General features: G+C 51.9%; 45 protein-coding genes, 3 tRNA genes and 6 pseudogenes. 44 read left to right on the plus strand and 10 right to left on the minus strand.

Annotation, left to right across the window (positions count from 1 at the left end; genetic code table 11):
- The first annotated feature begins 212 nt into the window (after positions 1 to 212).
- The 22 genes from ETR37_RS16765 (at position 213) to ETR37_RS16880 (ending at position 15,796) form a co-directional block, all read left to right on the plus strand.
- Positions 213 to 286: transfer RNA gene (locus ETR37_RS16765), tRNA-Pro, on the plus strand.
- A gap of 10 nt (positions 287 to 296) precedes the next feature.
- Positions 297 to 369, plus strand: a tRNA-Ala gene (locus ETR37_RS16770).
- A 9-nt stretch (positions 370 to 378) separates the two neighbouring features.
- Positions 379 to 468: transfer RNA gene (locus ETR37_RS16775), tRNA-Ser, on the plus strand.
- Between the two features lie 237 nt (positions 469 to 705).
- Positions 706 to 975: an AbrB/MazE/SpoVT family DNA-binding domain-containing protein gene (locus tag ETR37_RS16785; RefSeq protein WP_011231142.1), complete on the plus strand. Its 270-nt coding sequence runs from the start codon at positions 706 to 708 to the stop codon at positions 973 to 975.
- Entirely contained in the window at positions 975 to 1,304 is a 330-nt protein-coding gene (locus tag ETR37_RS16790; protein WP_011231143.1) for a type II toxin-antitoxin system PemK/MazF family toxin, read from the plus strand. Before ETR37_RS16785 ends, ETR37_RS16790 begins: the two co-directional genes overlap by 1 nt.
- Positions 1,305 to 1,759: 455 nt before the next feature.
- Positions 1,760 to 2,593, plus strand: coding sequence for a pirin family protein (locus ETR37_RS16800; RefSeq protein ID WP_129447552.1), 834 nt, complete (start codon positions 1,760 to 1,762; stop codon positions 2,591 to 2,593).
- 95 nt (positions 2,594 to 2,688) lie between these two features.
- Complete coding sequence (nfsA, locus tag ETR37_RS16805; RefSeq protein ID WP_021321363.1) at positions 2,689 to 3,438, plus strand: oxygen-insensitive NADPH nitroreductase; 750 nt, start codon at positions 2,689 to 2,691, stop codon at positions 3,436 to 3,438.
- A 189-nt stretch (positions 3,439 to 3,627) separates the two neighbouring features.
- Positions 3,628 to 4,371, plus strand: a complete 744-nt coding sequence (locus ETR37_RS16810; RefSeq protein ID WP_011231148.1) for an NAD-dependent protein deacylase — start codon at positions 3,628 to 3,630, stop codon at positions 4,369 to 4,371.
- Between the two features lie 179 nt (positions 4,372 to 4,550).
- Positions 4,551 to 5,729: an acyl-CoA dehydrogenase family protein gene (locus ETR37_RS16815; protein ID WP_013523725.1), complete on the plus strand. Its 1,179-nt coding sequence runs from the start codon at positions 4,551 to 4,553 to the stop codon at positions 5,727 to 5,729.
- A 36-nt stretch (positions 5,730 to 5,765) separates the two neighbouring features.
- Complete coding sequence (locus tag ETR37_RS16820) at positions 5,766 to 6,530, plus strand: beta-ketoacyl-ACP reductase (protein ID WP_129447553.1); 765 nt, start codon at positions 5,766 to 5,768, stop codon at positions 6,528 to 6,530.
- Between the two features lie 18 nt (positions 6,531 to 6,548).
- Positions 6,549 to 6,998, plus strand: a complete 450-nt coding sequence (locus tag ETR37_RS16825) for a MaoC family dehydratase N-terminal domain-containing protein (RefSeq protein WP_129447554.1) — start codon at positions 6,549 to 6,551, stop codon at positions 6,996 to 6,998.
- Positions 6,995 to 7,399, plus strand: coding sequence for a MaoC family dehydratase (locus ETR37_RS16830; protein WP_015374784.1), 405 nt, complete (start codon positions 6,995 to 6,997; stop codon positions 7,397 to 7,399). The genes ETR37_RS16825 and ETR37_RS16830 overlap by 4 nt, the downstream gene beginning before the upstream one ends.
- Before the next feature lie 94 nt (positions 7,400 to 7,493).
- On the plus strand, positions 7,494 to 8,663 hold the full coding sequence (locus ETR37_RS16835; protein ID WP_015374785.1) for a thiolase family protein: 1,170 nt from the start codon (positions 7,494 to 7,496) through the stop codon (positions 8,661 to 8,663).
- 20 nt (positions 8,664 to 8,683) lie between these two features.
- Entirely contained in the window at positions 8,684 to 9,310 is a 627-nt protein-coding gene (locus tag ETR37_RS16840) for a TetR/AcrR family transcriptional regulator (protein ID WP_129447555.1), read from the plus strand.
- 59 nt (positions 9,311 to 9,369) lie between these two features.
- Positions 9,370 to 10,233: a branched-chain amino acid ABC transporter permease gene (locus tag ETR37_RS16845; protein WP_020279658.1), complete on the plus strand. Its 864-nt coding sequence runs from the start codon at positions 9,370 to 9,372 to the stop codon at positions 10,231 to 10,233.
- Positions 10,233 to 11,273 (plus strand): branched-chain amino acid ABC transporter permease, encoded by a 1,041-nt coding sequence (locus ETR37_RS16850; RefSeq protein ID WP_129447556.1) that lies wholly within the window; start codon positions 10,233 to 10,235, stop codon positions 11,271 to 11,273. The genes ETR37_RS16845 and ETR37_RS16850 overlap by 1 nt, the downstream gene beginning before the upstream one ends.
- Positions 11,273 to 12,037, plus strand: a complete 765-nt coding sequence (locus ETR37_RS16855) for an ABC transporter ATP-binding protein (RefSeq protein WP_013145367.1) — start codon at positions 11,273 to 11,275, stop codon at positions 12,035 to 12,037. The genes ETR37_RS16850 and ETR37_RS16855 overlap by 1 nt, the downstream gene beginning before the upstream one ends.
- On the plus strand, positions 12,030 to 12,737 hold the full coding sequence (locus ETR37_RS16860; protein ID WP_129447557.1) for an ABC transporter ATP-binding protein: 708 nt from the start codon (positions 12,030 to 12,032) through the stop codon (positions 12,735 to 12,737). The genes ETR37_RS16855 and ETR37_RS16860 overlap by 8 nt, the downstream gene beginning before the upstream one ends.
- Before the next feature lie 131 nt (positions 12,738 to 12,868).
- Positions 12,869 to 14,068, plus strand: a complete 1,200-nt coding sequence (locus tag ETR37_RS16865) for an ABC transporter substrate-binding protein (RefSeq protein ID WP_014195769.1) — start codon at positions 12,869 to 12,871, stop codon at positions 14,066 to 14,068.
- 41 nt (positions 14,069 to 14,109) lie between these two features.
- A complete protein-coding gene (locus ETR37_RS16870) occupies positions 14,110 to 14,457 on the plus strand; it encodes a hypothetical protein (RefSeq protein ID WP_129447558.1) in 348 nt (115 codons plus the stop codon).
- Between the two features lie 83 nt (positions 14,458 to 14,540).
- On the plus strand, positions 14,541 to 15,542 hold the full coding sequence (locus ETR37_RS16875; protein ID WP_014195771.1) for a DMT family transporter: 1,002 nt from the start codon (positions 14,541 to 14,543) through the stop codon (positions 15,540 to 15,542).
- Positions 15,539 to 15,796: a hypothetical protein gene (locus ETR37_RS16880; protein WP_014195772.1), complete on the plus strand. Its 258-nt coding sequence runs from the start codon at positions 15,539 to 15,541 to the stop codon at positions 15,794 to 15,796. Before ETR37_RS16875 ends, ETR37_RS16880 begins: the two co-directional genes overlap by 4 nt.
- 112 nt (positions 15,797 to 15,908) lie before the next feature.
- Here the strand turns inward: ETR37_RS16880 and ETR37_RS16885 are convergent, their stop codons facing one another.
- Entirely contained in the window at positions 15,909 to 16,412 is a 504-nt protein-coding gene (locus ETR37_RS16885) for a QueT transporter family protein (protein ID WP_129447559.1), read from the minus strand.
- Between the two features lie 74 nt (positions 16,413 to 16,486).
- Between ETR37_RS16885 and chrA the strand changes: the two genes are divergently transcribed.
- From chrA to ETR37_RS16910, 7 genes and pseudogenes are all read left to right on the plus strand, one after another.
- The gene (chrA, locus tag ETR37_RS16890; RefSeq protein ID WP_081133223.1) at positions 16,487 to 17,695 is read left to right on the plus strand and encodes a chromate efflux transporter; all 1,209 of its coding nucleotides are present in this window, start codon (positions 16,487 to 16,489) and stop codon (positions 17,693 to 17,695) included.
- Positions 17,696 to 17,941: 246 nt separating this feature from the next.
- The gene (locus ETR37_RS16895; protein WP_081133222.1) at positions 17,942 to 18,376 is read left to right on the plus strand and encodes a DMT family transporter; all 435 of its coding nucleotides are present in this window, start codon (positions 17,942 to 17,944) and stop codon (positions 18,374 to 18,376) included.
- Between the two features lie 87 nt (positions 18,377 to 18,463).
- Positions 18,464 to 20,581: a YhgE/Pip domain-containing protein gene (locus tag ETR37_RS16900; protein ID WP_129447560.1), complete on the plus strand. Its 2,118-nt coding sequence runs from the start codon at positions 18,464 to 18,466 to the stop codon at positions 20,579 to 20,581.
- A 140-nt stretch (positions 20,582 to 20,721) separates the two neighbouring features.
- Positions 20,722 to 20,886: a hypothetical protein gene (locus ETR37_RS19875; protein ID WP_227456637.1), complete on the plus strand. Its 165-nt coding sequence runs from the start codon at positions 20,722 to 20,724 to the stop codon at positions 20,884 to 20,886.
- Positions 20,887 to 20,900: 14 nt separating this feature from the next.
- A pseudogene (locus tag ETR37_RS20825) lies at positions 20,901 to 21,164 on the plus strand (nitric oxide synthase oxygenase); the annotation flags it as partial.
- 15 nt (positions 21,165 to 21,179) lie between these two features.
- Positions 21,180 to 21,338 (plus strand): annotated as a pseudogene (locus tag ETR37_RS20830) (nitric oxide synthase oxygenase); the annotation flags it as partial.
- On the plus strand, positions 21,335 to 22,117 hold the full coding sequence (locus tag ETR37_RS16910; protein WP_129447562.1) for an ABC transporter ATP-binding protein: 783 nt from the start codon (positions 21,335 to 21,337) through the stop codon (positions 22,115 to 22,117). The pseudogene ETR37_RS20830 and the gene ETR37_RS16910, both read left to right, overlap by 4 nt.
- Before the next feature lie 90 nt (positions 22,118 to 22,207).
- Here the strand turns inward: ETR37_RS16910 and ETR37_RS16915 are convergent.
- Both ETR37_RS16915 and ETR37_RS16920 read right to left on the minus strand, forming a co-directional pair.
- Positions 22,208 to 23,358, minus strand: a pseudogene (locus ETR37_RS16915) (Ger(x)C family spore germination protein).
- Positions 23,359 to 23,645: 287 nt separating this feature from the next.
- Positions 23,646 to 23,852: a hypothetical protein gene (locus ETR37_RS16920; RefSeq protein WP_129447563.1), complete on the minus strand. Its 207-nt coding sequence runs from the start codon at positions 23,850 to 23,852 to the stop codon at positions 23,646 to 23,648.
- 335 nt (positions 23,853 to 24,187) lie between these two features.
- Between ETR37_RS16920 and ETR37_RS16925 the strand changes: the two genes are divergently transcribed.
- The 3 genes from ETR37_RS16925 (at position 24,188) to ETR37_RS16935 (ending at position 26,604) form a co-directional block, all read left to right on the plus strand.
- A complete protein-coding gene (locus ETR37_RS16925; protein WP_020753945.1) occupies positions 24,188 to 24,940 on the plus strand; it encodes an SDR family NAD(P)-dependent oxidoreductase in 753 nt (250 codons plus the stop codon).
- 74 nt (positions 24,941 to 25,014) lie between these two features.
- A complete protein-coding gene (locus ETR37_RS16930; RefSeq protein WP_013145353.1) occupies positions 25,015 to 25,785 on the plus strand; it encodes an SDR family NAD(P)-dependent oxidoreductase in 771 nt (256 codons plus the stop codon).
- 39 nt (positions 25,786 to 25,824) lie between these two features.
- On the plus strand, positions 25,825 to 26,604 hold the full coding sequence (locus tag ETR37_RS16935; RefSeq protein WP_025950586.1) for an enoyl-CoA hydratase/isomerase family protein: 780 nt from the start codon (positions 25,825 to 25,827) through the stop codon (positions 26,602 to 26,604).
- 149 nt (positions 26,605 to 26,753) lie between these two features.
- Here ETR37_RS16935 and ETR37_RS16940 read toward each other — a convergent pair whose 3' ends face one another.
- From ETR37_RS16940 to ETR37_RS16950, 3 genes are all read right to left on the minus strand, one after another.
- A complete protein-coding gene (locus tag ETR37_RS16940) occupies positions 26,754 to 27,581 on the minus strand; it encodes a serine/threonine protein kinase (RefSeq protein WP_033004772.1) in 828 nt (275 codons plus the stop codon).
- On the minus strand, positions 27,581 to 27,778 hold the full coding sequence (locus ETR37_RS16945; protein WP_011231182.1) for a hypothetical protein: 198 nt from the start codon (positions 27,776 to 27,778) through the stop codon (positions 27,581 to 27,583). The genes ETR37_RS16940 and ETR37_RS16945 overlap by 1 nt, the downstream gene beginning before the upstream one ends.
- 120 nt (positions 27,779 to 27,898) lie before the next feature.
- Positions 27,899 to 29,992, minus strand: a complete 2,094-nt coding sequence (locus tag ETR37_RS16950) for a DNA topoisomerase III (RefSeq protein ID WP_129447564.1) — start codon at positions 29,990 to 29,992, stop codon at positions 27,899 to 27,901.
- A 216-nt stretch (positions 29,993 to 30,208) separates the two neighbouring features.
- Between ETR37_RS16950 and ETR37_RS16955 the strand changes: the two are divergent.
- The 3 genes and pseudogenes from ETR37_RS16955 to ETR37_RS16965 form a co-directional block, all read left to right on the plus strand.
- Positions 30,209 to 30,421: pseudogene (locus tag ETR37_RS16955) on the plus strand (two-component sensor histidine kinase); the annotation flags it as partial.
- Positions 30,422 to 30,720: 299 nt separating this feature from the next.
- Entirely contained in the window at positions 30,721 to 31,287 is a 567-nt protein-coding gene (locus ETR37_RS16960) for a YdhK family protein (RefSeq protein WP_011231187.1), read from the plus strand.
- A 228-nt stretch (positions 31,288 to 31,515) separates the two neighbouring features.
- Entirely contained in the window at positions 31,516 to 31,704 is a 189-nt protein-coding gene (locus ETR37_RS16965) for a hypothetical protein (protein WP_231847818.1), read from the plus strand.
- Between the two features lie 51 nt (positions 31,705 to 31,755).
- Here ETR37_RS16965 and ETR37_RS16970 read toward each other — a convergent pair whose 3' ends face one another.
- Entirely contained in the window at positions 31,756 to 33,120 is a 1,365-nt protein-coding gene (locus ETR37_RS16970) for an amino acid permease (protein WP_129447565.1), read from the minus strand.
- Between the two features lie 197 nt (positions 33,121 to 33,317).
- On the opposite strand from ETR37_RS16970, the gene ETR37_RS16975 reads away from it, so the two are divergent.
- The 4 genes and pseudogenes from ETR37_RS16975 (at position 33,318) to ETR37_RS16990 (ending at position 36,706) form a co-directional block, all read left to right on the plus strand.
- Positions 33,318 to 33,800 carry a PH domain-containing protein gene (locus tag ETR37_RS16975; protein WP_129447566.1) on the plus strand — a complete coding sequence of 161 codons (483 nt, stop codon included), beginning with the start codon at positions 33,318 to 33,320 and terminating at the stop codon, positions 33,798 to 33,800.
- Complete coding sequence (locus tag ETR37_RS16980; RefSeq protein ID WP_129447567.1) at positions 33,790 to 35,232, plus strand: PH domain-containing protein; 1,443 nt, start codon at positions 33,790 to 33,792, stop codon at positions 35,230 to 35,232. The genes ETR37_RS16975 and ETR37_RS16980 overlap by 11 nt, the downstream gene beginning before the upstream one ends.
- Positions 35,232 to 35,303, plus strand: a pseudogene (locus ETR37_RS19885) (LysE/ArgO family amino acid transporter); the annotation flags it as partial. The gene ETR37_RS16980 and the pseudogene ETR37_RS19885, both read left to right, overlap by 1 nt.
- 173 nt (positions 35,304 to 35,476) lie before the next feature.
- A complete protein-coding gene (locus ETR37_RS16990) occupies positions 35,477 to 36,706 on the plus strand; it encodes a DNA polymerase IV (protein ID WP_060787755.1) in 1,230 nt (409 codons plus the stop codon).
- A 38-nt stretch (positions 36,707 to 36,744) separates the two neighbouring features.
- On the opposite strand, the gene ETR37_RS16995 is transcribed toward ETR37_RS16990, so the two are convergent.
- Positions 36,745 to 38,406 (minus strand): coiled-coil domain-containing protein, encoded by a 1,662-nt coding sequence (locus ETR37_RS16995; RefSeq protein ID WP_060787754.1) that lies wholly within the window; start codon positions 38,404 to 38,406, stop codon positions 36,745 to 36,747.
- Positions 38,407 to 38,598: 192 nt separating this feature from the next.
- Here ETR37_RS16995 and ETR37_RS17000 point away from each other — a divergent pair, with 192 nt between their 5' ends.
- Together ETR37_RS17000 and ETR37_RS17005 are read left to right on the plus strand one after the other, a co-directional pair.
- Entirely contained in the window at positions 38,599 to 39,234 is a 636-nt protein-coding gene (locus tag ETR37_RS17000) for a BMQ_0737 family morphogenetic spore coat protein (RefSeq protein WP_081133029.1), read from the plus strand.
- 106 nt (positions 39,235 to 39,340) lie between these two features.
- Entirely contained in the window at positions 39,341 to 39,916 is a 576-nt protein-coding gene (locus tag ETR37_RS17005; protein WP_081133028.1) for a hypothetical protein, read from the plus strand.
- 81 nt (positions 39,917 to 39,997) lie between these two features.
- Here ETR37_RS17005 and ETR37_RS17010 read toward each other — a convergent pair whose 3' ends face one another.
- Together ETR37_RS17010 and ETR37_RS17015 are read right to left on the minus strand one after the other, a co-directional pair.
- Positions 39,998 to 40,480, minus strand: a complete 483-nt coding sequence (locus ETR37_RS17010; protein WP_081133027.1) for a hypothetical protein — start codon at positions 40,478 to 40,480, stop codon at positions 39,998 to 40,000.
- A 516-nt stretch (positions 40,481 to 40,996) separates the two neighbouring features.
- Positions 40,997 to 41,917 (minus strand): ArsB/NhaD family transporter, encoded by a 921-nt coding sequence (locus ETR37_RS17015; protein WP_306418283.1) that lies wholly within the window; start codon positions 41,915 to 41,917, stop codon positions 40,997 to 40,999.
- A gap of 589 nt (positions 41,918 to 42,506) precedes the next feature.
- On the opposite strand from ETR37_RS17015, the pseudogene ETR37_RS19895 reads away from it, so the two are divergent.
- From ETR37_RS19895 to ETR37_RS17030, 3 genes and pseudogenes are all read left to right on the plus strand, one after another.
- Positions 42,507 to 42,707: pseudogene (locus ETR37_RS19895) on the plus strand (short chain dehydrogenase); the annotation flags it as partial.
- A 369-nt stretch (positions 42,708 to 43,076) separates the two neighbouring features.
- Complete coding sequence (katG, locus tag ETR37_RS17025) at positions 43,077 to 45,287, plus strand: catalase/peroxidase HPI (protein WP_081133024.1); 2,211 nt, start codon at positions 43,077 to 43,079, stop codon at positions 45,285 to 45,287.
- A 614-nt stretch (positions 45,288 to 45,901) separates the two neighbouring features.
- A complete protein-coding gene (locus tag ETR37_RS17030; protein WP_011231306.1) occupies positions 45,902 to 47,080 on the plus strand; it encodes an RNA-guided endonuclease InsQ/TnpB family protein in 1,179 nt (392 codons plus the stop codon).
- Positions 47,081 to 47,261 lie beyond the last annotated feature (181 nt).

The following is a 47,261-nucleotide window of genomic DNA, read 5'->3' on the forward strand; positions in this document are numbered from 1 at the left end:
AACGACCCAAGAATCCCACGCCCTTTAGGCGTGTGGAGTGTCAAACGGTTGCTGTGTTTTTAGTATAGGAAAAAAGGAGCGGCAGCTACGCAGGTCGTTTCAGAAAAAAGATAAATTTTCATCCGTTATGGCGAAAAAAGATAAAAAAACTATTGACTTTCCTTTGAGGTTCATATAGAATATAAATTGTCGCAAGGTAAACCAGCTTATGTCGGGAAGTAGCTCAGCTTGGTAGAGCACACGGTTCGGGTCCGTGAGGTCGCAGGTTCAAATCCTGTCTTCCCGATCATTAATTTGGGGCCTTAGCTCAGCTGGGAGAGCGCCTGCCCCGCACGCAGGAGGTCATCGGTTCGAATCCGATAGGCTCCATTTTCATACGGAGGAATACCCAAGTCTGGCTGAAGGGGGCGGTTTCGAAAACCGCTAGGGGTGTCACAGCCCGCGGGGGTTCGAATCCCTCTTCCTCCATTTCTAATATCCGATCCTGTCAAATTGTAAATCATGAAACCCTTGATACGACTGCGTTGGCAGTCGTTTTTCATTTTTTGGGAATCCTTTTGACTTTTCTTCAAATCCTTTAACATGTTCAGCGTCTTATCATCAATCGTAATCGTTCGTTTCGAATCGAAAACACCGTCTCGATGGCATCTTTTTTTGAATTTATGTATATACTATGTATATACGAAATGAAAGGAGAGAGGTATAATGGAATTAAACAAACAGAAAGGAGTGTCAATCATGACAATAACCGTTCAAAAATGGGGAAACAGCCTTGCGGTTCGTATCCCAAGCGTGATTGCTGAACGTTTAGCGCTTCATCAAGGATCAGAAGTGGAGATGATCGTTGAGAACCAAGCGATCAAGTTGATCCCGAAAAAGAAGAAGCCGACATTGGAGGAACTTTTGGCTAAAATCACGCCGGAAAATCGCCATGCTGAAATTGATTTTGGAACAGAAGGGAATGAATTGTTCTGATGCAAGCGCCGGATCGTGGGGATCTTGTTTACGTCAATTTCAATCCACAAGCAGGGCATGAGCAGGCAGGAAAAAGGCCCGGCATCGTTCTATCACCAAAGCGGTTCAATCAATTGACAGGGTTTGCGGTGCTTTGCCCGATCACTCGGCAACAAAAAGGATATCCATTTGAAGTGGAATTGCCATCAGGCTTGGCCGTTGAAGGCGTGATTTTAACCGATCAGGTCAAAAGTTTAGATTGGCGCGCCCGACAGCTTCAAATAGTAGGACGGGCGCCCAATGAAGTTGTTTCGGATTGCTTGGATCTGATTCATACTTTTCTTTCGTGAAAGGCCATTTATGTTGGCCTTTTGTTCACTTTTAGCATACTTTTTGCGTACATTTTTGCCCTTCACGCTCCTTGAGGCGGGAGACTTCCTTCGGATATTTTGTGAAAAAGGCAGAATTGAGCAACGAAAAGAAGGCGGATCGTCCCGCTTTTTTGCATGGATTGACACACTGGAGATTATTTTGCACAAATTTTGCACGTGATGAACGAGCATGTCCATTCATCCTTGAAATATCAATCGTTTTATGGTGGGATTGGAATCCCTCTTCCAACGTCCACCTGCCGAGTGCCGGCAGGTTTTTTGTTTTTTGCGAGCGGTATGGCCGCCATTTTTCAGGCGGATGGCTTGCCTGTTTTTCGTTGAATCCGGTACGATGAAGGGGGGAGCGGTTTGCCGATTGAGCTGCACTCCTTCCGGCAACGGCCGGGATTGCGCAACATAAGGGAGGAGAGGTTATGGCGATTCAACGCCGCATTCGTCGCGTGAAAACCGTGCAAATGACGACCAACAGCCCGATTCATCAGAGCGGTTCGGTGCTTGAGCCCGGGAACTGGCAAGAGTATGATCCGTTTTTGTTGCTGATGGAAGACATTTTTGAGCGAGGAACGTTTGACGTCCATCCGCACCGCGGCATTGAGACGGTCACGTATGTGATCAGCGGCGAGCTTGAACATTTCGACAGCAAAGCCGGCCACAGCACGCTCGGGCCTGGAGATGTGCAATGGATGACGGCCGGCCGCGGCGTCGTCCATAAGGAAGACCCGGCGTCCGGTTCAACCGTGCACAGCCTTCAGCTATGGGTCAACTTGCCGAGCGCGTACAAAATGACCGAGCCGCGCTACCAAAACTTGCGCTCCAAAGACATGCCCGTGCGCAAGGAAGAGGGAGCGACGATCCGGGTCTTTTCCGGGTCATCGAAAGGCGTCAAAGCGCCGACGAAAAACATCGTTCCCGTCACGATGGTGGAAATGATTGTCGAACCGGGAACAACGGTCGTGCAAGATTTGCCGGGGCATTACAATGGGTTTTTGTACATTCTTGAGGGGAGTGGCGTGTTCGGTGCCGACAACATCGAAGGAAAAGCCGGGCAAGCGCTGTTTTTCAGCCGCCACAACCGCAGCGAGGAAACGGAGCTAAACGTGACCGCCCGCGAAAAACTCCGCCTTCTTCTTTATGCCGGCGAGCCGGTGAACGAACCGGTCGTCGCCTACGGGCCGTTCGTCATGAACACGCCGGAACAAATCCGCGAGGCGATTCGCGATTACCAGGAAGGGCGGTTTGGGCGATAATGGAAGGGAAAGAGCCGATTCGTTGTATGGCTCTTTCTTTTTTGTTATCATGTTCACAAAAAGAAGCCGTTGGGCTGTTCAAGGAGGACATAGTCATGAACCAAGTCATCGAAACGATTCTCCAGCACCGTTCGATCCGCCGGTTTGAAGACAGGCCGCTCACGGATGAACAAATCCGCACGATCGTCGAATGCGCCCAGGCGGCATCGACTTCAAGCTATGTTCAAGCGTACTCGATCATCGGGGTGAAAGATCCGGAGAAAAAACGGAAGCTCGCCGAGCTGGCGGGAAATCAATCCTATGTCGAGCATAACGGCCATTTCTTTGTCTTTTGCGCTGATTTTCACCGCCATGAGCTCATTGGCGAGCTAGAAGGAAAAGACGTGCTTCCATCGCTTGAGAGTACGGAAAAGTTTATGGTTGCGCTGATTGACACGGCGCTTGCGGCGCAAAACGCCGCCATTGCCGCGGAGTCGATGGGGCTTGGCATCTGCTACATTGGCGGGCTGCGCAACAACCTGCCGGAAGTATGCCAACTGCTTAACATACCGAAACGGGTCATTCCGCTGTTCGGGCTTGCCGTCGGCTATCCTGCGCAAACGCCGGATCCAAAGCCGCGGCTGCCGTTTGAACACGTTTATCATGAGGACGAATACAACCAAGACCGCGCCCGATTCCTCGAACAATTGCAACGCTACAACGAAACGGTTTCGGCGTATTATGAGCAGCGGACAAACGGCCGCCGCCGCGACACATGGACCGGGCAGATGGCCGATACGCTCAGCCGCCAAGTCCGGATGTACATGAAGGAGTTTGTGGAAGGGAAAGGGTTCAATTTACGGTAGCCTCTCTTCGTTCGGAAGAGGGGTTTTTCTTGCAGGCGATTCCATTTGTGAGAAAACTATGCCAGCCCGTTGGACATTGGTTTTGGTGATTGATTTTGTCTGGAGTTTCAGCTATACGTTATGGCCTCGAAAAGAACCGAAGGCGAGACTGGCAAAACCAAGAGGTTCGTAGGAAAGGAGAGAACGAGGATGGACCAAATCCGGCAACTGGCGCAATGGATCAAAGAGGCGAATACGATCGCCGTCCTGACCGGGGCGGGGATGAGCACGGAATCCGGCATTCCTGATTTTCGCAGCGAAAACGGCCTTTACGCCCAAGAGGACAATGTCGAATATTATTTGTCAGAGTATTATTACAAAAAAGATCCGGTTGATTTTTGGCGTCGATTCAAGCGGATGTTTTCATTAAAAATGATGGGCGGCTTTGCCCCGAATGACGGGCATCGGTTTCTCCGCTGGCTTGAGGAGATGGGCAAGACGGTGACGATTTTGACGCAAAATATTGACGGGCTGCATACGAAAGCAGGAAGCACGAATGTCATTGAGCTGCACGGCACGCTGCAGACGGCGACATGCCCGTCATGCGGCAACAAGTATGATCTGTCGTTTATCAACCGTCACGAGGTGCCGCGCTGTGAAAAGTGCCAGACGATTGTCAAACCGGATGTCGTTTTGTTTGGCGGGCTCGTGCCGCGCATGGAAGAAGCGTTTGCTGCGGCGGCCGCCAGCGACTTGCTTCTGGCGATGGGAACAAGTTTGGAAGTGGCGCCCGTGAATCAAATCCCGTTTTATGTCGCCGCCGAATCGCCGGCAACAAGGAAAGTATTGATCAACAAAACAGCGACAAGAATGGACGGGATGTTTGACCTTGTCATTTATGGCGGAATCGGGAAAACGGTCGCTAGCGTGCGCAAGCAAATACAGGCGGAATAGATCGATAGATTCCATGCCAACGGGAGAACGCATATGGCGTTTTCCCGTTGGACGAAAATCAAAAAAGGTATTGTACTTTTCAGAACATTCGAATATAATAAAGATAACATACCAACCGGTTGGTATTTTGATGAGTGGAGTCGAGCATAAAGGCGTAACGGAAAAGGGAGGGGACCATCATGTATTTGCGCTTAACGGACGAGCAGCGCATGGTGCAAAAAGCGATCCGCAAGTTTGTCGAAAAAGAATTGATGCCGCTCGAAAATGAAGTATTGCGCAATGAGCGCGAAGGGAAGCCTGGGCTCCCGCCCGAAAAATTAAAAGAGCTGCAGCTCAAAGCGAAGGAAGCGGGGTTTTGGGGGATCAACACGCCGGAGGAATACGGCGGCGCGAATTTGGGCCATGTCATGCAGGCGATTGTGTTGATGGAAGTGTCGAAAACGCTTGTTCCGTTCCAGTTTGGCGGATCGGCGGACAACATTTTGTATTACGCGAATGAAGAGCAAAAGAAAAAATATTTGATCCCGACGATCAACGGCGAGAAAAAATCGTGCTTTGCCATGACCGAGCCGGGAGCAGGATCAGATACGCGCAACATTAAAATGACGGCGGTGAAAGACGGCGACGAGTGGGTGTTAAACGGGGAGAAGACATTCATTACCGGCGGCAACGACGCTGATTTTGTCATGGTGATCGCCATCACCGACAAAGAGCGTCACCAAGCCTCGAACGGGCGTGAAGGGGTGACGTGTTTTATCGTCGACCGCGAGATGGGCTGGCGTTCGGAACCGATACATACGATGGGACCTTCCACTCCAGCCAGCTTAATTTTCGAAAACGTGCGCGTGCCGGAAGAAAACATTTTAGGCGAGCTGCATCACGGCTATAAGCTTGGGCTTGAGTGGATCGGCTACGCCCGCTGGGTCGTAGGCGCTCGTGCGGTCGGAGCGGCCGAGCGGCTTTTGCAAATGGCCATTGACTATGCGAAGGAGCGTGTCACATTCGGCAAACCGATCGCCGAGCGGCAGGCGATCCAATGGATGATTGCCGATTCGGCGGTAGAAATCGAAGCGGCGAAATGGCTTGTGTTAAACGCGGCCTTTACGCTTGACCAAGGGGAGGACAACCGCCATTTAGCCTCGATGGCGAAGCTGTTTGGCGCGAACATGGGCAACCGCGTCGTCGACCGCGTCATGCAAATCCACGGCGGCATGGGCTACACGAAAGAAATGCCGATCGAGCGCTGGTATCGTGAAGCGAGATTGTGGCGCATTTACGACGGCACGGATGAAATTCAGCGCCTCATTATCGCCCGCAATTTGATCAAAGGGCACGTCAAGCTTGGACAGTTCATCTAAAAAAATGAAAGCGTTATCGAAAGGGAGGAGAACACGATGAGCCAACGGTTTGCAGGAAGAGTGGCGTTTGTGACCGGAGGAAGCCGCGGCATTGGCAAGGCGATTGTCACCCGCTTCGCGGAAGAAGGAGCGAAAGTGGCGTTCATTGATTTAAACGCAGAAGCCCTTGAAGCGACGGCTGCGGAGCTGCGGGAAAAAGGGTATGACGTTTACGCCAAGGTGGCGAGCGTCACCGACCGCGAACAAGTAGAAGCGACGATCAAAGAAGTGGTCGATCGGTTCGGTTCGCTCGATATTCTCGTCAACAACGCCGGCGTCATCCGCGACAATTTGCTGTTTAAAATGACCGATGACGACTGGCAAACGGTGATGGACGTCCATTTAAAAGGCGCGTTTTACTGCGCCCGCGCCGCGCAAAAATATATGGTCGAAAAAGGGTACGGGCGCATCATCAACATTTCGTCGACATCCGCGCTCGGCAACCGCGGCCAGGCGAACTATTCGGCGGCGAAAGCCGGCATCCAAGGATTTACGAAAACGCTGGCGATTGAGCTTGGCAAATTCGGCATCACGACGAATGCCGTCGCCCCTGGGTTTATTGAAACCGATATGACGAAAGCGACGGCCGAGCGGCTTGGCATTTCGTTTGAGCAGCTCATCCAAGCGAGCGTCGCCAACATCCCGGTCGGGCGCAGCGGCCGTCCGGAAGACATCGCTCATGCGGTCGCCTTTTTCGCCGATGAGCGGTCGTCGTTTGTCAACGGCCAAGTGCTGTATGTCGCCGGCGGTCCGAAATGCTGAAAACGAGGAGGACGGGGCATGTACCAACATGACATCGGGAAACGGTCAGCGAAAGTGAAAAATGTCGTTGAGCGCGGAGCGGTGAAAAAGTTTGCGGAGGCGATCGGCGATCCAAACCCGATTTATTGGGACGAAGAGACGGGGAAACGGTCGCGCTACGGGCGCAACATTGCGCCGCCGACGTTTCCGCGCGTGTTTGACTACGGCGTCATTGAAGGGCTGAAGCTGCCAGCCAAAGGGCTCATCCATGGCGAACAGCACTTCCATTATGAGCGCCCGCTGTTTGTCGGCGAAGAGCTGTACTGCTATGCGGAAGTGAAAGATTACTTCGAAAAGCAAAGCAGCATGGGCCTGCTCGGTTTTTTAGTAATCGCCAACAACGGCGAGGACGCTGACGGAAATCTCATTTTCACTTCCACCTCGACGATCATTATCAACGAGGCGGTTAGAAAGGCGATGAGCGTATGACGAGCATCCGCAAATGGCAAGTCGGAGAGTCGCTTCCTGAAGTAACGCTCGCACCGGTGTCCCGGCTCGATTTAATCAAATACGCCGGCGCATCAGGCGACTACAACCCGATTCATACGATCGACGACGAGGCGAAAAAGGCAGGGCTTCCAGGCATTATCGCCCACGGCATGTGGACGATGGGGAACTTGGCCAAGCTGTTTACGCCGTATTACGAAGAAGGGTTCGTACAGGACTATTTTGTCCGCTTTCAATCGATGGTGTTTTTAAATGATATCATCACCTTAAAGGCAACGGTGAAGGAAAAAGGCGACAAGACGATTCGGTTTGACGTCGCGGCCGTCAATCAGCATGGCAAAGAAGTCGTCAAAGGTGAAGCGGTCTTTGCGCTTTACGAGTGAAAAAGACGGGCGGCCCCAAAGCTGAAGCCGTAAGCGGGGCGAGGGGCCAGCCCGTTTGCGGGGATGTGTTCACAACGAACAAGGGGGAATGACGATGAAACGGGATGCCGTCATTGTGTCGGCCGTACGAACAGCCATCGCCCGCCAAGGAGGCGCTTTGGCGACGATGCCGGCGCATATTTACGGCGCGGAAGTGATCAAAGAAGCGATGCGGCGGGCGAATATCGGCCCGGAGCATGTCGATGATGTCATTATGGGCAACGTCCTAAGCGGCGGCGGCAACATCGCCCGACTGACGGCGCTGCAAACCGGCTTATCTCTAGAGTTGACAGGTTTGACCGTTGACCGCCAATGCGGTTCGGGCATTAACGCCGTCAATTTAGCGGCGCAAGCCATTTGGGCCGGCGACGGAGACGTGTATATCGCCGGCGGCGTGGAAAGCATGAGCCGCGCGCCGTATTTGATGGACCGCCCGGAAAAACCGTACAGCTCAACACCGCCAAGCTTCCGCAAATCGCAGCTATCGCCGAAAGAAATCGGCGATCCGCCGATGGGGATTACGGCGGAAAACTTGGCGAAAAAGTATGGCATCAGCCGTGAAGAACAAGACGCATTCGCCTTGCGCAGCCAGCAGCGCATGGCGCGCGCCATGCAGGAAGGGCGGTTTGACGAACAAATCGTGCCGATCACCGTCCCGGTGAAAAAAGGCGAGCCGTTCGTCTTCGATACGGATGAACATCCGCGCCCGAATACGACGATGGAAGCGCTGTCGAAGCTGCCGCCGGCGTTTTTGGAAGGGGGAACGGTGACGGCCGGAAACAGCTCAGGGCTGAACGATGCCGCTTCTGCGCTCGTCATCATGTCGCGGGAAAAAGCAGAGGAGCTTGGCGTAAAGCCGCTTGCCGTCATCCGCGCCCATGCGGTTGCCGGGGTCGACCCGAACATCATGGGCATCGGCCCGGTGCCGGCGACAAGAAAAGTGCTCGAAAAAGTCGGGCTTACGCTCGATGATATGGACATCATCGAAATCAATGAAGCTTTCGCCGCCCAGGTGATCGCCTGCGACCGCGAGCTCGAGATGGACCCGGAAAAAGTGAATGTCAACGGCGGCGCCATTGCCCACGGCCATCCGCTTGGCGCGACGGGAGCGATTTTGATCACAAAAGCGGTGTATGAACTGAAGCGCCGTGGAGGGAAATACGCGCTCATTACCGCGTGCATCGGCGGCGGCCAAGGCATTGCGACGATTATTGAACGAGAATGAGGCAACGGAGACTATAGGGAATGAAAGACAAGCTAAGAGAAGCCGCCATTGAGTTGTTCGAACGGAAAGGGTTCAAAGAAACGTCGGTGCAGGAAATCGTCGAAGCGGTTGGGGCAACGAAGGGGGCCTTTTACTACTATTACAAAAGCAAAGAGGAGTTGCTATGTGATATTTGTGTTTCCTATCTGGACGATTTGCTTCGGCAGCAAGCCTGCATTGTCCAAGAGCCCGAGAAAAGCTGCACGGAGAAATTGCGGGCCATCGTCCATATGGTCATCTGCAATATCCGCACACGGAAGAAAAGCGCCCGCATTTTCTTCCGCGAAATGCGGCATTTGGCTGATGACCATTTGGCGGAAATCCGCGCCAAGCGGCGGTTGTTTCGCAAGCGGTATGAACAGCTGGTTCGAGAAGGGATCGCTCGCGGGGAATTCAAGCCATCGCTTCATGCAGAAATGATTACGTTTGGCCTGCTTGGCATCACCAACTGGAGCTATTATTGGTTCCGGCCTGACGAAGGCATCTCTGAAGAAGAACTGACGGACATTTTCGTTGATTTCATTTTGCACGGCATAAAGGCGCCAAGAGCTGGAGAAAGCGGTCGAAATGAGGCGGAGCCAGGCAATTCGGGCGGTCAGACCGAATGAAAGATCGGCCGCGCCGCTTTGATGGTCTGGCTAAACGGCACACAAAAAGGGGGATCGGGATGGAGCTATTCATCCAGCAGCTGTTAAACGGGCTGACAGTTGGAAGCGTTTACAGTCTTGTCGCGTTAGGTTTGACGCTTGTTTACGGCATTTTGCACATTCCAAACTTTGCCCACGGCGCGTTATATATGATGGGTGGTTATGTCACGCTCACTGCGATGACGAAAGCCGGGCTGCCGTACGGGTTGGCCGTTGTCGTGTCGATGGCCGCGGTCGGGATGCTCGGTGTATTGATGGAACGGCTTGTGTTTTATCCGCTTCGCGACGCACCGCCGCTCCATGACAAAATTGCGGCGATTGGCATTTTGTTGTTTTTGGAGGCATTCGCCCAGTTCGTCTGGGGGGCGGACTACCAGACGATGCCGACCCCATACGGCGACGTTGTCAGCATTTTCGGCTTGACCTTGACGGTTCAACGCATCCTCATCATCGCATCCGCTGTCATCATCATGATCTTGCTTTACCTCTTCTTGAAAAAGACGTTCATCGGGGCTTCCATCATCGCGATGGCGCAAAACCGCGAAGGGGCGAATTTGGTCGGCATTAACACGAATAAAGTCGCCATGCTGACGTTTTTCCTTTCCGGCAGTTTGGCAGCGCTCGCCGCGTCGCTCGCTTCGCCGATCAATCTCGTGTTTCCCGGCATGGGCCATCTTGTCATCTTGAAAGCGTTTGTCATCATCATTCTCGGCGGCATGGGAAGCATTCCAGGCGCCATTGTCGGCGGCTATATTTTGGGATTCAGCGAAAGCTTGGGAGCGACGTATGTGTCGAACGACTACAAAGACATTATCGCTTTTGCCATCCTCGTCATCATTTTAACGGTCAAACCGAACGGACTGTTTGCCAAGGAGGGACATTGATGGCTGTATTCGCCAACCGGCGCTTATGGATCGCCGTTCTTGCGGCGCTGGCGCTTGCCTTTCCGTTGCTTGTCACCAACAGCTATTACTTGCACATGATGACGATCTCCTTCATTTGGATGATCGCTGTTTACGGTCTGAATTTATTTGCTGGCTATACTGGTTATTTGTCGCTTGCCCACGCCGGGTTTTTTGCGATTGGCGCGTATGCGCTTGGCATTTTGACGGTGAAAGCGGGCGTGCCGTTTTGGCTGGCTTTCGTGCTTGCTTGTTTGTTCACCACGTTGCTTGGGGCCGTCATCGGGCTTGTTGCGCTGCGGACGAAAGAGCACTTTTTCGCCATTTATACGCTTTGTGTGGGCTATATTATCTATTTGATCATTGACAAATGGGACAGTTTAACCGGCGGAGTGCGCGGGTTTATCGGCATCCCGGCGCCGGCTGACATCGGTCCGCTCTCGTTTCAAACGCCCGTCGCCCAATATTATTTGGTGTTATGCTTCTTGGTTGCAGTCATCTTCACCATGTACCGCCTTGTCTATTCGTTGACCGGACGGACGTACATCGCCATTCGCAACAGTGAGGAGCTCGCGTTGACGCTTGGCATCTCGACGATGAAAAACAAACTCGCCTCGTTTGTTCTCTCGGTCTTTTTTACATCGCTTGCCGGAGCGCTGTACGCATCGTTCATCCGCTTTCTTGGCCCGGACATTGCGTACGTCAGCGTCATGTTCGACTTTTTAACGTATTTGCTTGTCGGTGGGATTGGCACGCTCGCCGGCCCGGTCGTCGGGACGTTGCTCGTTACGTTTCTGTCCCAACAATTGCAGTTTTTGCAAGATTACCGGATGTTGATTTTCGGTCCGGTGCTGACGTTGCTCATCATCTTTTACCCACACGGCATTGCCGGGGGGGTCATCCGTTTGAAAGCAAAGCGTGAAGAAGCGCGCCGTCTCGATCCAGAAGCGAACCGAGTTGCTGCGGAACTGGCCGTCTCGAGCCAAGGACGAGGCGAGCGGCACGCAGAGGAGGGATCATGATGCTTTTGCACGTTGAACGGTTGACGAAGCGGTTTGGCGGGCTTCTGGCGGTCAACGATGTCACCTTTTCCGTCGAGCAAGGGAAGATCAACGCCATCATCGGTCCAAACGGAGCCGGCAAATCGACGTTTTTCAATTTAATCAGCGGCTTGTACCGGCCGACGTCAGGGACGATTACGTTCAAAGGGCGCGATATTACCCGCCTGCCGGCAAACGAACGGGCGAAGCTCGGCATCGCCCGCACGTTTCAAACGACTCACTTGTTTGAACAGGCGACGGTGATCGACAACGTCATCATCGGCCATCGTCTCCGCACGTCATCCAACTTATTTGATGCCATTTTGCGCACGAAACGGCACCGCCGCGAGGAACAGGCATGCAAAGAAAAAGCGATGGAAGTGCTCGACTTTGTCGGTCTAACCCATGTGGCAGATCGGATGGTGGCCAACTTGTCGCAGGAGCAGAAAAAGCGGGTGGCGTTCGCGCTTGCCTTGGCGACCGATCCGGAGCTCGTGCTGCTTGATGAACCGGCAGCCGGCATCAACCCGGATGAAACGGAAGGGCTTGAGGAGTTGATCGTCAAAATGGTAGAAGGCGGCCTGACTGTTTGCCTGATTGAGCACAAAATGTCGATGATCATGAAAATTGCCGACCGCATTATGGTGTTAAACTACGGAGAAAAAATCGCGGAAGGAACGCCCGAGGAAGTGCGAAACAACGAGGCGGTCATTCAAGCGTATTTAGGAGGGAGCGCCATTGCTTGAAGTTGCGAACGTATCCGTCCGCTACGGGAGTTTTACGGCCATTCGCGATGTGACGTTTTCCGTCAAGCGAGGGGAGATCGCCGTTTTGCTTGGCGCCAACGGGGCCGGGAAAAGCACATTGTTTCGCACGATCAGTGGACTGCACAAACCAATGCGGGGGGAAATCCGCCTCGATGGCGAGCGCATTGATTCGCTGCCTCCTGACCGCATCGTCGAGCGCGGCGTCGTGCAATGCGCGGAAGGGCGCAAACTGTTTCCGCGCATGAGTGTATACGAAAACTTGCTGATGGGCGCTTACGTCCATCGGAAGGACAAAGAAGGCATCCGCCGCTCGATTGAACATGTATACGAACTGTTTCCGATTTTGCGCGACAAGCAAAACGCGCCAGCCGGGTCGTTAAGCGGCGGCCAGCAGCAAATGCTCGCCATCGGACGCGCCTTAATGTCACGTCCTGCGGTGCTCTTGCTTGATGAACCGTCGGTTGGACTCGCTCCGCTCATTGTCGAGCAGATGTTTGCGACGATTAAGCAAATCAATCAGGAAGGGACGACGATTTTGCTCGCCGAACAAAACGCCCATGCGGCGTTGTCCATCGCTCATCACGGCTATGTGTTTGAAAATGGAACGATCGTTGCTTCAGGAACAGCGGAGGAGCTGCTCGCCAACGACGATGTCCGCAAGGCGTACATTGGAACATGACAAGCGATTGCCGCGAATGGCGTATTTCGCGGGCGAAAGCAAGCGATGCGCCTGCATTGAAAGGAGGTGAACCACGGTCGCGGCACTTATTCATCCAAATATATTTTAGAATAAAAATAGGGGGGAGCGGAATGAAAAAAAGAAAATGGCCGATCGCGGCCATGATGACGGCCGTCATGGCGTTGATGCTTGCGGCATGCAACAGCCCGACAACAAACAATAATGCCAAAAGCGGTAATGGAGGTGGAGGCGACAACGTCGTCAATATCGGTTACAGCGGACCGCTAAGCGGTCCGGCCGCCTACTACGGGGAACGGACGTTAAACGGCGTGAAGATGGCGGCGGACGAAATCAATAAAAACGGCGGGTTTGAAGTCAATGGAAAGACCTATCAAATCAATGTTGTGTCGTTAGATGATAAATATTTGCCAAATGAAACAGCCGCCAATGCGAAACGGCTTGTCCAAGAACATCATACGCCGATCATTTTCACTCCGCACAGCGGTGGGGTCATGGCGTTGCAAGTGTTCAACCAAACGGACAATTTCCTTATCGCGGCCTATACGAGTGAGCCGAAAATCACGCAGGCGGGAAACAAGCTGACAATCCGCATCCCGCCGCGTTATGATGGCTACATTCCGACATTTACCGATTATGTGATGAAGCGGTTTGGCAAAAAGCTGGCTGCCTTGCCGACGGCGACGCAATACGGGAAAGACTGGACGGAAAAACTGTTGCCATATTGGGAAAAGCAAGGCGGAGAAGTTGTCTATAACACATCGATTGATTTCACTAAAGACACCGATTTCTTCACGATCATCACGAACGCGTTAAAAGAAAAGCCGGATGTCTTGTTTATCGGCGGACCGTCGGAGCCGACGGCGAAAGTGGCGAAACAGGCGCGCGAACTCGGCTTTAAAGGCGGCTTTATTGTCATGGACCAGGCGAAGTTGGATGAAATGAAGCGGGTCGTCGGCTCTTACGAGATGCTTGAGGGCGCGATCGGCGTCATGCCGCTCGTCGAGTCCAAAGAGCCGGGAGCCCCGCAGTTTGTGGAAAACTATCGGGCGAAGTACAATGCCGAAGCGAGCTCGGAGTCTGCCTATAACTACTTGGCTCTTTACGCCTTTGTCGAAGCGATGAAGGCAGCCGGAACGGTTGATGATCCGGCCGCCATTCGCGAACATATGAATGAAGGGTTGAAAAACATCCCGAAAGACAAGCAAGTGTATGTCGTTCCGAAGGTTGGTGAGGACGGCGGCTTTGAATCAAAAATTATCGTTGCAGCAGTGGAAAATGGCAAAGTTGTGCCGATCGAGCTAAAGAAATAAGTCGATCTATTTACTGGCATTTCCGTCAGGACGCCGCACGGATGAAGTGCGACTATCAGCTGGCGCTCCTTGTTTCGAAAATGACACGGTATGCGCTGGCCAAACCGCAAAAAAAAATCCGAGCGGCGGCAGCGATAAAGACTGGTTTGTCCTGCGCTTCAAACGGCCGGGATTTACGATCGGAGTTGCGCCGTATGTCGGTGAGCGTCCGGTGCCGCTCAAATACTTCCCGGCGATTTGGAGCTAAAATGACGGCGTCCCGCTGGTGTTTGCCAACAAACTATAATCAACGCGCGCCCACTTTCTTGCGTGGGCGCCTTTTTTATGGCTTGCTGCTGAGAAAAATGAGCAAAATAACCGTTATTCTATTAAATAAAACTATGTTCTAAATAATCAATAAAACAAATAGAAAAATTTCGAATAATAAGATACAATAGAACTGTTCTGTGACATTGGAAAGGGGATGGGAATTATGAGGGAAATGGCCCTCGGCCTTGCCGCCTCATTCTTCTTTGCTGTTACATTCATATTGAACCGCTCAATGGAGCTGGCGGGTGGAAGCTGGGCGTGGAGTTCGTCGCTTCGTTTTTTCTTTATGGTTCCGCTGTTGTTTGCCATTCTTTTGGCACGCCGCAACCTCGGTCCGGTTTGGCATGACATGAAATGCCATCCGTGGACATGGATCACCTGGGGGACGGTCGGGTTCGGCTTGTTTTACGCGCCGCTCACCTACGCGGCCGCCTACGGACCCGGATGGCTGGTGGCCGGGACATGGCAGTGCACGATTGTGGCCGGCGTTCTGCTTAGCCCGCTCTTTACAGAACGAAGAGAAACGAAAAACGGAACGGTATTGGTGCGCCGTCCGATTGAAAAGCGGGCGCTCTTGATTTCCATGTTGATTTTGTCCGGCGTCGTGCTTATCCAGTTCCAGCAAGCAAGCCACCTCACTTGGAAAGAAATCGGGTTGGGGATCTTTCCCGTGCTGATGGCCGCGTTTGCGTACCCGCTTGGCAACCGGAAAATGATCGAACATTGCGCCGGGCGCCTTGATGCGTTTCAACGCGTATGGGGAATGACGATGGCCAGCCTGCCGTTTTGGCTGATTGTCGCGTTGATTGGCTGGCTGACAGCAGGTGCGCCGTCCGCGGGGCAAATGATGCAGTCGTTCATCGTGGCCATTAGTTCCGGGGTCATCGCAACGACGTTGTTTTTTATCGCGACCGATCGGGCAAAAGGGAACGAACGGAAACTCGCCGCTGTGGAAGCGACGCAATCCGGGGAAGTGATTTTTGCCGTTATCGGCGAAGTGCTGTTCTTGTCCGCTCCGCTTCCGAACGGATGGGCATTCGTTGGCTTGGCCGTCATCATCATCGGGATTTGCTGGCATAGCTTCGAATCGACAAGAACAGTGAAACACTCATCGCTGCCCATTTCCACAGATCGGCGCCTCAAACGCATAGGGGGGGAACGATGAGAATCATCGTGTGCATCCTGCTTGCCTGCCAGACGTTCGTCATCTACTATTGGATCAGCGATTGGCGTCAGCTTGTCACCCCGGTGGGTCTTTGCATGTGGGTGGGCGGAATCGCAGTCGGCCTTGTTGTTCTTCGGACGGGGCGGTACCTATCGCCAAGATGGCGGAGGGCGCTGAAGATGACGACGGCGGGAGTCATCTTGCTTGCTGTGATGTCGCTGATCATTGAATGGGCGGTTTGTTCGATGCCGTAGTCAAAATAGATGTTGAAAGCCCGTACGATTGATCAAGAACTTCCCGTGTGGGCGTACGGGAAATGCGCCTTTAGAATGAAGCGAACCCCTTGCCTAAGGCGAAAGAGGGCTGCTAACGGCTTCGATGGGCGGAATCGAACATCTTCGGCGCCAAGCGGCGGCCAACCGCATACATGATCGGCGCACCGAGGGCCATGACGACCAACTCGCTGATGGCCGTCGTCAGCCATGTGAGCCAAAACGGAAAGCCGAGCGCCAGTTTCAATTCGAAGGCGATAATGGCCATAGTCACAGTAAATGACAGCGTATTGACGGTCATGCGCGCCCAAACGTTTCGGACATACCGCATAGAGACGATCGTGATGAGCAGCGCCAACACCGACTGGCCGACGCCAAATACGAGGTCATACGCGACGATCGGCGAGAAAAACCAGTTGGCGAAAAAGACGCCAAGCACAATGCCGATGGCGTATGTTTTGCGGAACACGACCAAGTGATTCAATATTTCTGACACGCGAAACTGAATATTCGTAAAGCCAAACGGCTGAATGAGCGCCGTCACCGCGATATACACGGCGGCGATCAAGCCATTTGCCGCTATGATCCGAATGTTCATAACGTCCTCTCCTCGCATTGATGATAATATGATTGTAGCATGACAAACGAGTGAACGAAAGGAAGTGAATCTCGTTGACCTTGACGGATCAACAAGCAACAAGCCGGCGGCGATCGGTTTGGGAAGTCGGAAAAACAGCGCTTCTCCTCGGTTTAACGTCATTTGGTGGTCCGGTCGCTCATCTCGGCTATTTTTACGAAGAGTACGTCAAACGAAAAAAATGGATTGACGAGAAAACGTATGCCGATTTGGTCGCTTTATGCCAATTCCTCCCTGGTCCAGCGAGCAGCCAAGTCGGCATCGGCATCGGATTTATGCGCGCCGGCGTTTGGGGGGCGTTGGCAGCTTGGCTTGGTTTTACGCTGCCGTCAGCGGTCGCCCTCAGCCTGGTTGCTGTTTGGTTGCAACACCATTCTTGGGGTGACGCCGGCTGGATGCACGGCTTGCTGTTGGCGGCCGTGGCGGTCGTGGCACAAGCCGTATGGGAGATGGCGCGCAAATTCGCCTCTAGCCGCCTCGAGGCAACGGTCGCCATCATAGCGGCGGCCGCCGTGCTTCTTGCGCCGGGCGCGTGGAGCCAAGTAGCCGTCATCGCCGCAGCGGGGGGCATTGGCGCTGTTGGATTGCGAAAAAACGTCGCACCTTCTTCGTCTGCGGCAGGCATCCCGCCTTCCATTCGTCGTTCCACCGGTTTGGCGTTGCTTTCATTGTTTGCCGTGTTGCTTGTTGCGCTGCCGCTCATTCGCACTTGGATCCATTCACCGCTTTTGGCGCTGTTTGACAGCTTTTACCGCGCTGGGGCGCTCGTGTTTGGCGGCGGTCATGTGGTGTTGCCGCTCTTGGAGGCGGAAGTGGTGCCGCAAGGGTGGGTCACCGCCAATCAGTTTTTAGCCGGCTACAGCGCCGCCCAAGCCGTCCCTGGGCCGCTGTTTACGTTTGCCGCGTATATTGGAATGGCGGCGTTGGGCTGGAAGGGAGCGCTAGTGGCTACCACAGCCATTTTTCTTCCATCCTTTTTGCTCGTTCTTGGCGCGTTTCCGTTTTGGCACTGGCTTCGCCGTCATCCACGCTTTCAAGCGGCGCTTGCCGGCATTAACGCCGCTGTGGTCGGGATTTTGCTTGCAGCGCTGTATGACCCGATTTGGACGAAAGCGGTGAAGGGACCGGCCGATTTGGCGCTTTCCCTTGGGGCTTTTCTTCTTCTTGTTGTGTGGAAGTGGCCAGCATGGGCGGTCGTCCTTGTTTCATTCGTCGGCGGATGGCTGCGCGCTTGGCTCAGCTGATCGCCCTAAGCACCATGATGGCGGCTTTTCATGATCGTCCGAAAATGGACAACGACGTGTTTGGCTTTGCCGTTGCAATAGCCGGCAGATGCAAATAGATGGCTTGATCAAATGGTTTTCGTTTGCGTGAAAGCGATACCGAGGCGGCAGAAACAAAAGAGCGCCGGCATGGCATAGGGCTGTGCGCTGAAAGGAAAGCTCGCCGCCTGATCCGCAGGCGTATATAGGCAAAAGGAGGGGGAGCCGATGAAGTGGGTATGGATGCTGCTCGCTCTAACGGCCGGGATGGCTGTCTCCGTACAGGCAGGAGTGAACGGCGGCCTCGGCAAGCGGATTGGTGTGTTGGAAGGGGCGTTCGTGTCGTTTTTAATCGGAACGATCGTCTTATTTTTAGTGCAATTGTTTTTCGGAAAAGGAGAATTGCTGGCCATGTTTTCTGTGCCGAAATGGCAGCTGACGGGCGGCATTCTCGGCGCTTTTTATGTGTTTGTCATGGTGCTGATCGTTCCGAAAGTCGGCGTCGCCAACTCTCTGGCAGCCGTGATCGCCGGCCAGCTCGTCATGAGCTCGATCATTGATCACTTCGGGTTATTCGGGGGACAGCGCATTCCGTTTGACATGACGCGCCTCGTTGCTATAGCCTGTTTGTTTTTGGCGCTTTGGCTTTTTTTCCGCAAATGAACAACAGGACTGGCCAAGTTGGTTTAGTTTTCCGTGATCCGCTCATACTAACAACAGCATGATCGACTTGAAAGGAAGCGGATCAAAGTGAAACAGGCATGGCGCATTTATATGAGCGATTTGAAACATCTCACGACCAACTGGGCCGCATCCATATTGGCTCTCGGTCTGATCGTTCTTCCATCGCTTTACGCTTGGATCAATGTAGAGGCTTCGATTGACCCTTATGCCCATACAGAGGATTTACCGGTCGGCGTCGTGAACGAAGACCGAGGGGCGGAGTTGACCGGTCACCGGTTTCACGCCGGCGATGAGATCGTCAAGACCTTAAAAAACAACCACCAGTTGGGATGGCGATTTGTCACGCGGAAAAAAGGAATGGAAGGCGTTCGGAGGGGAGACTACTTTGCGACGATCGTCATTCCGGCTGATTTCTCGGCTAAATTAGCCACTGTAGTGCAGAAACGTCCGAAAAGGGCGGTTATTTACTATTATGAAAACGACAAACGGAACGCCATCGCTCCCAAAATCACGGAGCGCGGAGCAAGTACATTGTCAGCGCGAGTCAGCGATGAGTTTGTGAGGGTGGTCAATACCGCATTGTTTTCCTTGTTCCACCAAGCGGGAGTGACGCTCGAACAGCAGCTTCCCACCATTCGCCGCGTTGAAGCGTTCGTGTTTCGTTTGGAAAACGAATTGCCAACGATTCAACGACAATTGAAAGCCCTAGATCGCGATGTGGGAGAGGCAAGATCACTAGTTCGTACAGGCCGCGAGCTTCTGCCGGCTGCCAGAGCAACGGTGCGGCGCGGTTTAGAATGGACAGGCCGCGTTGAGAAGTTGTTCATGCAAGTCAATGCTTCATCGCACTTATGGGAAAAGCCGGTGGAAATGGTGGTTCATGCGCTCTATTCCTTTGCAGAGCAGACGCCAGAGTCTCTCGATACACCGGAAAAGCAAGCGCGTTGGGCGACTCTCATCCAACAGGCTGCAACAGACGCGAGCCCATTGGTTCAGCAATTGCGCCGAACGTTGAGAACATGGGAGGGGACGATTGATTCCTCTTCGCTTCAAGCTGTGCAGCGCACCATCAGCCGTATCGAGCAGACGCTAGCGTCTATTCAAGAAACAGCGGCGCTAGTGAAACAACATCCAACAGGCGTCGAAGGGAAGATCACTCACCTGCGTGAACAAATGGCCTTATTGGACGCACAGGCGCAGCAACTTGATCAAGCATATCGCCAACGGCTGCTGCCTATGCTGCGGGCAAAATGGAATCAAACAGGGGAACAGGTGCGACAAGCGAAACAAACGCTTCTTCACATGAATCAAGCGTTAAATGAGGCAGAGCAATGGTTGTCAAACACAGATCGTGATTTAGCGGCCGCGCAACAAGCGCTAAAGACCGCGCTGGCGCAATATCCCTTTCTTGCCCGCCAGGTCCGCGAGCTGGCCGCCTTCCTATCGAAAATCAAAAGAGAAACCAACATCGACGAACTGATTCGCTTGTTGAAACAAGATCCACAGGCGAAAGGCGCCTTTTTGGCCCATCCGGTTGACGTCAAAACGTTCCGCCTTTTCCCGCTGCCGAACTATGGTTCAGGCATGAATCCATTTTACACGGTGCTGGCCATATGGGTAGGATGTTTGTTGCTTGTTTCCGTCTTGTCGACCGATCCTTCTTCGTTTTCGGAAGCGAATGAGCGGGAACGATATGCCGGACGGCTGTTGACCTTTTGGACGCTGAATGCTTTGCAGGCGATGGTCGTGACGGCTGGAGCGGCTTTCATCTTGCCGAATATTTTCGTCCGTGAGCCGGGATGGTTCATGACGTTCGGCCTTTTGTGCAGCTTTGTCTTTATGGCAGTGGTTTTTTCGCTTGTTTCTTTGTTCGGCAATGTCGGAAAAGCGATGGCGATTGTGCTGCTTGTCTTGCAAATTGCCGGAGCGGGAGGCACGTATCCGATTGAGCTGATCCCTCCGTTCTTTCAGCAATTAAACCCTTGGTTGCCGTTCACCTACGCCATTGACATCATGCGCGAGGCGGTCGGCGGGATCGTATGGGAACGTGTTGAGCATGATGTCAAGCGGCTTCTCTTGTTTGCCGTTTCCGCCCTTTTGGCCGGGCTTGTGTTGAAAGGCCCGTTAAGCCCATGGATGCGCGTGCTGAAAGAGAAAGCCGCCCTAAGCGGGTTGTTTCATTGAAACATTTGCTCTATTTTCTTTTGGAAGCATCTGCTACAATAAGGACGAGAGCGTTGCTTCCTGTTCAATGGCCCCGTAGGATGCATGCTTCTCGTTTTGCGAGATGAGAGAACGAATGGCGGGGAAAAGGGGAGAGAATCATGTCGATCCGTCGACTGCTTGGTTTTGCGCTCATTTTTTTAGCGATTTCGATGTTTATCGAGCAAATGTGGTGGGTCGGGGGAATTTGCCTCTTGATTGGAATTGGAATGACGGCGAAAAGTCCAATCGATCGAAAGTGGAGGAAAAAGAAGCATATATGGTAAACATCGAGAGTGATATGAATCAAACAAGGGTCAGACAGCATGATGGGCAGTTGATGACAAAAGCAGAACAGTTTATCATGGCAAGCTATCGGGAGCTTGGAAAAAGTGAGCAAGAAATGAGGCGGCGGTTGAACGAAATCCGTTGGGAAGTGGAACAAACCGGCACGTACCGCCATACGTACGAAGAGTTAAGCTATGGGGCGAAGATGGCTTGGCGCCACAGCAACCGTTGCATCGGCCGCTTGTTTTGGCAATCGCTCCATGTCATCGATGCGAGAGAGGCGGTTACCGTAGCCGGCCGCCATGTCACCGGCGATTGGACATGGCTGATTCCGCCTCTTTCTCCGGCGACAACGCACATTTTTCACCGAACTTATGACAACACGACCATGTTGCCCAACTTTTTCTATCAGGACCGTCCATACGAACGACAAAGGGGAGAGGAACAATGACCGTCATCATCCGCATGCGCGATGTGTCATGGGCAAGAGGAGGGCGCATGATTTTGCGTGATATCAACTGGGAGGTGAAAGAAGGCGAGCAATGGGCGATTCTTGGCCTAAACGGCTCCGGGAAAACATCGCTTCTCAATATCGTCACCGGCTATCAGTACCCGACGCGCGGCGAGGTCGAGGTGTTGGGGTATCGGTTTGGGCAAGCGAGTTTGCCGGAGATGCGCCGGCACATCGGATTTGTCAGCAGCGCGCTCGATCAGTTTCACGACACGCTGCAAACCGAGACGGTTGAAGATGTGATCGTAAGCGGCAAGTTTGCGACGATTGGCCTGTATGATGCGGTAACCCGCGAGGACCGGGATCAAGCGGAGGCATTGATGGAATCGTTCCGCCTGCAAGCGGTGAAAGGGAAGCGATACGCGACGCTGTCGCAGGGGGAAAAACGGAAAACGTTGATCGCCCGGGCGCTGATGGCGAATCCGAAGCTGCTCATTTTGGACGAGCCGACGGTCGGCCTTGACTTATTGGCCCGCGAAGAAATTTTAGCATTGATCGGACAGATCGTCACTCAGCCGTGCCATCTCTTATACGTCACCCATTATATCGAAGAAATCGTCGACTCCATTACCCATGTCTTGCTTTTGCAAGACGGGCGCATCCTTGCGGCTGGCCAAAAAGAGGAAGTGTTAACCGACGAGCGGCTTTCAGAAGCGTTTCGCCTTCCGATCCGCGTTCATTGGGAAGACGGCCGGCCGTGGGTGTCGATTGGACGTTGAAGACGGATGGACTACCGGCTCCCTAAGGTGCGAAAACCATACCGGGAGCCCTTCCAACCGTAAAAATGCGCAAAAGCATGTCACAACCATCTAGCCGCCTGCACGATAATCCAGTTTTTCCTTGCCAGAAGAGCCGATGGAAAGATGGACGGAAATGTTTCGAATGGTATTCGTTTTCAATGGGATGATGCCGTTTTGTTCCCATTGTCTCCATTGATGGACGTTGTAGCGGTATAATTGGTCTGATACATTCAACACGTCAATGTTTCGATTGACTCCCCATTCATAGGCTTGTTGAATTTCCTGTTTCACCGTTTGCGCCGCCAGCTTGGCCAACTGTTATCTTGACAGCGGCCGGCGCAGCTCGATCAGGCTTCCTTGAGCTTGGATGGTCAACTGAAACGCAGGGCCATCTTTGGTCGAAAGAACCGACCACTTCGCTTTTGGATGACGAACGACGAGAGAAGCAACTGTTTGCTGCCCTTTTTTCACGTAAATGGGCGTTCGGATCACATCCCGTTCTGTCCAACGAACGCCTAACAGCTTCTCACGGTCCGTGCATTGTTGGAGTTTGTAATCATGCAAAAAACAGACACCGCTGAGGGACAACATTTTCTTTTTTTTCCATCCTCTGCCCATCTGGAAGGGTCAAGAGTCATATACGGAATTCGAAGCGTTGCGCTATGTTCATCACTGATCGCAATCAGACGGTTAAATCGAAGCGGGCGAATAAAGGAGCTTTGCCTGAATAGTTCTTCAGGATTCGCCAGCATGGAAAAGTACGAAGAAGCATGCAATAATGGAGTCGCTTGAAACAAATCGCTCAAAGGAGCGTCGGTCGCGTAAACCCAAATGGTGTGGCGGATCTCATGATACCTTGTTAATAAATCGATGACTCCTCGCACCACTTCCTTTTTCAGCGCCCGTTTCGTAAACACGATGCTTTTGACGTGTCCCCACGAGACCATTTGCTGGATGGACGTGTAAAGTTCATGGGCGGCGATTTCCGGTGTTTCTCCTGCTGACCGTCCAATGACCACGGTTTCGGTCTGCCTTCCGCCGCCATACTCTGCTTTTGCCAATCCAGTGAAGCTGATGAGCTGTACGTACAAGACGAATTGGCGATGATCATAGTCAATGCCGATTGAGTGAATATAGACGATTTGGTCAATATTCCGGTTTCTCCAACAGCCGCTGAGCAACAACATCATCAGCCCCACGGCAACAAGACGGAGGTACATAGAAAACGGTCCTCCTCCCATTTTTCACATTGATCCATTTTATCATTTTGAACCGAGAAGGCCCCCATCTTCCATGAATGAGCGCAAGTGGGAGAAAGAGGATCGCCATAAGCCCTCCTAGAATAGATTCTCACGAAGGCTGGATTGGCCGTCTTTGTAAGTCAAACAATCCAACCATGAGACGAGGGAATGGCTAGGCGGGCAGCTTGCCGTGGGACAGGTGTTCCCCAGAATCTCCCACCTTTCCGCCTTTGCGTAGGTGGGAGAGCGTTCCACTTCTTAGCGCCTCAAAATGTTCGGTCAACAAGCGGAAGATGGATGCCATCCGCCTCTTGACGGCTGTCAGCTGGCGTCACTTCGATCACCGGCGGCCGACCGTTTTCAAAACCGCGGGCGATGTCGCGAATCGGGCTCATTTCATCAGGAACGCCGATCCCTGGCGTATAGCGCGGCAGGCTGGAAGCGGCGCCAGTTTCTTCCCAAGGCTCTCTCATGGATCAACACCTCCATGTTTTTAGTATGGACATTCATGGGAACTGTATAAATCGAAATTACATCTTTTCCTGCTAACTTTCTTTTATGGAGCTCTGTTTTTCCTTAACTTAAGGGGGGAATGTTCATTGAAGGAAGGAGACGCATCATGAGGGGAAGCAGGCTCGATTGTCGTTGGCTTCGTCTTTGTTTGGACGTGCAATCTTTTTCGAACGGGTCATAAAAAATGTTTCAAATATTCTAACTATGATGTATAATAAAAGAAGTAACATACCAACCGGTTGGTATATCATCTTTTGAAAACGGATTCAGAATCCGATCGAAAGGAGGGAAAATCATGAGGCTACAAGGAAAAGCGGCGATTGTCACCGGCGGCGCGAGCGGCATCGGCCGGGCGACGGCGATCCGCTTTGCGGAAGAAGGCGCCAAAGTGGCGGTGAGCGACATTAATGAGGAAGGAGGGGAAGAAACGGTCCGCCTGATTCGGGAAAAAGGAGGGGAGGCGATTTTTGTCCAGACGGATGTCGCCGATTCCAAGCAAGTGAGCCGCCTTGTCCAAACGGCGGTTGATGCCTTTGGCGGCCTACATATTCTCTTTAACAATGCCGGCATCGGCCATTCGGAAGTGCGGAGCACCGACTTGTCCGAGGAGGAGTGGGACCGGGTCATTAATGTCAACTTAAAGGGCGTGTTTCTTGGCATCAAATACGCGGTGCCGGCACTGAAAGCATCCGGGGGTGGGGCGATTGTCAATACATCGAGTTTGCTGGGGATTAAAGGAAAAAAATACGAATCGGCTTACAACGCTTCCAAAGCCGGGGTCATTTTATTAACGAAAAACGCAGCGCTTGAATACGGCAAGTTCAATATTCGCGTCAACGCCATTGCGCCGGGGGTCATTGATACGAACATCATTACTCCGTGGAAACAAGATGAGCGCAAATGGCCGATCATCTCGAAGGCGAACGCCCTCGGCCGCATCGGGACGCCAGAGGAAGTGGCGAACGCGGTGATGTTTTTGGCGTCCGATGAAGCGTCCTTTATCACCGGCGCGATATTGTCGGTCGACGGCGGCGGGCTGACGTTTTAGCGGCCGAAGTTTGAAAAGAGAAGGGCACGCCCTAACCGCTAGGCTAGCAACAGAAATGAGGGGAGAGGAAAACGATGCGTTTTTTGAATACCGTGGCCGTGGTCACCGGAGGAGGCAGCGGAATCGGCAAGGCGGCGGCTCTCCGTTTGGCGAAAGAAGGCGCCACAGTCGTGCTTGTCGGCCGTACAGCAGCGAAACTGGAGGAGGCTGCAGAAGAAATCGCACGTCTCGGGACGCCGGGGGGCGTTGACCGGTTTGCGGCGGATGTCACCGACCGCGAACAAGTGCAAGCATTGGCCGAGTATGTCCGACAGCGGTACGGCGACTTGCATGTGCTTGTCAATAACGCCGGCATCTCCACTCATGCGAGATGGCTGGAGTTGACGGAACAAGAGTGGGATGACGTCCAACGCATCAACATCAAAAGTGTGTTTCTTGTGTCGCAGGCGTTCGCTTCGCTGATGATCGAAGGGGCAAAACGCGAGCGCGCCAATCGGGCGATTGTGAACGTAGCGTCATTGTCCGGCCATCAGGCCGGGGCGGAAATTCCGCACTACAGCGCGGCGAAAGCAGGGGTCATCAACTTGACCAAATCGCTCGCTTTGGAGCTGGCGCCGTATGGCATCCGCGTCAATTCCGTCTCGCCCGGTTTTGTCGAGACGCCGCTTACCGAGCGCGGACTGCAAAACGAGCGGTTTGTGAAAGCCATCGAGCGCAACACTGCCTTGGGTCGAGTTGGGCAACCGGAAGAAGTTGCGAACGTCATTGCGTTTCTTGCCTCACCGGAAGCGTCGTACATGACCGGCTCTGATGTGTTGGTGGATGGCGGATGGCTCATCAAATGAAACGGAAAAGTCCAAAATGGAAAGGGAGAGCAAAGGAATATGGAAACCTCGCATTTGCTTGTGGAACAATCCGGTTCTGTATTATGGTTGACGCTGAATCGCCCGGAGCGGCTCAATGCCTTCAGCCCGGAGATGATTGCCGGACTGACGGATGAAATCGAACGCGCCGCGGCGGATGATGCCGTCCGCGTCATCGTCTTATCCGGCGCTGGGCGGGCGTTTTGCGCCGGCGGGGATGTAAAAACGATGGGGCAATCAAGCGCCTCGCAGGCGTATGAGCATATCGGCCGACTGAATCGGCTCATTCTGACTATGCAACGATGCGAAAAACCGATCATGGCCGCGGTGCACGGATTCGCTGCCGGGGCGGGATTTAACCTCGCGCTGGCGTGTGATTTGATCCTCGCGGCCGAAGACAGTCAATTCATTTTGAGCTTTGCGAAAGTCGGCCTTGTCTCCGACGGTGGCGGGTCGTATTGGCTCCCGCGGCTTGTCGGTCCGCATTTGGCGAAACAGTTTTTCTTCACCGCCGATCCGATTCCAGCCCGTCGCCTGTATGAATTGGGCGTCCTAAGCGAGGTCGTCCCAGCTGAGAAACTGCGCGAGGCGACAGAATCGCTCGCCTCGAAGCTGGCGTGCGGGCCCACGAAAGCCATCGGAAAACAAAAACGGCTGATTGAGCACGCGCTGACCGCGACACTCGAGGAGATTCTCGAAGAAGAGCGTCTCGTTCAAGGGCTGATGGTGGAAACCGAAGACCATCGCGAAGGGGTGGCGGCGTTTAAAGAGAAACGGAGCCCGGTGTTCCAAGGAAAATAAGCGAGCGGCAGTGCCAAAAGAGCGCTGCGCCCTGTTTCTCCATCAGCGAGAAACGGGGCGTATTTTGTTTTCACTTCGCCTCAAATGAAACAGCCCCCTTTCCAAATGGGGAAAAGGGGTGGCTGGTCGGGGAACGGTGCGATCAAACGTCAAAGCGCCCCTGCTTGATTCCGGATGGGTTCTGCGAGCAACTGATCCACGTCGTCGATCAACTCGTCAACATGGTCATACGGCGCATCCAGCTGCAGCATTTTCCGCAAGATCCGACGAGCGTTTGGCGATAAATCGAGCTCTTCTTCCCAGCTTTTTTCCTCGTCACTTGTCGGTTCATAGGCAGAATACAATAAAAACAAGGTGAAGTGTCCAAGGGCATAGAAATCGCTTCGTGGATGCGGTTCGCGCCGCAGCCGCTTCTCAAGCGGGTCGTCATCGCGGAAATCCACCGGTTCGCCGATGCGGCAGGCCAAGCCGAAATCGATGATCGCCGCCGTTCCATCGCGCCAAATGATGTTCGGGATGCGCAAATCGCGGTGGACGATGCCGAAAGCATGGACGTGCCGGACGACCTCAAGCACCTTCTTTAACAATCGAAACGCCTCTTGTTCCGTGTACTTGGCTTCCAGCTTGAAAATCTGGTCTTCCACCGTTTCTCCGTCGATATACTCCATCACGAGATGCGGCTGTCCGCGCTCCACAAACCGATCATACAGCCTCGGAATTTGCGGGTGGCGCAGGTGGGCGAGCACGTCAGCTTCGCGCTGAAGCAAGCGGCGGCCGTCTTCGCCTTTTGTCCGCCGCGCTTGTTTGATGACGACAAGACGGCCTGTCAGGTGATCGCGCCCTTTGTAGGCGATGCCGTAGCTTCCCATCCCAAGCTCTTCGATGATTTCATAGCGGCCCAAAAGCACCTTCCCGCCCCGATGCGGCCGATCAACCCAGCGGGAAACGAACGGATGGCGTTCAAAAAACCGTTTCATCAGCTGCCGAAAAAGCTTGAGAAGAAGCTGCCGCTATGATGTTTCTTTTTGTAGTGATGATGCCCGTACTGGGACGGGTGGTGGTGCGAATGATACGTCGGGTTGTAATAATGGTGGTCGCTGCTGCTGTAATGTTTATGGTAGTGCGACGGATGATGGGGATGGCCGAAAAGGGATTTTAGCCATTTTTTCAACATCGTGATCGCTCCTTTGCGATAGATTTATCTATATATACGAGGCAATGAGAGGGAGGTTTCAGATTCAAAGATGAAAAAGAAACCGCCAGGGGCATTAGCCCCTAGCGCGGTGCGGCAACCTCATTCCTTTTTTTCGTTCAACGCCTGCTTGAAGAGCTCCCCTAAACTCGTGCCAAACGATTCGTTGGCCGGGCTGTATTTTTTCAGCAGCGCCCGTTCGCTTCCTTTTGCGGCGATGCGTTTGGTCTCGTCCGCTTTTTCGACAATATTGCACGGGCGGCATTGGAAATAAAGTCCTGCTTTTCCTTCATGCATTTCCATACGCCGGTGGCATTGCGGGCAACGGCGGTTCGACAGTTTCGGGTCGCGCCGGCGGCGGTAGCGGCACGCTAAGTTCGAGCAGACAAGCATCCGTCCGTCTTTCGTTTTCCGCTCTTTTAAAAGCGCACCGCATTCTGGGCATGTGAGATTCGTGAGGTTTGGCGCTTTGTATACCTGCTCGCTTTGCTTGATTTCGGCAACGAGTTGCTGCGTTTGCCGGCGGATGTTGGCCAAAAATTGTTGTGGATTTCCTTTCCCGCGGGCGATCGCCTCCAGCTCCCGCTCCCAGCGGGCGGTCAATTCCGGCGATTTCAGCTCTTTATTGACGAGCTCAATCAGCTGTTTCCCTTTTTTCGTCGGATAAAACCGTCCGTCTTTTCGCTCGACCACTTCGGTTTCGACCAGCCGTTCGATGATGTCCGCCCTTGTCGCTGGCGTGCCGAGCCCGTATTTTTCCATTTGCGCGAGCAAATCGGCTTCCGAATAACGAGCGGGCGGTTCGGTGAACGATTGTTCCCTCTCAAGCTGCACCGATGGGAGCGTCTGACCTTCTGCGAGGTGTGACAACGTCGGTTTGGCATCCGTTTCTTCTTTGCCGAGAACCGCTTTAAATCCGAAGTTCACAACCGCCGTCTCCTTGGCGACAAACATTTCGCCGCCGATGTCAAAGACAGCTGTCGTTGTTTCGGATTCATACGGCGGGAAAAACAGCGCCAAAAAGCGACGGGCGATGAGATCATACAGCTTGCGCTCATCAGTCGACAGCCTGCTAAGGTTGAGCCGCTCATCCGTTGGAACGATGGCGTGATGATCGGTCACTTTGTCATCGTTAAATACCCGCTTGGCTGCTTTGGCTTTGCCTTTGGCAAGGAGCGGAGCGATGACGTCCTCATAACCGGATTTCATCGCCAACAACCGCTCGGTCATCGTCGCTTCCATATCGCTTGGCAAATAACGCGAATCGGTGCGCGGGTACGTGACAAGCTTGTGTTGTTCGTACAGTCGCTGCAACACCGAGAGCGTCTTTTTCGCCGAAAAGCCAAACCGCTTGTTTGCGTCCCGCTGCAGTTCGGTCAAGTCATACGGCAGCGGGGCGGGCTCGCTTTTTCGTTTCCGTTTGATCGATGTGACGCGCGCCGGCTGGCCTTTGAGACGAGTCATCAGCCGGTTGGCCTCGTCTTGGTCAAACAGACGATGTCCGCCATGCCGCTCCCATACGGCTGTGATGGACCCGATCTTGGCCCGAATTGTCCAATATGGCACGGGAACGAACGATTGGATCTCGCGTTCGCGCTCGATGATCATCGCAAGCGTCGGCGTCTGCACCCGCCCGGCTGAGAGCGGATCGTTGTATTTGGTCGTCAAGGCGCGCGAGACGTTTAACCCAATCAGCCAGTCGGCTTCCGCGCGGCAGACGGCCGATTGATACAGGCGTTCAAACTGCACCCCGGGCTTGAGTTGGCGGAAGCCGTCGCGGATGGCGCGGTCGGTTTGCGACGAAATCCATAGCCGCCAAATCGGCTTCGTCCAACCGATCATCTCTAAAATCCAGCGCGCCACCAGTTCCCCCTCGCGGCCCGCGTCGGTCGCGATGATGACATCTTTCACATCCGGTCGTTTCGCCAACCGTTCAATGGCGCGAAACTGGTGGCTTGTTTGCCGAATGACTTTCAAGCCCATTTTCTTTGGGATGATCGGCAAGTCCTCCAGCCGCCATGTTTCGTATTTTCGGTCGTAGTCTTCCGGCATCTTCAGCTCCACTAAATGGCCGAGCGCCCAGGTGACAATGTGCTGCTTTCCTTCAAAATAATGTTTATGTGCTTGCTTGCAGCCGAGCACGCGGGCGATGTCGCGGGCGACGCTCGGCTTTTCCGCTAACACGAGCGATTTCATCGATAAACCCCTTTCTGTCGTCTCTACATGAGCACAGTCTGCTTCTTAAGTATAAAGGAAGAAGGAAAAAGACGCATCCGTCAAGGTTTGTCTCCTTGGCGGGACAAGACGCCTTGGCGTGGCGCAAAGCTGCATCTCCACACTTTCTGCACATTTGCCAAATAAAATAGTAAAATTGAAATGACACTCGGACTTGATGGATGAGGAGAGGAATCCGTGCGAAAACTGTCATGGAAACTCGGCATGCTGTTTTTTGCCTTTGTCTTGGCCATTGAAATGGTGCTGTTCGTTTCCCTCTACGCTACGCTCGTCCATGCGCGCATCGAGGAAGAATTCGCGCAGCTTCTGGCGCGGGGAAACAGCCATCGCAATGTATTGGAAAAAAATTACGATCGAACGACGTTGGCGCATGTCGTGATGATGGAATCCCTGTGTTTGCAACGGCTAGCTCGCTCGGCAAGCTCCCAGCTTTATGGATGGAAGCGTATGCCGTCCATCAATTCCTCGAGGCCGCCTGGGCGGGTAAACTGATGCTCGCTGTTGCATCGATCGTTCTTTTGTGGTTCGTCTGGCGAAAGATAGGGCAAAAAGCAGCGGGGTGAAACAGCCCCCTCCCAAAAGGACAGTCAGCCTAGGCGCCATACGGCCTTTAGCGGCAAATCCAAGGCCATCTCCACAAAATCTGCACAAATGTCCGGTATGCTAACAAGGCAAGGAGGGTGAAAACGATGAAAAACTGGAAAATGTTATTGGGAACAACTTCAGTTATGGCAGCGCTCTTGTTATCGGCCTGCACCGGTGCCAACGACAACAAAGCGCCAAAGGAACATACAGCTTCTCACACCGGGCATGAAGGAATGAATCACTCGGGCTCCAAAGAGGTGCCGGCCGGATTGAAGGAGGCGAAACAACCAAAGTATCCGGTTGGAAGCCAAGTCATCATCCATGCCGACCATATGCCGGGAATGGATGGAGCCAAGGCGACTGTCACCGGTGCCTTTGACACGATCGTCTATACGGTCACATACACCCCAACTACAGGCGGGGACCCAGTGAAAAACCATAAATGGGTCATTCACGAAGAAATCGAAAACGCCGGAGACAAACCGTTCCAGCCGGGCGATGAAGTCGTCTTGAATGCCGATCACATGGAAGGGATGAAAGGGGCCAAAGCAGTCATTGATTCGGCGAAACAAACGACGGTGTATATGGTCGATTACATCGATACGGAAACTGGTCAAAAAGTGACCAACCACAAATGGGTGACCGAAGACGAGCTGTCGCCGGCCAACTAACGAATCATCATCGGTGTTTCCGCAAAACGCGCAGCCATTTCCCTTGGAGCATAGGGGAATGGCTTGTTTTTTTCGGCTCATTTGTGAAAATTGTGGTATAATTATACGAAAATCCCCTATTTTTTCAAAAAATAGACAATATAGGCGGCTTCGCCTGAGTCTTACGGAGCGATCGGGAAAACGGGAGAAAGAAAGGGAGAAACGATGCGGAGATTTTGGTTGGGAGTTATGTGGTTTTCAGTGGTTTGGGTGCTTTACGGCATCGGAGCGGCAGGGCATCACTTATGGACGGAACACCGGATGGACGGACAGGCGCTGATTCTCGCGCTCGGCATGGCGACCATGGCCTGGCGGGCATGGGACGAATATCGTGGGAACGGTTGGACACGAAAAAAGGAAGACGGGCGCCGTCTATGATGAAAGGACGCCCGTCTCTAGCTGTCGCCCGAGCGAAAAGAGGCGGTTTGGTTACGCCGTTCGCCCGGGCGCTTTTGTTGCTTGATGCTGCTTTTCTTTGACAGTGGAATAGATGAATAAGAGAACCAAGACGGCCACGCAGAGAAGCGAACCGATTCGATGCTCTCTTTGAAGCAAAAAGCCAAGCCAAATCGCCCCGAGCGCCCCGACCGCCGCCATCGTTGTGTACGGAAACCCTTTCGTTCGGAAAAACGGCTTCGTTTTGTAGTGCGGCCGCAGCTTCAGCTGAGCGGCGCCGATCATCATCCAAACGATGAGCACCGTAAACCCAGGAATCGTCATCAATTCCCCGATGATCCGCCCGGGCGCCAAGTAGGCGCCGATCACGCCAGCGGCGATGCAGATGGCGACCATGCCCATCCCGTACAGCGGAACCCCGTGTTTCGTCGTCCGCTGCAAGCGGCGGCTTGCTTCTCCTTGTTCAGCCATGGTGTACAGCAACCGAGAAGTCGCATAGACGCCTGTATTGGCCGCCGATAAGACGGCAATGAGCAACACCGCGTTCATGACATGGGCCGCGCCGGGCAACCCGATCGCTTCCAACACTTGGACAAAGGGGCTGTTCGTTTCCGAAACGGTGTTCCATGGCATAATGCCGCAAATGATGGCCATTGGCAAAAGATAAAAGCCGACAACCCGCCAGATTGTGGTGCGAATGACGCGCGGCAGCACCTGCTCGGCGTCTTTCATCTCCGTCACCGCCACCCCGATCAGCTCCGCTCCGCCATAGGAAAACATCACGATAAGCAAGGCGCTGAGCGTTCCGGCAAACCCGTGCGGAAACCATCCGCCGTCGCCGGCAGACGGAAACGAGCCGCTTATGCCGCTTGGGATCACGCCAGCCCATACGCCCGCCCCGAGCACGATAAACACCACTAGCGCCGCCACTTTCAGGCCGGCCAGCCAAAATTCCGCTTCCCCGTAATACTTCACAGGGAAAAGATTCAACCCCATGATCAGACACGCGCACAGGAGGGCAAGCAGCCATAACGGCGCAGACGGAACCCAATAGTTCAGAAAGCTGCCGGCAGCCAGCAGTTCGACAACAGTGACCAACGTCCAATTGATCCAATACAGCCAGCCGACGATCCATGACAGGCGAAAGCCAAACGCCCGGCGGATCAAATGTTGAACGTTCGAACCCGGATACGCGATCGCCATCTCGGCCAGTGCAGCCATAATCCAAAACAACAGCACGCCGCCGATCAAGTACGTGAGCACGACGCTTGGTCCGGCGATATGAATGGCCTCGGCGCTTCCTTTAAAAATGCCGGTGCCGATCATCCCTCCTAACGCGATCAGCTGAACGTGGCGGGGCAATAGTCCTTTTTGCAGCTGAGGACGGGATTGTTCCATGTTGACAACAACCTTTCTGCTCTAATGTTGATTCATAGATGTGCTTTTTTGCTTTTATGCGGTTAAGCAAAAAAGATAATTTCAGAATATAATAGTTCAGTTGTTCTGTCAACGATTGTCGAAAAAAGGCATCGCCAACATGGAAATGTTTTGTTATACTGGAAACAGAAATGATGTGCAAAAAGGAGATTAAGAGAATGCTTCCTCATAGAGGCAAACCCATTTCATCAAAAGCGGTCACCGTGTGGCGTCTCACGGGGGCGCTTGTGGCATTGGCTTCCGGTGTGGCGATCGGGGGAATCATATGGCTGCTCTCGCAGTTCCATGCTCCTCCTTGGCTATTGATAGTGTTGGTCGGCGTTTGGGTGGTGCAAGCCATTGTATGGGTCGTCTGGCTCCCGCCGTTGCGCCAAAGACGTTGGCGCTATGACATTCGTGAAGAAGAGATTGATATTCAGCGAGGAGTCTGGTCCACGAGACGGACTTTGATCCCGATGGCTCGCGTTCAGTACGTCGATGTGCGGCAAGGTCCGCTTCTCAAGCGGTACGGGTTGGCTTCCATTGCGGTGTTCACAGCGGCGGCCGCTCATGAAATTCCCGCTCTTCCGATGGAAGAAGCGGAGCAGCTTTGCCGCTTGATTGCCGAGTGGGCGAAGGTGGTGGATGAAGATGACGCCTAGACGCCGCCTTCATCCCGTTGCGATTATGGCGGGAGTCGGAAAAGAACTGAAAAATATGGTCGTTCCGCTCCTTGTGATCATGGTGGCGGGCAGTCTGAACCGCTTCTCTTGGCGGGATTTCATCGTGCCGCTGGCGGCTGTCGTATACACGGTGGTGATGGGGGTTCTGTCTTGGCTCCGCTTTACCTACGCTTGGGATGAAGACCGCTTGCTCGTGGAAGAAGGCGTGTTTGTCCGCAAAAGACGTTCGATTCCGTTCGAGCGCATCCATGGGATTTCGGTGACAGAGGGGATATGGCAACGGATGGCGGGAGTGGTTCAAGTACATGTTGAGGCGGCGGGCGATGCCCTCGGTGAAGCAGAAGTGACGCTTCGGGCCATATCAAGGGAAGAAGCCCGCCGCCTGCAACGATGCGTGGAACAGGCGAAACACAAGGTGGAAAACGCCGCCCATCCGGAACCATCCGCGAACCGCCCACATCCTGCTCTGTTTACCTTATCGATGAAAGAAGTATGGATGGCTTCGTTGACAAGCGGTGGAGCGCTTGGCGTGGTTGCCGCGTTATGTGCGTTTTTGTCGCAATTAGGCGACTTCATTCCATATGAGTCGCTCATCCGTGATCTTCAGTCGACATGGAACGGACATGGACGATTGCTTATTGCCCTATTCATCTTGTCGCTTCTCTTGGCCGCTTATGGAGTAGCTATCGTACAAAACATGATCCGGTACGCTTCGTTTGTCGTGCGGAAACAAGAAGACACGATTGTCATTGCCCGCGGATGGCTGGAACGAAAAGCGGTGTCCGTCCCAGTTGCCCGCGTCCAAGGTGTCGTGATTCATGAGAATTGGCTGCGCCGTTTGTTTGGGTACGCCTCTGTGTCCTTGATTCATGCCGGTGGGAGGCTCGATGGCGGCGGAGCAGGGGATGTTGTTCTTTGTCCGCTTGTCGAAAAGAGGAGAGTTGCGTCGATCATTCAAGCTTGTTTGCCCGAGTACGATCTCGGCGTTTCCTTTTCTCCATTGCCCAAGCGCGCGAAACGCCGTTACATGCTTCGTCCGCTTGTTTGGCTCGTGATTCCCGCCATCTTGGCGGCATATATCGAACGCCCATGGGGGGCGGCTGTGTTGTTGGTGTTGCCGCTCGGGGCATGGATCGGCATCCACCGCTTTCAAATCGCGGGATGGTCGCTTTCGTCGAAGCAGCTGGCGCTTCGAAGCGGATGGTTTCGGCAAACGACGACGTATGTCTTGAAACGTCACGTTCAATCGCTTCAAACATCAGCGACGTGGTGGCAAAAGCGAAAACGGCTGGCGACCATTTCCGTTGCCGTCATGCCGCTTGGCACCCGCGTCCGCGTCGTCGATGTGGATGAAGCGGATGCGGCTTCGGTCTACCGCTGGCTGCAAGGGGAAAGGAGGAAGCAAACATGATGAGAGCCTCTTTTCATGGGATCATCCTTGCGTTTGGGCTCATTTTGCCGCTGGGGGTGCAAAACGTGTTCGACAGATGAAATCTGCGAACATTCCTTGATGCCGCAGTATTCTCGTTAAAAATCTCTAAACCGACCCCGTGAGACATCAAAAGACTTTCTGCATGTAGGAGAATGGGCTGTTTTTCACGAACGAATGATCTGGTACAATGAAGAAGAAAATAGAGAAAAGAAAGGGAAAGGGCATGTCAACAGGGCGTGAATCCCGCGGACGGATCATTTTTCATATCGACTGCAACTCGTTTTTCGCCAGCTGCGAGATTGCCCGCGCTCCGTCGCTTCGGGGAAGGCCGGTCGTTGTGGCGGGGGATCCAAAAGAGCGGAGGGGGATCGTGCTGGCGGCCAGTTATGCGGCGAAACAACAGTTTGGCATCTATACGACGATGCCGCTTACGGAAGCGAAGAAGCGCTGTCCGTCGCTCGTTGTGCGCCCGCCGGATTTTGCCTTTTATCGCGAGATGAGCCACCGCTTATTCCAATGGCTCAAGCGTTTCTCTCCTGTATTGGAGCGCGCCTCGATCGATGAAGGCTATTTGGACATGACGGGCTGGGCGTCAACCGCTCATCCGCTGGTTGTGGCCCGTCAGATCCAGCATGGGCTGTTGAGGCAGCTGTCCATTCCGGTGAGCATCGGAATCGCCCCGAATAAGTTTTTGGCCAAAATGGCAAGCGAGATGAAAAAGCCGCTCGGCATCACTGTGCTGCGCAAACGCGACGCTCCGCACGTCCTTTGGCCGCTTCCGGTTGAACAGATGCATGGTGTTGGTGACAAAACCGCCAAGAAACTGCAGGCTCTAGGCATGCGTACGATCGGCGATATCGCGAACGCCGACCGGGCGCTTCTTGAGCAGGCGTTTGGCGTCTATGGCCTGCGTCTTTACGAGCGGGCGAATGGCATCGACCCGCGCCCGGTTGATCCAGCAGCGGCGGAGAAATGGAAATCAGTCGGGAACTCAACGACGCTGCCGCGCGATGTAGACGACGAACAAGAACTACGGGCCGTTTTGCGCAAGCTGGCCGAATCTGTCAGCGCGCGGATGAAACAAAAGCGGGTTGTCTCGCGGACTGTCCAGTTGACGATCCGCTACCACGATTTTCATACAATCACCCGCAGCCAAACCGAGGCGGCGCCGTTGCAAACGGCGGACGACCTCTTTTTGACGGCGGCGCGGCTGTTGAAAAAGCATTGGGACGGACGCCCAGTGCGGCTTCTTGGCGTTGCCGCACTTCATGTGTTTGACGAACGGGAAGAAGGAAAACAGCTCGATTTGTTTCATTATGAAGAGGAAGCGAAAATGGAAGAACTTTGGAAGACCATCGAACAGCTGCGGACCAAATTCGGCGATCGCGTCCTTCGAACAGGCGCTGAGCTGATGAGCAGTGTCCATTCCGTGCGGGAAAACAGTGATGTTTGAATCCAAAGCGAAGAGGCGGGAGTGTTCCCGCCTCTTCGCTATTGAGATGTTTTCGTCTTTTTGAATAGAGACCATAATCCCCATTTTGACGGTTTCCCTTCCCCCATAAAAGAGTCTTCTCCATGAATGATGGCGTCATCTTGGATCAAAACGGAGGCGGAAGGAAGGAATGCCGTCGCTTCATAGGTTTCGGAATCTGATTGCTGCCCGTCGGCTGAAATGTCGGATGCCGATGTTGGATCTTGCGTCACCGCCTCTTGGCTGCCGGGAGAAACTAGAGATTCCTGCTTCTCTTTGATTTCCATGTTTGGGTCTGTTTTGTTAGGTCGTTCATCCTCGTTTTTTAACGGGTCCGCTGCTTTATGAGTGCTTTCAAACCTTACTTCATCTGTCTGTGTAAACAATTGGTGGTCCTTTTTCTGTTCCAGCCTTGAAGCGTCTGAGCGTTTTCCTGGATTTGGATCAGTATGATCGTTCTGAACGCTGATATTCAATCGATTGTCCTCATCCTCTGCAGGTGGTGATGAATGCTGAAATGGGAGGCGTTGATGGGAAGACGGATGTTCCATTCGGACGCGTTTGATTGGGATCGATTTTTGTGAATATAGATGGGATGCATGAGTTTCTTTGCGTTTCACAGGTGAGACAACAATGGGTTGGTTGGTTCCATCCATAAACTCCTGTAATTTTAAAAAACTGTTAGGGGGTGGCGGCGCCTTTTCCGTTTGCATGTTTGTTGAAAAGGGATTAGCTGATTGGATCGGTGATGTTGCCGGTTCTTTCGATTTCTCATCAGAGGATGCCGTTAACCGCTCCATGAGTCGGGACAGCATCTCCTTCAATTCCATTGTATCGTCATTTGGCGAATCCTTGGGTGGGTCATTCCGCGATCGGGTTAAATCGGCGATTTGGTTCGAGAGATGCTTGATTTCACTGGCAAGACTTGTGACCTTTTCCATCATCAACTCCAACTCCATTTGTTGGGTGAACATATGTTTTTGCAGCATCAATGAGTCTTTTTGTCTTTCTAAATCCATTTTTGACAGTTTTTCTTCTGTTTCTTGAATTTTCTTGGTTAAAACGTCTACATCTTTTTCTAGTTCGTGTGTTTTGGCACTGTTGCTTAAAGCGTTTTGCAGTTTTGGAAACTCCTTTGCGATTTTCTCTATTTGTTCCTTCATCACCTTATAATCGTTTTCCATTCTCTCTGACCAAGATGTCCATGAGTCGATTGATTCGTTCATAAAAGAAAGAGTCCCGTCCTTTCGTAGTCGATTTTTTTCTTTTGTTTTTGTTCGTTCTTCATTCCATTCCATTTCCTTTTGTTGAAACGCCTTCAGTGTCGCTTCTAAAGACTGGATGTGTTTTTGATTGGCTTCCGCTTGTTCTTGCCAGTAGGCGCATGTTGTTTTCCATTGCTCCATCTCCTGCCGCAGCCATTCTTTTTCTTCCTCCATTGTTTTCAATGCTTCCGATAAGCGCTCGATCTCATTCTTTTGCTCGGACAGCAGCTCTTCATAACGGCGGCATTGTCCGATGAGTTCATCATGCTTCGCCTGGAGTTCATCCTTTTCCATGTGAAGACGCTCCCATTCTTCTTGAGAGCCTAATGAAGCGAGCAGTGCTTTGTATTTGTCCAATTCTGATTTCAGGTGGATGATTTTCTGCTGCAATTGGGTGGTTTTTTGCTCCTTGCTCATGTCCATCACCTTTTTCCGCATGTCATGGTAGCCATTATATGCAGACATCGAAAAATGGGTGCCCTGCTTGCTCATGCATGAACCATATCATTTTTGTTTCTCAAAAATAGTCATTTTTACTATGACTTGTATTTCTCCCCATCATACTATAGAGTAGCCTGACAAAAATTCATGAAAGAAAGGATTGGTTCTATGCCTATCAATTTAGAGCAATTTGCTCAACAATTTGATCCAGAGTGCATTCAAGTGTGCAAAGTCTATGACTGGACAACACACGTTGTGCAGCTGGCGCAAGACATCACGTTCACATTCCCAAGCGGTTCGTTGGATGGAGTTACGGTTTCCCAAGTCAATTGTTCGATCACATTGTTGGAGTGTGCGGAAGACGCCCCGCGCCGGGATATTGAGTGCACGGTCGGCAATCAAATTGTGACGCTGCAAGCCGTCACCTTAAGCAAAACGATTCAAGTCGTGTTGGAGGTGACGGGAACGAATGCAACGGGCGCTCAAGTGACCGTCGTCAGCAACCCCGCCTTAATCACAACCAGCGAAGAAGTCATCCTTTGCGCTCCAGAAGGCACAACGGTGTGCTGCAACGCTGTACAAAACACCTTTAATAGTTGCCGGGTCGGGGCGTTTACGCAAAGCGGAAACAGCATTACGGCGAATATTTCGATCCGCATTTGCCAAAGCATCGTTGTGACGTTTGAAGTCATTTTGGAAGTCGCTGCACGGTTCTGCCAACCCCGCCCGGAAATCATCTGCGAAGAAGAATGCCCGGTGGATGTCTTTCCGCCGCAATGCCCCGCTGTGTTTCCTGCAATGTAAAAAACACGTCTCTAGTTGCGGAAAAAAAGAGGAGATGTTCTCCTCTTTTTTTCATACATATACATTTAAGAAATGGAAAAGTGACGTCATAAGAGGGGGAAAGATGATGGATTCGATTCTCGAGTTGGAACAGAAAATACAATCGATTGAGAAAGAACTTCGCGCTGTTAAACAAGCCGTAACGGAAATGAGACAGTTGCCGAAACAAGTCTTATCAGATGAAATTTGTGTGATTTGCTACTTCACCTATTCCTTATTGCTTCCGAAGGCAGGCGGGCAAAAAGGGATCATTGCCGGGAACTTTGTGATCCGCAATATGGGATCTTCTCCTTTGGAGAACCCCTATATTTGCCTGCGGGTTTCCCCTAAGGAGCATATGGTGTTATCCGCCAAGTTAGGGGATGATATTCAATACGATCGCCGCCTCAATCCACTAGTGATGGAATCTTGGCGATATATGAATCAGGAGGCGGAGAACATGGTGGAGGAGAAGGGGGAATTTTGGCTAAAGCCGGTTCATGTGTCACGCATTGAGCCAGGGCAAACGCTCTCTTTTTCTAATTTCCAATTTCAAGTCGGTATGCGTGAAGTCGCCACCACCTACAAAATGGACGGATTTTTTTTCTGCCAACAGCTGCCTAATGGAGTGCGAGCGTTGAACCATATTGTTGTCCATACTTGACAGCCTGAAGACCTATGCGCCATAAAGCAAAAACAACCGGCTCAGAGGGCAATCGCCTTTCGCTGAGCCGGTTTTGCCGGGTTATACGCTGCGAACAACAAGAGCGTTCAAGGCGCGAGTTTCTGCTGTAATGCCGCTTAGCAAGGTGGATAAAATCTCACCGTTCGTTTCAATGACAATGCGATAGACATGCGTCCCTACGCCCGGTGCGTCGACCCATGTCAAGTTCGGGAAAAGTGTTGTATTCGCAGCGAGTGAGAGTACGGGTAGAAGGGATTCGACATCAAGTGACGCAATTGGGACAAAAGCTCCTCCGTTTGTCGACCGTTCCAGCCGATACGTGATCCCTGTCAAGGTTACGCCTGTCGAGAGGGCCAATACAGCCAATTCCAACTCAACCATCGAATCAAGTTTGACACGATCGCCGCTGAGGGTCGTAATCGGCTGCAAACGAAGCACTTCCGTGACGGCAGTTCCGGTCAGAGGAATGGTAATGGGCAAATCCGTTGAAGACTGCGTAAAGAACAATTGGGGAAACAATCCACCATTGCACACACAAACCATTCGTCTATCATCCTTTCCTAGTTTAGATTTGGTACTACTGTATTAAATGATAATGTTTAAAAAAATGATTAAGATTAATAACTATTTTTCTATAAAATGGTGTAATCATCCATGATGTAAGAGGGTGGGTATGACGAGCAACGGGACGTCAGCCTTTTGGCACCACGCTTTAAAAGAAATCAGGTTAATTACTTTTAGCTTGGATGCATGATCAAGACCGATTCCCGGAGAGTGATGTTAGGTTCTTATTTTTTCATATTAGGCGATGGACCTATGCATAATATTCACGAGATACGTATATATACAGTATGAATACCCCTTATGGATAAAAAAACAGGGAGGCGTTATTGAGATATGACGTTATATGGCATGAATGACCATTCCATCCCTTCGCGCTCCAACGATGAATTGGCGCCGTTAATTGGGAAGACCGTCACTATTTATCGTGGAGGTCCGGAATCCAAAACCGGTAAATTGCTTGATGTCCAATCCGACTATCTTTCTCTTATGGACAGGTCATCCGTCATTTATTATGCACTGCACCATGTTCAAAGCATCACCGAAAACGCCAAACAGAATTCGATCCCTTCTGTTTCCGATTTGGCCAACCCATGATCCTGTGAGCGCGACCACTTCAATGGGAATATGCATGTATGAAGCGGCAAACAGGCTCAACCGGATGGTTAGCACGAACAGAAGAATCATCTTCATTTTGTTTTCCGATACTTTCATCTCATCGTAGGCGGAACGGTTCTGCAAAGGATGATGAAAAAACGAGAGGGGAGTAATAGGAACCGCCATTGGTGGCAATGTTTTCGGGATATCGTGATAAAAAACGAGAAACAACAACCCCAGCAAAAACAACAGCCCAAGCACTGAGGGAACAAACATCATCGCTGTCTGCATGTATAAGTTCATATCGATGATTTTTAATGAAATTAAATTGACCATGTTGCTTACGCCGATCGGGGCGCTCGAGGCGGTGGCAATCAACGCCCCGCTGATGAGATACGGTAATTTCTGATGTTTTTTCAGTTGAAAGCTGTTTAAAAGCAACAGTAAAATCGGCGTCGTGATCATGATGCTGCCGTCATTGTTAAAAAAAAGCGTCATCAGAAAACAAAGAGCGTTGGTGTACCAAAATAACCGGATCCCTGACCCATTGGAACGCTGGGCAAGAAGAGAAGCAATCCAATGAAAAAAACCGATGCTTTCGAGCACAAGTGCCATGACAAGAGTTGAAATGATGGTCATGGCCGCCCCGCTTACTTTGATGCTAATATCCATGAGATGAGACGCGTTCACCGCTCCGCTGGCGATGACGATTAACGCACCGATGGTTGCGGGAATGGACTCATTCATTCCTTTAGGGCGCCAGTAAATGAGCATGATCGTAAAGAAAAAGGCAAAGAGGACCATAGCTGATGTAATAGACATCACTCCTTTCGCGTTTTTCCGATTTCTTTTGTTCCGTTCATCTCTTTCCATTGTCTATATATGTCTATATAGCTTGTTTGTACTGTATATATATGTGTCCTAAAATCATCTTGTCCTGTGCTATTCGTGCAATTTCTGCAAAATCCGCATTTGTTCGCCAAAGTTGATAGTCCAAGGAAAGTGGACGTACAGGAGAAAGACAGCAGCATTATTTCAAGCATGGGATGAACAAACGTTTCTCAGCCAAGCAATAGAGCTTGCGTGAATAAAAGCTGACAAAGGCAAAGTACAGTAAAACGAGAGGCAAATGTCTCGGCAGGTCATATGCCTGTTCATGTTTTCTGTCCATACGTTAAGAAGGACGCATCGAAGCTTCGTCTGAACCAAAAAAGGCGTGAAAAAACGGGACGTGTGCGCATCCATGACCGATATGAAACAGTGGCATGATCTTTCCATCAACTCCGTCAGATGTTAGAGTACAAAGCCCGTGTTATATGTAAATAAAAAGTGATGGTCGTTGATTCTAACCTGAAAAGAGCGCTTTAACAAAAAAAGGCGGCAGGCTGATCTCGTGCCGCATTTGGAAGGGAATGGGGCAAAGGTTGTGTTCGTCGACAACATTTATGTTTATGGGCGCAGCCCAGGGAGAAAGGTAACAGAGGATACGCCGAAAAACCCCCATACCAAGAAAGGAAAAATTCGCTTGCAGCTGAATAGGATGCTTATAGAAGCGCATCAGAGAGGAGTGCCAACTCTTATTTGCCATTTTCCTGATTTTTATGGACCGAATGAATAAAATCGCAAAGTTGCGAATCCAAATGTCGATTTGAATGAATAACCCGGCCGTCATAATCGTTTGAATAAAGCGGTTTCGCAAAAGCGAACCCATGGATGGATGGACTGGTTGCTGTCATAGCAGTTGTATATCCTCCTTTTTATGAAATGAACCCGTTTCCATGCTTATTTGACCTCTGCTCCTTTTTCGTTGGCCAAGCGCCAGTCGCAAACAAATATTGTATGTAAAAAATATTTTTTATCCTTTACTACTAAATATTAATTTATTATAATTTTAATGTACGAATCATTATCAATTCTAGTTGGCAGAAAAAGCAACTAGAAAGATAATGGTGATATTTGAATATGGAAAGGGGAAGAGGAAATGAAAAACCAAAACCAACACAACACTTCCAAATGCCCGTATCACGGCAGCGTCACAAGCTACAACTCAAATCGAACAACCAATAAAGACTGGTGGCCGAACCAGCTGAACTTAAGCATTCTCCATCAACATGACCGAAAAACGAATCCTCATGATGAAGAGTTCAACTATGCTGAGGAGTTTCAAAAACTCGACTATTGGGCGCTCAAAGAAGATTTGCGCAAACTGATGACAGAAAGCCAAGACTGGTGGCCGGCCGATTATGGCCATTACGGTCCGCTGTTCATCCGCATGGCGTGGCATTCGGCGGGAACGTACCGCATCGGCGACGGCCGCGGCGGCGGTTCGACCGGCACGCAGCGCTTTGCCCCGTTAAACAGCTGGCCCGATAACGCCAACTTGGATAAAGCGCGGCGGTTGCTGTGGCCGATCAAGAAAAAATACGGCAACAAAATTTCTTGGGCTGACTTGATGATTTTGGCCGGCAATGTCGCCATCGAATCGATGGGCGGCAAAACGATCGGCTTTGGCGGCGGCCGGGAAGATGTCTGGCATCCGGAAGAAGACATTTATTGGGGCGCGGAAAAAGAGTGGCTCGCTTCGGAACGCTACAGCGGGGATCGCGAACTGGAAAATCCGCTTGCGGCTGTGCAGATGGGGCTGATCTATGTCAACCCGGAAGGCCCTGACGGCAAGCCGGATCCGAAAGCGGCAGCGCGCGACATTCGCGAGACGTTCCGCCGCATGGGGATGAACGACGAAGAAACGGTCGCCTTGATCGCCGGCGGCCACACGTTCGGCAAAGCGCATGGCGCAGGCCCTGCTTCCCACGTTGGCCCCGAGCCGGAAGCCGCTCCGATTGAAGCGCAAGGATTGGGATGGATCAGCTCATACGGAAAAGGAAAAGGCCGCGACACGATCACGAGCGGCATCGAAGGCGCGTGGACGCCGACACCGACGAAGTGGGATATGTCGTATTTCGATATGCTGTTTGGCTATGACTGGTGGCTGACGAAAAGCCCATCTGGGGCATGGCAATGGATGGCAGTTGACCCGAAAGAAGAGCATCTCGCACCGGATGTCGAAGACCCATCGAAAAAAGTTCCGACGATGATGATGACAACCGACCTGGCGCTTCGCTTTGATCCGGAATTCGAAAAAATCGCCCGCCGTTTCTATGAAAATCCTGAAGAGTTTGCGGATGCGTTCGCCCGTGCCTGGTTCAAACTGACGCATCGCGATATGGGGCCGAAAACGAGATACTTAGGTCCAGAAGTGCCGAAAGAAGACTTCATCTGGCAAGACCCGATTCCGACGGTCGACTATGAATTGAGCGATGCCGAAATCGAAGAAATCAAAGCGAAAATTTTGAACTCGGGCCTGACCGTCAGCGAACTCGTCAAAACCGCTTGGGCTTCAGCCAGCACGTTCCGCAACTCCGATAAACGGGGTGGAGCCAACGGCGCCCGCATCCGCCTTGCGCCGCAAAAAGATTGGGAAGTGAACGAACCAGAGCGGCTCGCTAAAGTGCTTTCCGTCTATGAAGACATCCAGCGCGAGCTGCCGAAGAAAGTCAGCATCGCCGATCTCATCGTTCTTGGCGGCAGCGCAGCGGTCGAAAAGGCGGCGCGCGACGCTGGTTTTGATGTCAAAGTGCCGTTTATTCCGGGACGGGGCGATGCGACGCAAGAGCAAACCGATGTCGAGAGCTTCTCAGTGCTCGAACCGTTCGCCGATGGCTTTCGCAACTATCAAAAGAAAGAGTACAGCGTCGGTCCGGAAGAATTGCTCATCGACAAAGCGCAGCTTCTAGGGTTGACCGCACCTGAGATGACCGTGCTCATCGGCGGTCTGCGGGTATTGGGCGCGAACTATCGCGATCTCCCGCACGGGGTTTTCACTGATCGCGTCGGGGTGCTGACGAACGACTTCTTTGTCAACTTAGTCGACATGAACTATGAATGGGTGCCGACAGACAGCGGCATTTATGAAATCCGCGACCGGAAAACGGGCGAAGTGCGGTGGACGGCCACCCGGGTTGACCTTATTTTCGGAGCCAACTCAATCCTTCGTTCGTACGCCGAATTTTACGCCCAAGACGACAACCGAGAAAAATTCGTCCGCGACTTTATCAACGCATGGGTGAAAGTGATGAACGCCGACCGCTTTGACATTCATTTGAAACAAACCAAAGAGTCGGTCACGGTTTAACCAGCAAAAAAGCAGCTTGTCCGTTTAAGGGGCAAGCTGCTTTTTTATATTCATATCCAGGGATTCTTTCTTAGACTTGTTGTGGATCAAAAGGGAAAGATTCGTTGAAAGGAAACTAGAGCGCTCAATTACCTGTTTTTATGCTTATGTGTCAGAGATTTGCAGAAAGAAAAGAGCCTTCGGAGAATCTTTGAGAATAGTATGTATTTTATTGACAAATTATGTGTTTTTCAGTATGATTGCGGCAGAATCAAATCAAGATCAAATAGCATAGGGAAAGGGACAGGACAAACGTTCACGTCAAAATAAAAAGACAGCTCAGCCCTGCCCAACGGTGGCGGGGAAAAGCTATCCTTCCGTACGTTGAGATGTTATCAGCCCTGCCCAACGGCGGCGGGGAAAACAACACCTTCTTTTTATGATTGTAAGGTATAAACGTGTTTTAGTCAACACAAAATGAATTTATGTATGGAAAGTAAAGGAGTTTACTTTAACATAAATCAGCCAGAAGTCCCCCACCTCTACAGGTGGGGGATGAATGGCGTTCGGTTTTTCTGTTTTTCTCTTTCTTCTTTGGATGGCAATAGAATACAATAAACATAGGAGGTGAAACCATGTATCGAACGCTGAAAACCCGTTTTCGGGCAAAGAAAGAAGTTATCCAAAAACTATTTGAATGCAATCGTATCTCCGCAGAAGTTTGGAACGAATGCCTTCGTTTGGCAAAAGAACATCATTTGGAAACAGGAAAATGGATAACCAAAACGGAACTGCAAAAAGCAACAAAAGGTCGTTTTTCTATCCACAGCCAAAGCATCCAGGCGGTTGTGCATAAATATATCTTTGCCCGTGATGGGGCAAAAGAAGCACGGAAAAAAGGAGAAAAAATCAAATATCCATACAAAAAGAAAAAACATTTCAACACGAAATGGGCAAAAGATGGGTTTGTTTTGCATGAAGACGGAACGTTGGAACTGTCGCTAGGAATTTGGAATCGAAAACGACAATCTCCTTTGGTGGTGAAAATCGACAAAGAGAAACTTCCAAACGGAAAAGTCAAAGAAATCGAGTTGGTCTATGACCGTGGTTTGTGGCTTTGTTTATCGTATGAAGATGGGAAAAAACCAAAAGAAAATCCATGTAAAAACCGTGTTGCTATTGACCCAGGGGAAATTCACACCATCGCAGCCATTTGTGAAAATGGGGAAAGCCTCATTATCACGGGAAGAAAAATAAGAAGCATTCATCGGTTGAGAAACAAGAAATTAAAAGAACTGCAAAAACTCATGAGCAGATGCAAAAAAGGCTCCAAACAATGGAAAAAGTACAATCGGGCGAAACAATATGTACTTTCGAAATCAGAGGCACAACTAAAGGATGCACTGCACAAAACCACGAGACAATTTGTTCGTTGGTGTTTGGAAAACCAAGTGAAAGAAGTCGTCATTGGAGATATCGAAGGAATCCAACGGAATACGAAAAAGAAACGAAACAAAAAGACCAATCAGAAATTATCCAATTGGTCGTTTGGAAAATTATTTGATTATCTCAAATACAAATTGAATGCCGAAGGAATTCAAATCGAGAAAAAAGATGAAAGTTATACCTCGCAAACATGCCCTGTTTGCGGGAAGAAAAATAAATCTTCTTCTAGAAATTATACATGTCAATGCGGGTACAAACGACACCGTGATATCCATGGGGCAATGAATTTATTTGCCAAAGTATATTATGGTGAAATCCGCCCATTGGAATTTACGGTCAAACCGTTTACGTATCGACGGATTGCTTAGGTATGAAGTCGTAGATGGCGAGTTCCCGCCCTTGAGTATCATGGATACTCATGTTGCCTGTGGCTCCCAACGGGACGGGTGCCAGGTGTTGCCTGCAGATAGGCTGCCAACCAGCCTATCATGCATCCACCTCCGAAGGGGAAACAGGAAACCCCCACTTCGATAAGTGGGGGAGGTTCAT

Source organism: Geobacillus sp. PK12, assembly GCF_004123125.1.
GTDB lineage: Bacteria > Bacillota > Bacilli > Bacillales > Anoxybacillaceae > Geobacillus > Geobacillus zalihae.

Excerpts from the sequence above, each read along its gene's own strand:
- ETR37_RS16785 (WP_011231142.1), top strand. The coding sequence starts at position 706 with ATGGAATTAAACAAACAGAAAGGAGTGTCAATCATGACAATAACCGTT.
- ETR37_RS16790 (WP_011231143.1), top strand. The coding sequence starts at position 975 with ATGCAAGCGCCGGATCGTGGGGATCTTGTTTACGTCAATTTCAATCCA.
- ETR37_RS16800 (WP_129447552.1), top strand. The coding sequence starts at position 1,760 with ATGGCGATTCAACGCCGCATTCGTCGCGTGAAAACCGTGCAAATGACG.
- nfsA (WP_021321363.1), top strand. The coding sequence starts at position 2,689 with ATGAACCAAGTCATCGAAACGATTCTCCAGCACCGTTCGATCCGCCGG.
- ETR37_RS16810 (WP_011231148.1), top strand. The coding sequence starts at position 3,628 with ATGGACCAAATCCGGCAACTGGCGCAATGGATCAAAGAGGCGAATACG.
- ETR37_RS16815 (WP_013523725.1), top strand. The coding sequence starts at position 4,551 with ATGTATTTGCGCTTAACGGACGAGCAGCGCATGGTGCAAAAAGCGATC.
- ETR37_RS16820 (WP_129447553.1), top strand. The coding sequence starts at position 5,766 with ATGAGCCAACGGTTTGCAGGAAGAGTGGCGTTTGTGACCGGAGGAAGC.
- ETR37_RS16825 (WP_129447554.1), top strand. The coding sequence starts at position 6,549 with ATGTACCAACATGACATCGGGAAACGGTCAGCGAAAGTGAAAAATGTC.
- ETR37_RS16830 (WP_015374784.1), top strand. The coding sequence starts at position 6,995 with ATGACGAGCATCCGCAAATGGCAAGTCGGAGAGTCGCTTCCTGAAGTA.
- ETR37_RS16835 (WP_015374785.1), top strand. The coding sequence starts at position 7,494 with ATGAAACGGGATGCCGTCATTGTGTCGGCCGTACGAACAGCCATCGCC.
- ETR37_RS16840 (WP_129447555.1), top strand. The coding sequence starts at position 8,684 with ATGAAAGACAAGCTAAGAGAAGCCGCCATTGAGTTGTTCGAACGGAAA.
- ETR37_RS16845 (WP_020279658.1), top strand. The coding sequence starts at position 9,370 with ATGGAGCTATTCATCCAGCAGCTGTTAAACGGGCTGACAGTTGGAAGC.
- ETR37_RS16850 (WP_129447556.1), top strand. The coding sequence starts at position 10,233 with ATGGCTGTATTCGCCAACCGGCGCTTATGGATCGCCGTTCTTGCGGCG.
- ETR37_RS16855 (WP_013145367.1), top strand. The coding sequence starts at position 11,273 with ATGCTTTTGCACGTTGAACGGTTGACGAAGCGGTTTGGCGGGCTTCTG.
- ETR37_RS16865 (WP_014195769.1), top strand. The coding sequence starts at position 12,869 with ATGAAAAAAAGAAAATGGCCGATCGCGGCCATGATGACGGCCGTCATG.
- ETR37_RS16870 (WP_129447558.1), top strand. The coding sequence starts at position 14,110 with ATGAAGTGCGACTATCAGCTGGCGCTCCTTGTTTCGAAAATGACACGG.
- ETR37_RS16875 (WP_014195771.1), top strand. The coding sequence starts at position 14,541 with ATGAGGGAAATGGCCCTCGGCCTTGCCGCCTCATTCTTCTTTGCTGTT.
- ETR37_RS16880 (WP_014195772.1), top strand. The coding sequence starts at position 15,539 with ATGAGAATCATCGTGTGCATCCTGCTTGCCTGCCAGACGTTCGTCATC.
- ETR37_RS16885 (WP_129447559.1), bottom strand. The coding sequence starts at position 16,412 with ATGAACATTCGGATCATAGCGGCAAATGGCTTGATCGCCGCCGTGTAT.
- ETR37_RS16895 (WP_081133222.1), top strand. The coding sequence starts at position 17,942 with ATGAAGTGGGTATGGATGCTGCTCGCTCTAACGGCCGGGATGGCTGTC.
- ETR37_RS19875 (WP_227456637.1), top strand. The coding sequence starts at position 20,722 with ATGTCGATCCGTCGACTGCTTGGTTTTGCGCTCATTTTTTTAGCGATT.
- ETR37_RS16910 (WP_129447562.1), top strand. The coding sequence starts at position 21,335 with ATGACCGTCATCATCCGCATGCGCGATGTGTCATGGGCAAGAGGAGGG.
- ETR37_RS16920 (WP_129447563.1), bottom strand. The coding sequence starts at position 23,852 with ATGAGAGAGCCTTGGGAAGAAACTGGCGCCGCTTCCAGCCTGCCGCGC.
- ETR37_RS16925 (WP_020753945.1), top strand. The coding sequence starts at position 24,188 with ATGAGGCTACAAGGAAAAGCGGCGATTGTCACCGGCGGCGCGAGCGGC.
- ETR37_RS16930 (WP_013145353.1), top strand. The coding sequence starts at position 25,015 with ATGCGTTTTTTGAATACCGTGGCCGTGGTCACCGGAGGAGGCAGCGGA.
- ETR37_RS16935 (WP_025950586.1), top strand. The coding sequence starts at position 25,825 with ATGGAAACCTCGCATTTGCTTGTGGAACAATCCGGTTCTGTATTATGG.
- ETR37_RS16940 (WP_033004772.1), bottom strand. The coding sequence starts at position 27,581 with ATGAAACGGTTTTTTGAACGCCATCCGTTCGTTTCCCGCTGGGTTGAT.
- ETR37_RS16945 (WP_011231182.1), bottom strand. The coding sequence starts at position 27,778 with ATGTTGAAAAAATGGCTAAAATCCCTTTTCGGCCATCCCCATCATCCG.
- ETR37_RS16950 (WP_129447564.1), bottom strand. The coding sequence starts at position 29,992 with ATGAAATCGCTCGTGTTAGCGGAAAAGCCGAGCGTCGCCCGCGACATC.
- ETR37_RS16960 (WP_011231187.1), top strand. The coding sequence starts at position 30,721 with ATGAAAAACTGGAAAATGTTATTGGGAACAACTTCAGTTATGGCAGCG.
- ETR37_RS16965 (WP_231847818.1), top strand. The coding sequence starts at position 31,516 with ATGTGGTTTTCAGTGGTTTGGGTGCTTTACGGCATCGGAGCGGCAGGG.
- ETR37_RS16970 (WP_129447565.1), bottom strand. The coding sequence starts at position 33,120 with ATGGAACAATCCCGTCCTCAGCTGCAAAAAGGACTATTGCCCCGCCAC.
- ETR37_RS16975 (WP_129447566.1), top strand. The coding sequence starts at position 33,318 with ATGCTTCCTCATAGAGGCAAACCCATTTCATCAAAAGCGGTCACCGTG.
- ETR37_RS16980 (WP_129447567.1), top strand. The coding sequence starts at position 33,790 with ATGACGCCTAGACGCCGCCTTCATCCCGTTGCGATTATGGCGGGAGTC.
- ETR37_RS16990 (WP_060787755.1), top strand. The coding sequence starts at position 35,477 with ATGTCAACAGGGCGTGAATCCCGCGGACGGATCATTTTTCATATCGAC.
- ETR37_RS16995 (WP_060787754.1), bottom strand. The coding sequence starts at position 38,406 with ATGAGCAAGGAGCAAAAAACCACCCAATTGCAGCAGAAAATCATCCAC.
- ETR37_RS17000 (WP_081133029.1), top strand. The coding sequence starts at position 38,599 with ATGCCTATCAATTTAGAGCAATTTGCTCAACAATTTGATCCAGAGTGC.
- ETR37_RS17005 (WP_081133028.1), top strand. The coding sequence starts at position 39,341 with ATGGATTCGATTCTCGAGTTGGAACAGAAAATACAATCGATTGAGAAA.
- ETR37_RS17010 (WP_081133027.1), bottom strand. The coding sequence starts at position 40,480 with ATGGTTTGTGTGTGCAATGGTGGATTGTTTCCCCAATTGTTCTTTACG.
- ETR37_RS17015 (WP_306418283.1), bottom strand. The coding sequence starts at position 41,917 with ATGTCTATTACATCAGCTATGGTCCTCTTTGCCTTTTTCTTTACGATC.
- katG (WP_081133024.1), top strand. The coding sequence starts at position 43,077 with ATGAAAAACCAAAACCAACACAACACTTCCAAATGCCCGTATCACGGC.
- ETR37_RS17030 (WP_011231306.1), top strand. The coding sequence starts at position 45,902 with ATGTATCGAACGCTGAAAACCCGTTTTCGGGCAAAGAAAGAAGTTATC.